This is a genomic window from Bradyrhizobium sp. WYCCWR 13022 (assembly GCF_030435535.1).
GTDB lineage: Bacteria > Pseudomonadota > Alphaproteobacteria > Rhizobiales > Xanthobacteraceae > Bradyrhizobium.
On sequence record NZ_JAUIZJ010000015.1, the window covers coordinates 170,600 to 228,071 of the forward strand.

Below are 57,472 nucleotides of genomic sequence, written 5' to 3' on the forward strand. Positions count from 1 at the left end.
GTCGCTGATCGGTGCGGCAAGTGGAAGGAAAACCAGCGATAGCTTGACCCATGCGATTCGATCGGTGGTGGCTTCGCCGGGCGCAAGTCCCGCAGCTAGCGGATTGGCAATGATGCGTGTCGTGTTTTGCATAAAGTTCATCTGTTCGTCCTCTTTCGTCGTTGAATACTCTTCTGCGGCCCGGCGTCTATTCGGCTGGTATTGGCGCAGCGCGAGGAAGCTCGGGCCTTTCCTGAATGACGGCACGTTGAATCGGGCCCACGATGACCCAGTAGCTGATAATGGCGAGTAGGCCATGGAGGCCGACATAGAGCAGCGCGCCATTGAAGGATCCGGTCGCTGCAAGGATGTAGCCGATCGCAACCGGGGTCGTGATGCCGGCAGTATTACCGATCGCGTTGAAGACGCCGCCGGTCAGCCCGATGACTTCTTTTGGCGCGGTATCGGCCACTACGGTCCAACCTAGCGATCCAAAGCCCTTGCCGAAAAAGGCGGCGCTCATCAGGACTAGGATCAACGTGGTGGAGTCTGTGTAATTGCAGCCGATGATCAGCATCGTCATCAACAGACCAATCGTAATCGGCGTCTTCCTCGCGGTGCTTAGCGATCCGGTCCTGCGAAGAAGCCAATCTGAGAAGAAGCCGGTCATGACGCCGCCAACGAAGCCGGCGATGGCCGGGATGGTCGCCACTAAACTTGCGTCGAGTACCGAAAAGCCGCGGGCCTTGACGAGATAGCTCGGAAACCAGGAGACGAAGAACCAGGTGATGGATGTAATGCCGTACTGCGCGAGGAAGATGCCGACGAGCATGCGGCTGCGGAAGACTTCGGCCAGATCCGACCATTTTGGACCGCGCTCGGCGGAGCGCACAGGAGCTGCGCCGAGGTCGACAAGGCCGCCACCAGAGCGAATGTGATCGAGTTCAGCTGGCGCGACTTTTGGATGTTGAGCAGGCGGATAGTACGTGACGAACCAGAGGGCGGAGAATGCGAGCCCTAGGACGCCCATCACAGTGAAGATGTGCTCCCAGCCGAAGCGATGATCTAGATAGCCCATCAAAGGCGTGAAGATCACGAGGGAGACATATTGCGCGCTGTTGAAGATCGCGCCGGCAATGCCGCGCTCGCTCGATGGAAACCAGGCAGCGATGATGCGCCCAGCAGCCGGCCCGACTGGAGATTCGAACACGCCAAGCAGGAAGCGCAAGGCGAGCATGGCCAGAAACGGATAGGCGAGCCAGGCCACGCCGCTCATCAGGAACGTGACGACCGACCAGAGGATCAATCCGACCAGGATGCTGAGCTTTGCGCCGAGCTTGTCCGTGATCCAGCCAGCGGGCACCTGAGCCAGCACGTAGGCCCATGCGAAAGCGGAAAACATCCAGCCGAGTTCGACCGGGCTGATGCCAAGAGCCTTGGACATATTGGGGCCCGCGATCGAGAGCGTCGCTCGATCGCCGCTGCTTAGTGCCAGCAACATCGTGATGAGTGCCAAGATCACGAAACGAAATTGGAAGCGCGCCACTCTGCTCCCTGACATACGATCCTCCCGTCGAGGTTTTCCCGGATCGATCTCTCGCCGATCACGGAGCCCAACCTAGACGCAGGATCAATTCACGTCTAAACTCAATTTTGGATCGAGCTAATACCTTAAAGTTATCAATGATCGAATTTGCACAAATTCGTGCCTTTGTTGCGGTTGCCGACGAGCTTCATTTCGGGCGAGCGGCCAAGCGCCTCAACATGACTCAGCCGCCACTCAGCCGGCACATCCAGATGCTCGAGCAACAGCTCGATGTGACGCTGCTTGAGCGAACGAGCCGGTCGGTTGAGCTGACCGTCGCTGGAAGGGCGTTTCTCTCTGAAGCGCGAGGGCTGCTTCAGCAACGGGAGAATGCGGTGAAGGCTGCGCGACAAGCAGCCTTATTGGCTGGTGGTGCCCTGACGATCGGCTTCGTGGGTGCTACAACTTACGGGTATTTGCCTTGGCTTGCCTCGTGCTTGCGCAGCGAACTACCGCACATCGAAGCAAGCTTTGTCGAGCTGACCTCGCGCGAGCAGCTCGAAGCTCTCAAATCAGGGCAAATCGATTTCGGCTTGGTGCGCCCATTGCAGACGGCCGAGACGGTCAGAAGCGCATGCGTGTTCCGCGAGGAGCTGGCGCTCGCCCTGCCACTCGATCACCCGCTCGCGGGGCGGCGCCGGCCCGAGCTTGAGCAGCTCGATGGGCAACCCTTCATCATGTATTCGAGCGCTGGCCCCTACATGAACTCGCTGCTGACCATGGCGTTTGGAGCCGCCGGCATCCGGCCGAATGTCGTGCAGTCGATGAGCCAGGCACAAGCCATCCTCGCGCTGGTCAGCACGGGGTTGGGTCTTGCGATTGTTCCCGGAGAGACCCGCAATGCCTGCTTCGACAATGTCGTGTTTCGGCCTATCCGCTTTGGGCGCTCTATCTTTGCTGAATTGCACGCCATCTGGAGAAGTGACAATCGCAATCCTGTTTTACCGCGCCTGCGCGAGCTTGCCTTTCGGGACGAGGGCAGCGGTGTCCGCCGGCCCTTGCAGCTGCAGCCCTAGAGGCCACTAACCAGAACGCGGACCCGGATTCGGTCCGCCACCGCCGCCCTGGGGTGGCTCGTCGCTTACTTCTGCAATGATGTTAAATGGTTGACGAAAGGTCGTAGTGAAGGCCCTGCGTCACTTCGATAAGATTTATCTTATTGTCAACCTTGTGTATTATAAGAAAAAGCTTATTACCGCGGGAAATATTAATATGGTATTCCTTATAGATTTATCAGCTCGTTATATGGTATATCTTATCGGATGAAAGACGCTATCCGGCATCTCGACAGCCGCTTTGCCGCGCTCCGAGCGCTCTCGCACTCCCAGCGCCCTCCCAAGGGCTGGATTCGCGCGATCCGCGACGCCCTCGGCATGACCACCGCCCAATATGCCAAGAGGCTGGGGGTTTCGCAGCCACGCATCGTGGAACTCGAAAAATCCGAGCAAGGCGGCAGCGTAACCCTCAATACGCTTCAACGCGCGGCCGAGGCCCTCGGCTGCAGGCTGGTCTATGTGCTTGTACCCGACCGCCCCCTCGCAGAAGTTGTAACCAAGCGAGCTGCTGAGGTCGCCGAGCGGCAATCACGAGCTATCGAGCAAACGATGCGGCTCGAGGACCAAGCGGTGGAGGACAATCAGGCTGCCCGCGCGCTTCGGGAACAAGCGATCGAGGATTTGTTGAAACGCCCCGCGCGCCTCTGGGACGACGAATGACTGAGACTGATCTGCATGCCGCCGACGATCACGCGACACCGCTGACCCCTCAGGAGCGCGAAGATCTTATCCCAACGCACATTACCTTACGTAGCGAGTTGAACGAACTGGAGCAGCAGAACATCGCGACGGCAAACCGCTGGGCGTTTGGCCGCCGCAAGGTTCCGACGCGGGAAAGTTTTCTCAAGAGTTTGCATCGGCGCATGTTCGAACGCGTCTGGCGCTGGGCTGGAAAATTTCGAACGACGGAGCGCAATCTTGGTGTCGCGCCACATCTGATCGAAATTTCGCTGCATCAGGTGCTCGACGACGCAAGGTATTGGATTGAGAACAACACCTATCCACCGGACGAACTTGCGGTTCGCTTCCATCACCGCCTCGTATCCGTACATCCGTTCCCAAACGGCAACGGTCGCTGGTCACGATTGGCTGCTGACTTGTTGATCGTGCAGCTTGGGGGCCGGCGCTTTACATGGGGCGCCGCCGGCTTGCAGACAGCCGGCACCGCACGCAGGGCCTACATTGCAGCGCTTCAGGCTGCCGACAACCATGATTTCGGGCCCCTCATCGCTTTCGCGCGATCATAAAATGCCCGGCCCACCATCGGGCAAACCCTAACTAAACCAAGGCGCTTTCCTTAGCTAACTCGGTCTACGTCGGAATCAACAGCAGGGATCCGCAGATTTCGCCTGTAGAGCAGCCGTTCGAACGCATACTGTGTGAGCAAGAGATCGAAAGGCTCGTTACGCTGTTTGCAAGATTGAGCAGGCGGCCACGGATGGATGCTCCGACATTCGTCAGCGGCCTACGCATTCAAGGTCAGCGTCTCAAGGCGCGGCTGAACGATTTTGTCCCATATGCCGGCTTCGGCGGCGTATTTTGCGATTTCGGAGGGTGTCGCTTTGCGCAGTCTGATCGCGTCTTTCATCGCTTGCGTGGCGTGCGCAAGGCCTGTGGGGACGTTGTAGAAGGCTTTTTGACGTTGGCCGCTCTTGAAGAGATCGACGATAGTTTTGGCCGGTGTGTAGATCGGTACCGAGATCCCTTCGATGGTGTAATGCTTGATCCCCTTGTCAAACTCCTTGGGACCAAAGCGCGTAATTTGAATGCGAGGCCGCGCAATCTTGGGCCGCCAGTCGCGCGGACCGATCGCCATCCATACATAGGGCGGGATGCGGTCTGTCAGCTCATGGAAGGCGAGCGCAGACTCGTAACAGATGACGCCGTTTCGAATGAGTTTCGCAGCAACTGCGAGCGAGTGGTTACTGTCGAGCAGTGCATCGGGTAGCTGGTAAAGGCCGCGGCTGAGCTGATTGAGCGTGCCCTTCTGTTCCATTCGGGAAATGGTTGCGGCCGTGATCCCTTCCTGGAGAAATTCAGAAAGGCGCATCATGCCCCGCTTCTGAAGAAGCGAGATCGCCCTATCCCTCTGGCGTTGTGGTTGCTTCCTCATGGAAACCCGCATGATACAAAACCTTGCAAGTGTCAAGATTTTGCACAAGGAGTTATATCAATGCGACGTTCCCACAAGACAAATGCCTTTTTGAAACCAAGCACATAACCCCTCGCTTCACTGGCTCGGAATCTGCCCCTCCGGGTCTCACCATGTGGGCAACCCGGCTGGATGAGGCGCACCAAGCCTGCGACAGGCTGGATGGTCTCGTCTCGTGAACCTAAAATTGGGCCATGTCTGAACACGAAGTCGAGTGGTCGCCGGAGCTGATCCATCCTAAGAATGTCGCCGGGACGGCGCTTCTGGGAAAGGCCTGCGATATTCTCGAGCTGATCGGCAGATCACCCGGCGTCCTCGACCAGGCGCGTCTTGCGGACCAGACGGGCATCCCCAGGGCGACCCTGTATCGCATCCTTGCGGCGCTGATCTCGCGTGGACTGATCCGGGCAGATCCGCGCACCCAGGCCTACACGCTTGGTTTCAACTTTCTCGATCTTGCACAGAATGCTTGGTCGTCGTCTGACCTTGCGTCAATTGCGTCCGTAGAGTTGAGGCGCTTACGCGATTTGACCGGTGAGACCGCCTATCTCGCGGTTCAAGACGGTCACCACGTGCTCTCGCTCGGCCGCTTCGAGAGCGCACATTCCGAGCGATCCAATGCGAGGCTCGGCGCGCTTAAACCGATGCATTGCACAAGCCAGGGCAAGGCGATCCTCGCTCATCTCTCCGACGCGCAACTCGACTTGGTGGTCCGCGACGGGCTTGCCAAGTTTACCGAGAAGACGATTTGTGACGGCGAGCAGTTGAAGGCACATCTGGCCATCGTCCGTGCGCGCGGCTATGCGATCGATGACGAAGAGATAGTTCTCGGCACCCGCTGCGTCGGAACGGCTATTCTCGATCCCGCCGGCAAACCGCTTGCGGCCATCAGCGTGGCCGGCCCGACTTTTCGCATCACCGCCGAGCGCGCCGAACGATTAGGGCAAGAGCTCGTTGATGTCGCAAGACGGATTTCGAGCCTGCTCGCACCTGCCATCAAGAGCGCTCGGCATGATCCGGGAAATTACAAGGTCTGGACGAAGAGCACAGCCTTTGTGGGCGCGGCGCCGCGCTGGGATGCGCGCGCGCAGAACTTGGTTTGGGCCGACCTGTTGGCGCCTGCTATCCGCGCCGACGGCGGGCATCCCTTCACCGTCTCGCTGCAGGCGCTCTCTGAGGGCATCAACTCGCTGTGCCTTGTCGAGGGCGGCGTCGCCTATTCAGTTGGCCATGACATCGTGATCGACAATTTATCGGGCGGCCAGGAGCGCATTGAAGGAAAGCCGGGTATTTCCTTCAAAGTGCTGCGCGTCTCGGAGGCTGGTGAGATCTGGGCAGCAGCCTACAGCGCCGAGGCCAACATAAGCCTGGTTGGACCGTGGCGACGGCAATCGGGGATGGAACCGGTGTTCGAAGTGCAAGGCCAGGTGAGCGACATCGCCTTTTGCGGTGATGCCGGCCTGTTCGCGACGGAGCCATCGCGTCAATGCGTCTATCTGCTTGAGCGAAAGGCGGCGCGAAAGCGAAAATTCGCCGATATTCCGAAGGTCGCGGGCGCTCCTTGCGCCCTCGCCGTCGACGAGCAATTTAACCCATGGGTTGGATTGTCGGACGGCTGGAGCGTCGTGAAGCTTAATGAGAGCGGAGAGATTGAGCGAACCGTCGCCCTCCCCGTGCCAAGACCAACCGGTATCGCGTTTGGAGGAGCCTCCCTGTCCGAGCTCTTCGTGACCAGTGCCCGCACCGGCCTGTCGCGCGAAAGCCTCGCCAATGCTCCTCTTTCGGGACACCTCCTGTCGATCGATGTCGGCGAGCGCGGCCTCGCCGATCCAGTCGCAAGGCTTTGACCCAGGCCACTCGCATTATGCCCCAAAGCAACACCGTACCCAAGATCATCTCACTGCAAACCTTTCCGGTGCGCATTCCGTTCGCCGATGGCGGCCCGGGCACGGGCGGCACGCCGTCCCGCTGGCATCGCCTCGACATGGTGCTGATTCGTATCGAAGATGAGGATGGGCATGTCGGCTGGGGCGATGCCTTTGCCTATTTCTGCTTGGAGGCGGTGCGCGCGGCCGTCGATCACATGATCGCGCCGTTTGTGACCGAGGCAGCCATCGACGATATCGCTGCCTGGAACCTGGAGGTGCAAAAGAAACTTCATCTCTTTGGACGCTACGGCATAACCATGTTCGCGCTGTCAGGGGTCGACATCGCGCTGTGGGACTTGAAGGCGAAACGGCAGGGCGTGCCGCTATGGCGGCTTTTCCGGGCGAATGCGCCGACGCACCGGCCGGCCTATGCGAGCCTCGTCAGGTATGGCGACAAGGACCTCGTCGCTGAGCAATGCAAGCGGGCGCTCGAGCGCGGCTACCGGCACATCAAGCTTCACGAGATCGCCCCGGATGTAATCAGGCACGCGCGCGAGGTCATCGGGCCCGGTGTCGCGCTGATGGTTGACGCCAATTGCGCCTGGTCCATGCAGGAGACGATCGCTTTGCGAGAAACGTTCCGCGCCTGCAACACCTTGTGGGTGGAGGAGCCGGTATTCCCGCCCGACGACTACAAGAGTATGGAGGAGATTGAGAAGGCCGCAATCCCCGTTGGCAGCGGTGAGAACGCCAGCACGGCCTTTGATTTCATGCGGATCATCAACGCTGTTACCTATCCACAGCCGAGTATGACAAAAGTCGGCGGGATCTCCGAATTCGTCAAGATCTTGGCCGCATGCGAGCGACACGGTAAGAGCGTCATGCCACATACGCCTTACTTCGGGCCGGGATATCTTGCGACCCTGGCGATGCTGCCTTTGATGCAGGAGAAGACGCTGATCGAGTTCCTGTTCGTCGACCCTGAAGTGTGGCTCGCGAGCACACCGAAGCCGGTGAAGGGGGTTGTCAGCGCATCTGATCGCATCGGCATCGGCTTTGAACCAGATCTCGATGTCCTCAAGCGCTACGCTCCCCGCACCTGATCTCAACATGTGAGACGGCGCACTCGCTGCGAGCTTGATAGGCCTTCCGCCGAGCACTGCTGCCGCTATGGTGATGCCTGAAGGCAAGCATTGCACTGCTTGCGCTGGTTTAGATTCCGTTCTTGGAGGTAGATACGCATGGCTCCGATTGCTTCCCAAACCCTCGAAAAGCTGAAGGCCTGCTCGACAGCGACGCTGACCACGCAGCTCTTCAAGCGCAACTATCGTCAGCAATTCCTGGTTGGGATCACGCCGCTCAATCCGAGCGCTGGTGCGTTTGCCGGGGAGGCTTTCACCTTGCGCTTCATTCCCTCGCGGGAAGACAAGGACTGGGATCTTTCTGATCTCCGCAAGCGGGGTGAGGACAATATGCAGTGGGAGGCCGTGGAGGCGATTGGTGCAGGCCAAGTCCTGATGATCGACAGCCGCAACGACCCGCGTGCCGCATCGGCCGGCAACATGTTGATGACGCGCATGATGCGCAAGGGCGTTGCGGCAGCCATTACCGACGGCGCATTCCGCGACGGGACAGAAATCTCAAAAATGGCGTTTCCCGCTTACTGCAGGGCCAACACGGCCTCGACGCGCCCTGCCTATCATCGCGCGGTTGACATGCAATTGCCAATCGGCTGCGCCGATGTTGCCGTTTACCCCGGCGACATCATCGTCGGGGACAGCGATGGCGTCGTCGTCATCCCACGTGCCATCGCCGAGGAGGTGGCGGAGGAGTCTCATGAGCAGGAGCTGCGCGAGAGATTTCTATTCACCAAGATCGATGCTGGCGCGCCTCTTTGGGGCACCTACCCGCCGAACGAGGCAACGCTGAAGGAATACGCGGAATGGCGAGCCCGGCGAGCGGCGGAGTAAAGCGATGGGTGCGCTCACGAAAGCCGCGCAGGCGGAGGCCTTGATCCGCCGATACTTTCAAGCCTGCAACGATGCCGATCACCAGGCGCTGCTGGACTGCTTCACGAGCAATGCTGTCCACTATTTCCCACCCGGCCTGCCTGGTGCGCCCTGGCGCGGCGCTCAGGCAATAGCCGACGGCTGGGTCTGGTGTGTCAAAACGATGGGATCGCGCTGGACCATTGAGAAGGTTCTGGCCAGCTCGGACGGCCACGAAGCGGTGATCGAATGGACCCATTGGAAGACGGCCCTTGGTGAGGTGCTGCGCGGCGATGAATGGTACGTCTTCAACGACGACGTCACACGGATTGCCGAGATCCGGGCCTACTATGCCTCTCCCGTCAACAAGGCCGAGACAGTCAACAAGCTGCATGACTTCGACTATGAGGCCAGGGGCTATGCCATGGCGCCGCCCTCGCCTCCGCCCAAATTGTCCTGAAGCGCCCGGGCCTGTTCATGACCTCACTGACCGGAAAGACACGCGTTCATGCGCTAATAGGCTCGCCTATTTCGCAGGTGCTGGCACCGGGCTGGCTGACCAAGCGAATGGAGGATGCCGGATATGACGGTGTGCTGGTGCCGCTGCAGGTCGAGAGAGGCAATCTTGACACGGCTCTGGCGGCCCTCAAAGCAATGCTCAACATCGACAGTATTCTTATCACGCTGCCACACAAATTCGGGGCGATCGCGCATTGCGACCGCCTGTCTGATCGCGCCAAGGTCCTCGGGGCGATCAACGCCATGCGACGAGAACAGGACGGCCGCTGGCTCGGCGACAATTTCGACGGTGCCGGTCTGACTGCCGGATTGAAGAAGGCGGGCCATGCCATCGCCGGCAAAAACGTGTTCATGGTCGGCGCGGGCGGTGCAGGCTCCTCGATCGGCGTCTCCATGCTCGAAGAAGGCGCCCGCCGGTTGACCTTCCACGACCTCGACGCGTCAAACCAGAACAGCCTGTTTGACAGGCTTAGTAAGGCATATCCAGGCAAGGTCTCCATCGATACTGCCGTTCCTCGCGATTGCGATATTGTCGTCAATGCGACGTCGGCAGGCTTGCGGGACGGCGACCCGCTACCAGTCGATCCCGCTCAACTTGCGCCGCACATGATCGTTGCCGACGTTATCACCGATCCGGTCCCGACAAGGCTCCTGTCGGAGGCAGCCAAGATTGGCTGCGCCACGCGAGACGGCACGCACATGCTGGATGGACAGATCGCGCTTCTGTTCTCCTTCATGACCTCTGGTCATTGAGCATCAGACCGCTCACTAACGGCGACAGTCTCACGAAGTGAGACGATCTCTCGCGGACAATGAAAGACGGGCTTCACGTTGAAAGCCGCGCTCGCTAACGTTTCGCGCAATCATAACAACAATACTTGGCACTCTGGAGGAGACACTTGCGAACGCCATCGAGGCGGTCGGGCCAAAGGAATCGATCGCCGCCTGCTCCCTGAGTGGTCGCTCTGCCTGGCACCGCCGCGACGAGAATAACGCCGGGGCGGAAGCGGATGCGCTCCGAATACCGAGTCCGAATCGACCTCTTCTAGCCGAAAATCTGGGCGTAGCTCTAATTCGAACAGTCAATTGCCATCGGGAGGATTGAAAATGAAGACTCTTGCTAGAGTTTTGACAGCTGCTGTTGTCTCGCTGGCCCTCTTGGGGCAAACAGCGACAGCCGGGACGCTTGAGAAGATCAAGTCCGCGGGTATCATTCGCATCGCCGTCGATCTCAGTGTCCCTCCCTGGGCATTCAAGGACGAAGACCTCAATCCCACTGGCTCGGAAGTCGAAACAGCTAAGCTCTTGGCTGCCGATCTCGGCGTGAAGATGGAGATCGTGGGGACGAACAGCGCCAATCGCATTCCTTTCCTGATGTCGCATCGCGCAGACGCAGTCCTTTCGGCCTTGTCGATCACTGATGAGCGCAAGAAGCTGATCGCGTTCTCGCTGCCATATTCTGGAGCGACGTCCTATGTGGCAGCACCGAAGAGCATGCAGATCAAGACGTTCGCTGATTTGTCGGGAAAGCGCATTGCCGTCACGCGCGGCACGACGAACGATGCGGATGTGACTGCGGCGGCCCCGCGAGATGCGGAAATCGTGCGCTTTGAGGATGAAGCAACGACCATGACGGCGGTCGTGTCCAACCAGCTTGACTTGGTCGCGCAGGTGCCGACCCTTGTCGACCTGATCAATAAGAAGAACCCGGCCAAAGAGCTTGAGCTGAAGCTGCCGCTTCGGACCGCGCCTATGGGTGTTGGCATGCGTAAGGAGGATACGGATCTGAAGGAATGGGTCGACAGCTGGGTGAAGAAGAACATCGCCAACGGAAAACTCCAAGCGATCTTCAAGAAGTTTCAGGGCGCCGACCTGCCCCAGGAAGTCATCGCCGCGTCTCAATGACATGGCCTACGGCCCTTGAAACGAGCAAAGTCCTATGACTTACAATTTCGACTTCGCAGCCGTGCTGGCTTATTGGCCGCTCCTGTTGGAGGGTATCTGGACGACGCTACGGCTCACTTTATTCTGCACGGTGTTCGGCATCCTTTTAGGTGGTGCCTGCGCCGTGGTCCGGACCGGCGGGCCAACCTGGGCCCGTTGGATCGTCTCCTTGTATGTGGAGTTCATCCGCAATACGCCGCTGCTCGTGCAGTGCTACTTCCTAATCTTTGGCATTGCGAGCATGGGAATTCGGTTGCCCATCCTGGTTGGTGCGACCATCGCGCTGACGGTCAATATCGGAGCTTATACGACTGAGATCGTGCGTGCGGGCATTGAATCGATCCATCGCGGCCAGCTTGAGGCGGCGACCTGCCTTGGACTGTCGCGCACCCAAACCTATCTGCATGTGATTATTCGGCCAGCGCTGGAGCGCGTCTATCCGGCGCTGTCGAGCCAGTATGTTCTGTTGATGCTGGCCTCGAGCATCGTGTCCTCGGTTGGCGTTGAGGAGCTATTCGGGATCTCTAACCGTATCCAGAGCGAGACTTATCGCAATTTCGAAATCTTCGTCGTGCTCGGCGGCATCTATCTAGGTCTCGCCATACTGGTACGTGGGGGTTTTGCTCTCCTCGGGCTTGCGATGTTTCCTCGCCGCCGCAAGCTCGGAACCCCGCTGTGAGCATGGAGATAGCAGATGAATAGCGCCTACATTCTCTCGTTGCTCCAGGGGCTATGGGCGACGGTCGTATTGAGCCTGTTAACTTTCCTGTTTGGCGGCATCGCCGGCTTCATCGTCGCTCTGGCACGCATCTCGCGGAATTGGGCGATTTCGCGCGGGGCGGCGGCCTATATCGAGATCATGCAGGGACTTCCGTTGCTCGTCCTCATGGGTCTGTGCTTTTACGGGCCGAGCATTTTGGGCTACGACTCCTTATCTCCGCTGACGGCAGCGACCTTCGCGCTCACACTTTACAGCAGCGCCTATCTGGGCGAGATCTGGCGCGGCTGCATTCAGGCGGTGGCGAAGCCGCAATGGGAAGCCGCAGAGTGCCTCGGCCTGACGCGCTGGCAGCGCATGAGGGCTGTCATCCTGCCGCAAGCTCTGCGCATTGCCATTCCACCGACAGTCGGCTTCTTGGTCCAGATCGTCAAGAACACATCGATCGCCTCACTTGTGGTCGGATACGCCGAGCTCTCCTACAACGCAAAGATCATCAACAACGCAACATTTGAGCCGTTTCTCTACTTCGGCATCGCTGCCCTGATGTACTTTGCGATCTGCTATCCGCTGTCGGTTCAAAGCAGAGCCCTCGAAAGGAAACTCAATGTCGCCAATCGTTGAATTAAAGGACGTGCGCAAGAGCTTTGGCGAGCTGGAAGTCCTTAAAGGTGTCACCTTTGAGGTGAACAGGGGCGAAGTCGCCGCTATCATCGGCCAGAGCGGATCGGGCAAGAGCACGGCGCTACGTTGCATGGATCGCCTGGAGACCATCCAAGGCGGCTCGATGCTGATCTGCGGCCACGAGCTCCATGATGACGACATCGACTTGAAGTCTTTGAGACGCGATGTCGGAATCGTTTTTCAAAGCTATAACCTCTTCCCGCACCTGACCGTGGCCGAAAATATCATGTTGGCCCCGCGCATGGTAAAAGGCATGAAGCAGCGGCAGGCCCGCGAAATTGCGGATACTGTGATCGCCAAAGTGGGGCTGCGGGAGAAGATGGACTGCTATCCGGAACAGCTTTCCGGCGGGCAACAGCAGCGCGTAGCCATTGCCCGCAGCCTTGCCATGGAGCCTAAGTTGATGCTGTTCGATGAAGTGACTTCAGCGCTCGACCCGCAGCTTACGGGAGAAGTGTTGCGTGTCATGGAGCAGCTCGCGGCCGACGGCATGACCATGATCCTGGTGACCCATGAAATGGCCTTTGCCCGCAAGGTGGCGGACCGCGTCATTTATATGCGCGATGGCAAGGTGCACGAAATGGGATCGTCGGACATCCTGCGGATGCCTGCGACGCCCGAGCTGGCGGCGTTCGTCGCCGAATCAGCTGAGCATTAAGCTGCGGCAGTGAACGGGCGCTCAAACGGTCCATCTCAAATGGTTTGAATGGCGTTCTATGATCACCAACCAGCTTTTGACGGCCGGTGCGGCTCGACTTGGCTTCTCGGCGTCCGCTGGCGGACGCGTGACCTCTCTCGAGCTGTGCAGCAGCAAGGGTAGCGGCTTGCCGCGACGGGTCTTGCGTCCGTTCCCGGCCGGGGTAGAGCCCGCTCAGTTACTGCGCTGGCCCAAGGGTGGTATCTATCCCCTCGTCCCCTATAGCAACCGCGTGAGGGATGGGGTTCTTCTCTTCCAGGGTAAGCGGTACGAGCTTGCGGCCCATCCCGACGCGCTGCCGCATACGTTGCACGGGCATGCGCACAGGATGCCTTGGGAGACGATCTCGCTGACGCCATCGCAGGTGACGATGCGATACTCGCACAAGGGAGGCGCCGACTGGCCTTGGGCGTTCAGCGCAACTCTTAAGGTCGAACTTGAACCCTCGCGTGCCATATTTTGTCTCAATCTTCGAAACGAGGCGCAGACGCCGATGCCGGGTGGAATCGGCCTGCATCCCTATTTCGAGCACCAAGTCGATGACAACATAGAGTTTGACGCACCGATCGACTGGGCCGTGACGACGGACTATCTCGCCGCGCTGCCGGATGCCCATTCTGCCGGGCCCACAGCAGATTCATTGCCGCCCGGTGAGGTGACGCTTTATCGCAGTGGATGGCGCGGGCTCTGCGTTATTCACCGCTCGAATGGTGATCGGATTGAAATGCGAGGGGATCCTGCATTTTCGCATTTTGTGCTGCATCGGCCCGCTGATGCCGCACATCTATGCGCAGAGCCCGTCAGCCACGTTGCGGACGGGTTCAACCTGTTCGCTCGCGGTTGTGCTGACACTGGAACTGTGATTCTGGAACCCGGAGACGAGCTGAAGGGCTCTGTTGTGATTTCCATGAGTTGATAGCCGCGGATGGTCAAAGCTGCGGATGGCGTCGGACATTTGGTCTCCCTTTGCAAGCGCCGCGCCCCGGCAGGGATGGACCGTTCAGGCGAGCATTGTTCGAAAGTGCCAAACATTGCGAGACCCTAGCCTGCCAGTTGCATGCATTACCGAGAGATTCCGCTGAGCGGACGAAGTAATTCAGGGAACATAGACTGATGTGAATAGGGATAGGGTGCTGGCGAGGCGCTCACTTGGTTCAAGCGCTCCACCTCCTTGATGGAAAGTTGCCAGTCGAGGGCTGCGATGTTTTCAACGAGCTGTTCGGCCGTGCGGGCGCCAATGACGACACTTGAGACGGTTGGCCGGGCGAGTAGCCAATTGATCGCAACTTGAGACGCGCTTGTCCCGCGCTCCTGCGCGATATCGTTGAGCGCATCCACGATGTCAAAGAGCTTGGCGTCGCGCTCGGTCAGGCCTCCGAATTTCGCCGCTCGGCTGTCGGCCTGCGGCGGCCGGTCACGGCTGATCTTGCCGCTAAGCTTGCCGCCGGATAGCGGGCTCCATATGATGGCGCCTATGCCCTGATCGAAACCCGCGGGCATCAATTCGTGTTCATAGTCCCTGCACAGCAAGGAATAGTGGACCTGATGCGAGATGGGGCGCGGCAAGCCAAGCCAGTCAGCGGTGGTGGCCATCTTGGCCAGCTGCCATCCGGAGAAGTTAGACGCCCCAATATAGCGGACCTTCCCGGCCTTGATCAGTTCCTCGAAGGCGCGCAGTGTTTCCTCGATCGGTGTATTTTCGTCATAGCCGTGGAGTTGCAGCAGGTCGAGGTGATCGCAGCCAAGTCGCTTCAGCGAGGCCTCGCACGCCATTATGATGTGCTGCCGGCTCGCCCCCATTCCGTTCGGCCCGCTATGCGAGCGGTAGCCGAGCTTGGTGGCGATCAGGGCCTGCGATCGGCGTGAGCCCAGAGCCTTTCCGAGGATTTCTTCCGCCGCGCCCATCGAGTAGACGTCGGCGGTGTCAAAGAGATTCAGCCCCGCATCGAGGCATATGTCGACGAGCCGTCGGGCCTCCGATAGATCGGTCGTGCCCCACTTGCGAAAGAACTCGTTCCCACCGCCGAAAGTCGCTGTCCCAAAGGCCAGGGCTGGGATCCTCAGCCCTGAACGGCCGACACCCCTATGTTCCATCACATTGTCCTAGCCATAAGCACCCTGTGCTTGCCTCGTTGCAAAGCGGCTCATTTTGGATGCTCGATCTCGGGGGAGCGTCATCAGACTTCATCAATCACAGCGCCCATCTCGATCCGGGTCTGGCTCGACACAAGAGCACGGATCCGAGCCTTGCGGACGGGAGCGTGCCTGGAGTTACGGTGCGCCTCGACGGCCTCGTAGTCGTCGAAGAGTTCATTGGACATGAAAGTATCCGGCAGCACCACGCCATCAGGATTAACCGCCTGCAGGATTTCGAAGCGACGACAGCCAGGCTCCTCCGCCAGGGCGATTGCCGCAGCCTCTAGTAGTGTAGCCCTCAATTCCTCCTCACAACCCGCCTTCGCGACAAAGCGCGCGACGATGGCTAAAGTTCCTGACATGGCTTTCTACCTCAAGAGCGGAGAGACGGTCGCGGCATATGCCGACCGATAAGAAACAAGAAATAAGCCGCCGGTCGTCACGGGCGCGAGCGCTAGAAATCGAAAGGATCGCGCTCGACGAGACTAACCCAACGAAAGCCTCCCCTGGCGCACTTGGAAGGGGCTCAATTTAGCCGAAGGCGCAGGTCAAACCGGCAGCCCAGAGCTTCTCAGAAAGGACTGCCTGGCTTGGATCGCATCGGTTCGTGCAAACCGATGCGCTAAGATGCAAAGAACCGCTAGTCAGTCATTGAAGGGTATACCAGGCGCCGGTGTCGTCGGAAGCCCCGGCTCGGTAATGCGCGCGCAGTTGCTTGGCGTCTTTTTGCCTTCAAGTGTCTGTTTGAAGAACGCCAATGCGTCCGGGAAAGCGGCAATCAGGCCCCCGTTGTGAGTGGCACCAGGATAGGTGTTCCAAACGACCTCGTTTCCGGCCGAGCATAAGGCCGCCACGGCTGCATATTGGCGACGGGGCGGCAGTACTGAATCGGCCAGACCCGTGCCAAGCAGAACGGGCACCGGCAGCCGCACGGGCTTCATGTCGGTCGGAGACGCAAGGCTCGCTTCGATGTTCGCGATCGGTTGGACATAGGCGTTGTCGGCGGTGACAGTATCTTTCTGCGCGATCGCGCGCATCTCGCCGGTGCAGCCTTCTCGTGCTGCGCGTAAGACGAGCCTTCCCTTGTCAGTCACGAGGTTGTCTACGGGGGGTGCCTCATCGGGAAGCGAACCGCCGAGCATCATGAGGGTGAGGTAAATCGGCGAGCCAACCTTGAATGCCTCCGCAGGCCGGTAAGGGCCGTCGGGAAAGGTCGACACGACCCCTGTGGCGACTGTGGCGAGCAAGGGTACATCTGGCGCATAGTTCGGTGCGACCGTTGTTGCGCCCAAAGCTGCGCCTGAGCCTTGCGACTGACCACTGATGAAGACCTTGGGAGCGAGCTTGTCGCCATGGGCGGCGCGCGCTGCCCGGACGGCATCGAGCACGGAATGCCCTTCAGCTTCCCAGATCAGGTAAGGATGCGGGCCGGGACCGCCGAGACCCTGGTAATCGGTGGCAACGACCGCAAACCCATTCTCTAGCCATTTTTGGATGTAGGTTGCATCGCGCGGCTTGTGCCCGGCCCAGGACGGCGCGCACACGTCCGCAACGCCCAGCGTGCCATGAGCCCAGGCCACGAGGGGCCAGCCTCCGGCCGGCGGTTCTCCAACCGGCAGATACAGTGTCCCGCTCACCGGTACGATCCCGGCGTGCCAACGTACATCCGTCGAACTGTAGAGAATGCGTTCGGCGAGAGCCGCTTTCGTGATCTCCGGCTGGGCCTTCATTGGCTCTTCACGCAGCATCACGCCCGGCCTTGTGGGCAGCGGATCGGTCCAACGATAAAAAGCCGATAGGTTTTGATCGCCCCATTGGGGGCCAGTCGGCAGCGCGGTGTTCTGCGCGAAGGCCTCGGATAATGCCAAGGCCGAAAGGATCGAGATTGCGAGCACCGACTTCATTGTGAACCTGTTGGGATTGAGCTTTAGCAGCCTGTTCATTTTCTTCATCCGATCTGGTTCCATAACGGGCTATCGTGCGATGGACTTGAGCGCCTCTTCATGGGCAGCGCGCAGGAGGCCGAGAATGTAGCCGTTTGCGAACGCAAAGCCTATCACGTAAGAGGGATCATCCTGATGACGCGGACTATGATCGGCCAGCAGTGAGCCGCCGCTGTCGCGAAGCAGGCGAATGATGTTGAACAAGTCCACATCGCCCTCGTCATGATAGACCTCGACGAAGTCGTTCTGGCTGGCGCGGACATTGCGGAAGTGGATCTGATGAATCTTCTTTCTCTTGATCAAACCGTATAACAGCGCAAGCTGATCAACCCCTTCAGGCATCGATTCCCGTGAGACCCCGGTATCGTATTGAAAGCCATTATGAGGTGAATCGTACAGCTTCTCGTATTTGAGCAGCGCGTTCGCATAATCGCCGGCATCGAAGCTGTCGACACCGAGATAGCCGAGAGGCAGGCCGCCCGGATCGTAGGGGTGGCAAGCCATTTTGACCCCGCTCTCCGCGGCCACGGGGATGACGCGGGACGCCCAAACATGCAGGCGCTCCCAATAGTCGTCCGCTGAGACACGGCCTGCAGGGGTCGGCGGGAGGTCGCGCCAATTGTCTTCTAGCTTGAACGCGTCGTATTCCGACCCACCACGGCCCTGAACTTTGCGATTGCGCCGGATCGGGGTCAAATTCCAATGATAGCTGATGATCTTGACCCCGGCGCGGCCGGCGGTTTGGACGTTTTCGCAAATCAGATCCAGATAACGGTCGCGTTCCGGCCCCGGCGCCATCGCGATGTACGCCGAATCCATCCGGATGCTCTCCCAGATGAGATCGTTTTTCTGCAGCGTGTCGGCGATGCGCATCATGCCTTCGAGGCTCCAGCGCGTGGTGGGCTGAAGCCGCGCGCCTCCCATGCCCGTGCCGAGCGCCTGAGCGCGAGCAAGCGCACCCTCGTCGGGCGTATCGCTTCCAAAGACGTCCGGAGCGGCGTTTCTCGTCTCCAGCGAGACATCGAGATAGCGAATGCCCCACCGCTGGTGCCACTGCATGTTCTGCCGCGAGGTCACCGGTCCTCTGTCGAAGTTGCGTTGGCCACCCAGCCTGATCTTGTCGTTGACGCGCACGGCAAGCGAAGGGACGCCGCCGCTTGGCTCCTGCTCCGCGACCGCTGCACCTGACATGCCAGCGCTGGCGGACATGGCCAATAGGGCCTTTGTAAAGTCGCGCCGATCCATTTGTTGCATCTCCAACACGCCAGATCAGGATAGCGACTTCAGCAGCAGGGTCGCGATCACAATCATGATCGCCCCGCCGACACGAGTGGCGATCTGGGCGAATGCCATGAGGCCCATGCGATCGGCGGCGCCAAGGATGGCAACATCCCCGGTGCCGCCCAGTCCCGAATGGCAGGCGGTGACGATCGCAGCCTCGACCGGATACATGTTTAGCCACTTGCCGACATAAAAGCCGGAGGCAATCATGGCCAGCACGGTCGCGGTGCAGATCATGATGTATCCCGGGTTGAAGGAGGCGACGAGTTGTTCCCATTTGACCAGCAATGCGCCCATGGCGACGAGGATCGCAAAGGTCAGGTTGGTCGACATGAACTTGTTGATCTGGTAGGCGCCGAGCTCCATCTCGTTCGGTAGGATCTTGGTCAGCTTCAACGCGACCGCCGCGATGATCATCATGATCGGTCCAGGTATCCCTGTAAATGGCGCTAGGGTCATGCCAAGCACGAATAGACCGCAGGACAGCACCATACCTGCTCCCAGCAATCCGAGATCAATAGGCCGATCGGGCCGCACGTCGCCTAGGATGTCATTGTCGCCGGTCTTGACCAGCATGCCCTGCCCGCTCAGATCGCGCCGTCTCTCGCCAAGGCGCGCAAGAAGCCCGGCGCAAACGATTGCGACCACGTTGCCGAGCAATGCCGCAGGCACCATGTGTGCGACAAGATCGGCTTGCGGCCGCTGCAAGATCTCGGAATAAGCAATGGAGAGCGGCAATACGCCCTCGGCAAGGCCGCCGCCGACGATCGGAATGATGATGAAGAAGAACGTGTCCTTGGGAGTATACCCGAATGCCAGCCCGACCAGAATGCCGGCCGAGACGGCGGCAATGGTCCCGATCAGAAGCGGAACGAACATGCGGATGAAGCCTTGAACCAAGACGCGGTAGGGCATTCCGAGGATTGAGCCTGCGACGAGACAGGCGATGAAGAAGTATTGAAAATTGGCGGTCCGGAACGTCGTGGTGATTGCTTTAAGGGCGGCATCCGGCATCAAGCCATAGCTTACCAGTGCTGCCGGAACGAACAGGCATAGGATCGCGGTCCCACCGATCTGCTTGAGAACCGGTATCGTCTGGCCAAGCTTGCCCAGCAGAAAGCCGAGCAGCATGAGGACCAGGAGACCGCCGATCACATCGTTCGGGAGCTTTCCAGAGTAAACCGCGGCAGCACAGACGATGGCCGCTCCGACGTATATGCTGATTGGCAACGGGCCGATCTTGACGCCGTTGAGCTTCGTCGAAGGGATTGCCTCCGGCGCGGCCGGACGAAAAGTCGTGTCAACCAAAGTTCCCTCCAATTTTGTTATTTTCGTCATCCGGGCTGCGGCCAGTCTGCTGGCCGCGAGGACTGGCTTGCCAGTCAGAAGATCCAGGGATTCTCCGCAGCATGGCGTGCTTCGAAAGCGCGGATGTCGTCAGCAAGGACCAGGGTTGATGCGACGAAATCCCGGCCCGTCAGGAACGCCTCTTTCCTCGTCGGCTCGATGTCGAATTTGATCGGGCGGCGGCCACGGTCGAAGCGGATCGTCTGCGCTGCAAGATCAACGAAGACGTCGTTGCGCTCACGATGTGCCACAGCGTTAGCGATCTCAGCTACGAGATCGGGTTCGAGCGAGATCGTCAACAGGCCGTTGTTGCCGCAATTGTCATTGAATATCCCGGCGAAGCTGGTGCCGATCAATGCCCGGATGCCGAGCTGTTGAAGCCCCCACACCGCGTGCTCGCGGCTCGAACCGCAGCCGAAATTTGGGCCGACCACGAGGAAGCAAGCGTTGCGATAACCGTCCTGATTGAGAATAAACTCGGGATTGGGTTTACCGGCGGAGAAGCGCAGCAGATTGAAGGCGCCCTCGCCCAGCCCGCTCCGGTCCACGCCCTTAAGAAACATTTTGGGCATGATCACGTCGGTGTCGATGTTTGGCGACATCATGGGTGCAGCGACGCCTGAAACTTGATCGAATGGCATCATTGGCCTGCAACTCCCAGCAGTGAACGAACGTCAGCGATGTGGCCGGTGACCGCGGCCGCGGCCACCATTGCCGGACTCATGAGATGCGTGCGGGCGCCTGGTCCCTGGCGGCCTTCGAAATTTCGGTTGGTCGAGGACGCACACCGCTCTCCGGGCTTGAGCACATCGTCATTCATGGCAAGGCACATCGAGCAGCCGGATTGCCGCCATTCGACGCCGGCATCCGTGAACACTTTTGCAAGGCCTTCAGCCTCGGCTTGCGCTCTGACGTGGGTCGATCCCGGCACTACGATTGCCCGTACACCGGCCGCAACACGGCGGCCACGAAAGACCTCGGCCGCGTCGCGCAAATCCTCGATGCGCGAATTCGTGCAGGAGCCGATGAACGCAAAATCGATCGGGACGGATTGAATGGGATCACCGGCTCGAAGCCCCATATAGCTCAGGGCGCGAAGGGCCGCGGCCTTGCGTTCAGGCGCCACCTGTTGCGCAGGATCGGGGATAATATCGGTCACTGCAATTGCCTGGTCGGGGCTGGTTCCCCAGGTGACGAGAGGGGCGACATCCGCGACATCGAGCGCAACCTCGCGGTCGAACCGGGCATCGGGGTCCGAGGCGAGCGTCAGCCATTTCTTGGCCGCTCGCTCCCACATCTCGCCCTTTGGCGCGCGCGGCCGGCCCTTTAAATAGTCCAGCACCTTCTGGTCCGGGGCGACCACGACACCACGCGCGCCCGCTTCGACGATCATGATGGACATGACGATGCGGCCTTCGACGCTCATGTTTGAGACGACGGGGCCAGTGAACTCAACGGCATAGCCAGTAGCCCCGTCGGCGCCGATCCGCCGGATGATCTCCATGACGATATCTTTCGGCGTGACCCCGAACGGGACGTCTCCGGTGAGGTGGATGCGCATCGTTTTGAGGCGTCGGTAGCGCACCGTCGAGGTTGCAAGATAGTGCTCGATATCGGAGGTCCCGATGCCATAGCCGAGCGCGCCGAAGGCGCCATAGGCGGTGCTGTGGCTGTCGCCGGCGGCGATGACCATACCTGGCATGACGAGGCCCTGCTCGGGGGCGACGACGTGCTCGATGCCTTGGCGCGGATCGAGAATATCGAAATATTCGATGCCGAAATCCCGGGCGTTTTCAGCGAAGTAGTCAACTTGGCGCGCGGCGCCGCTATCCGGCATGGCGCGGGTGCGTTGTGCGGCTGTAGGGTTGACGTGATCGACCACCATCAGCGCCGCTTTGGGATTCCAAACTTTCCGCCCCGCGGCGCGCAGGCCGGCAAACGCCTGGGGGCTGGTATACTCGTTGAGGACGGTTCGGTCGACGTACAGCAGGACGAGCCCGGCATCATCCAGATTGCGGACCACATGGGAGTCCACCAGCTTGTCATACAACGTGCGCGCGGCCATCCCGCCTTCCTCCAAAGCTTCTTTCCGGCCACCGTGACGCGCGCGCGACTAGAAATCCAATGCCGGATGCTGATATCGTTATGCAAGGCCTGCATAAACGAGAGCTCTCCATGGAGATCAACTGGTTATACGATTTCATCGCGGTTGCGACAGCGCGCAGTTTTTCACGGGCCGCAGAGGAGCGAAACTGTTCCCAGCCGGCGCTCAGCCGGAGGATACAGGCGCTCGAGGTCTGGGCTGGCGCATCGCTGCTCGATCGCACCACGCACAGCGTCAATCTGACGCCCGCTGGTGAAGCCTTTCGTCACACTGCTGACGATATCGTGCGCAGATTGAGTGCCGGCCGGCTCGAGGCGCAGGAGCGGGCGCGCGGTGCCTCGGACGTACTGAAGTTCGCCTCGACCAATGCGCTGTCGCTGACGTTCTTTCCGGATTGGCTGCGTCGCATCGAGACCGAGCTACCATTCGTGCCCAACGTACAGCTCGTTGCCAATCATATGGAAGGCTGCGAACGGATCCTCTTGGCGAGCGATGCCCATTTTTTGCTTTGCCATTATCATCCGGCCGCCACGACGGCGTTGACGCCGTCGCATTTTCGCTCGCTGCATGTTGGTGACGATCGGCTGATCCCCGCATCGGTGCCGGTTTCGCGCCGCAACCGCAAGCCTCGCTTCAAGCTTCCGGGAACGGAGGGCGCGCCTGTACAGTTCTTGAGCTTCCGTTCAGAATCAGGGATGGGACGGATCCTGGAAGCGGTGCGTGCCACCTCCCCCTTGCAAGCTCATCTTCACACAACATTCACGTCGCATCTGGCGAAGCTTTTGGTCACGATGGTTCAGGCAGGCCGGGGCATGGCGTGGCTGCCGGAAAGCCTGATCAGTGATCAGCTTGCCTCTGGCGAGATTGTCGCGGCAGGCGGGCAGCAGTGGTACGTGCCGATCGAGATCCACGTATTCCGGCCTAAACTGCGGCTCGCCCAGGCGGCGGAGGCATTCTGGCAGCACATCGAGAAAGCAGCCACACATTCACGATGACGTAAGTAAAGTTGATGCCGCAGCAGTCACGCTTTTGGCCCGGCTATCTCAGTCGCTTATCAGCAGCGATGAAGTCGATAAATGTCCGGACCTTGGCTGAGAGGTATTTGCGCGTCGGATAAACCGCGAACAATTGGCTTTCGAAGATGCTCTGCTCCGGCAGCACTTGTTCCAGGCGCCCGGCGGCGAGATCCTCGCTGATCAGCCATTTGGGCAGCACCGCGAGCCCCATGCCTTCCAGGGCGGCCAGGTGCAGCAGAGTCTCGTTGCCGCTGAGCAAAACGGGGTTGAATTTGATAGTCTGCGTCCCACTTTCGCCCTGGATGGTGATACTCTCGCCTGGAGAGTGCAGCGCATAGTGCAAGAGGCTGTGTCCGGACAATTCAGCCAGATTCTTCGGGCGCTTTGCGCGATCGAGATAAGCGGGCGTGGCAACCATATAAAATGGGACCCTTGTGATCGGCCGCGCGATCAATGCCTCGTCAGGCGTGCCCGTCGCACGCAAGGCCAGGTCAAAACCTTCCTCGACCAGATTGACCAATCGTCCACTGAGATCGATGTTCAGCCGCACCTGTGGATAGCGAGCCTGATAGTCTGCCAAGACTTTCGAAAACTTCGGATTGGCCATCCAGACCGGTGCGGTTAGCCGCAATGTGCCGCGAGGAACTACGGTCACGTTGCTGACGGCCGCCTCTACCTCATCCAGGGACTCGAGCATTTGACGCGTCTGCTCGAAATATAATGCGCCGCTTTCGCTCAGGCTGACGCGTCGGCTCGTGCGGTTGAGCAGCCGTGAGCCCAGACGCTTCTCAAGCTGCATCACATGCTTACTCGCCATGGCGGGCGAGATGCCCAGCCGCTCTGCCGCGGCTGCAAAGCTCTTGAGCTCGGCAACCAGGCAAAAGACCTTCATGCTGACCAGCGTATCCATTCAGATCATCAACATATAGGAAATGAATCCATCCCAAAACAGATAATGATCCAAAATCGTGAAGCGACCAAACATGGTGACAGCCCTGTGATCGTCGGAGTGCCTGCCATGTCCACCGCCACCGCCCAAGCCGCCCCGCGGGAACGTCCCCTATGCGTGAGCCTTTGGATCGCTCAAGCCCTCCTCTTTTGCGTGTTCGCTTCGTCCGGGCTCGCGAAGCTGTTCATGCCGATTCCGCAGTTAGCGGCAATGATGCCATGGACAGGTCAGCACTCTGAAGCATTTGTCCGGGTCATCGGACTGATCGACCTCGCCGGAGGAATTGGCGTTCTCGTGCCTGCGTTAACCCGGATTATGCCGCGGCTGACAGTGCTTGCCGCGCTTGGCTGCTCCGTGTTGCAGGTCTTCGCTATCGTTTTTCATGTCTCTCGCGGCGAGGCCGAGCTCACGCCTCTCAACTTCATCTTGCTGGCCCTTAGCGTCTTTGTTGTCTGGGGGCGCGGGCGCAAGATACCGGTCGCGCCGCGCCGATCCTGATGCCGAGCTCCTAACCAGCCATGGCGGTGCTTCCCGAAGGCTCTCAGGGGATCGATTGGCGTCGAATTATCCCGGCGGCACGCTCCCACGATGCAGCTTCGCTCATCGCAGCATGTCTTCGCCCCTCCAAATGGATGGTAGCAGCAATCAGCCTCAGGCAAACCGGGTGTCCAGTTGCGCGCCACTTAAAGCGTTTCATGAGTACGATATAGCGGAGGTCCCGCTGGGCAATGATCCCTAGATCTCCATCGCGCGAGGGCGCTTTAGGCCTATATTCCGAACAGCAAGGCTTGCCGATGTTCGGCCAGCCATTCGCTCAAGGAGACGGGCATCCGTCCTAGGGTGCGCTCAACGAAGTCATTGCGCGCCCAAACCACCTCGTTCTGTTCTTCGTACTGGAAGAAATCCCAGAGATAGTGCAGCCGGATCTCTCCGAGCTCCCGGTACGCCTCGAAGAAGCCCGCTCTGCTGCCGTCGTGAACAATTCTTTCCTGAAAAACCTTGGTCATGAGATCGGCGACGTCGCTGAACCTCAGTATGTCCTGTCCGTTGTTCAGAGTGTGAAATTGACCAATGTGCCGATGATTGCTCGACAGGAAAAGACGTCCGGCCACTTCCGCAATGTCGCGTGGATCGATATAGGGAATCAAGCGTTCGGGCCAGATCAGCTTTCGCTCCTTCCTCAAGCCGTCCTTCATCCAGTAGAAGTTGTCCATGAAGGTTGCGCCGATGTTCAGGTAGGTGACAGGCAGACCGCTTTCGTCGAGGATTTCTTTTGCGATGGGGTGTTGGATGGGTAAACCAAGACCATGCTCGCGGAGAGACTGAGGAATTCGCCTTCGATTCGCTTCGGGTTGTAGGCCGACAAGACGTATAACGTGAACGGCGGACCTTGCCTTCTTGAGCAGGACAACGAGATTTGTCATCGCGTCGGCCTCGTTCGTGCCGCTTCTGGTCAGTACGAAGATTCCTTCCATTCCGTCGACCGCCTTCTCAAGCGATGCGAGATCAAAATAGCTGGCAATGACGACCTCCGCATGCGGGTGCTCGCGGCGAAGGACGTCACAATTGGCGGGATTGCTTGTTACGAGGCGCAGCTTGATCTGCGGCGCCTCCTCGCGCAAGAAGTGCGCAAGTGGGCCGCCGATATGAGCCGCTGCACCGAAAATGAGAATCGTGCTCGGAATCTTCTTCTGACCGTGTCGCATTAACAGACCTCAATAAACCCTGGCGAAGGCCCCAACCTGCCGCGAGCGGCTGGGTGGCCGCCTCAAGCCCCGAAGTTTTTCTGGATCGCCTTGTCGAGCGTCTCGCCGCCGATGAAACGCTGGCGCAATTCCCGCTTGAGCAGCTTGCCGGACGGATTCTTCGGCAGGCTGTCGACAAAGATCACGCGCTTGGGCACCTTGAAATGCGCCATCGATCCCGCACAATGCGTGATGACGGCATCCTCGTCGAGCTTCTCGCCGCTCTTAACCACGACAATCGCGGTTACGGCCTCGATCCAGTGCGGATCGGGCAGGCCCACGACGGCGACCTCGGAGATCGCCGGGATCTTGTAGATCATCTCCTCGACCTCGCGGCTGGCGACATTCTCGCCGCCGGACTTGATCATGTCCTTCACGCGGTCGACAACGGTGATGTAGCCCTCGGCATCGACGGTGGCGAGGTCGCCGGAGTGGAACCAGCCGCCAGCGAAAGCCGCCGCGGTCTTCACGGGATCGTTGTAATAGCCCGACAACAGATGCGGCGAGCGGTGTACGATTTCGCCGATCTCGCCGACGCCAACGTCCTCCATTGCCGTGTTGACGACGCGGGTCTCGACGTTGATGGCGGGTTTGCCGGCGGAGCCCGCCTTGCGGAGCTGGTCCTCGGGCGTCAGCACGGTCGCAAGCGGCGCGATCTCGGTCTGACCGTAAAAGTTCCAGAACTTGACGTTGGGCAGGCGGCGCTGGAGCTCGAGCAGCACCTCCACCGGCATGATCGAAGCGCCGTAATAGCCCTTTTGCAGCGACGACAGATCGCTCTTGTCGAAATTTGGCGAGCGCAGCATCGCGATCCAGATCGTCGGCGGCGCGAAGAAGCAGGTGATCCCGTGCGCCTGGATCAGCGCCAGAATGTTGTCTGCGGTCGGCTTGCCCGTGATCACGCCGGAGGCGCCGAGATAGACTTGCGGGCCGAGGAAGACGTCGAGCTGAGCGCAATGATAGAGCGGCAGCGCGTGCAGCACTTTATCGTCGGCGCTCATGCCGCCGTCGATGATGCAGCTCACATACTGCCACATCACGGCTTCATGGCTCAGCATCGCACCCTTGGGCAGGGATTCCGTGCCCGAGGTGTAAACAATCTGTGCGAGATCGCGGCTGTCGACGGAGGCCTCAAACAACGAGCTGTCGGCATCGAGAAGATCGTCGAAGCTGGTGAGGCCCGCCGGCTGCGCAGCGGGATCCTCGCCCGGCAACCAGATGAGCTTCTCCACCGCGCAGCCCTTACTGCTCGCGGCGCGTGCGGCCTCGACGAAATCGGGGCCGGTCGCGAGCAGCCTGGCGCCGGAGCTTTTCAGGATGAAATTGATCTCGTCGGGATTGAGCATGAAGTTGATCGGCACCAGCACCGCGCCGATCCGCGCTACCGCGAAGCGCAGCGCCGCAAAGGCATGCGAGTTGCGCGACAGCACGGCGAGACGGTCGCCCTTCCCGACGCCGAGGCCGGGTAGGCCACGCGCCAGTCGATTGCAGATCGCGTCCAGTTCGGCAAACGTCCAGCGCACCGCGCCGCAGCTCAAGGCTAGCTTGCTCGGCTCGCGGGCAGCCGAGCGGCGCAAGAGATCGCCAATCGAATGCTCGCGGGCTTTCGCGATCGTAACTCCGATATCTGCGTTCATCTCCCCTCCCTTGTGCTCGCTTCTGTCAGACCGTGTCCTGCTAGGGCAGCCCCACCGGCCTCGCGCTATCTTGCATATATTTTCCATATGGTCTAATTTGTATCAAGGGTCCGGGAGAGACCCCGCATGATCAGTCTAAGGGAGGATAAGCGGCATGATCGCCAGGATCGCAATCGTGGCCGCGGCCATGTTGGCCGTCAGCATTCAGGCAAAGGCCGACGACCGTCCGCTGAAGATCGGCTGGCTGATGAGCTATACCGGGCCGGGCGCCGCGGCCGGCGCCGCGTCCGATGCCGCGATCCAGGTGTTTTTCCGCAAGTTCGGCACTACGGTCGCCGGTCGCAGGATCGAGATCATCAAGCGCGACACGACGGGACCCGCACCTGACGTGGCCCGCCGCCTGGCCCAGGAGCTGATCGTCAGCGAGAATGTCGATTTCCTCGCAGGAATGGACTACACGCCCAACACAATGGCTGTTGCGCCGCTATCGACCAGCGCCAAGGTGCCCCTCCTCATCGTCAACTCGGCAACTTCGGGCATCCTCGCCAAGCATCCCTTCGCCGTTCGGTTCGGCTTCACGACCACCGAAATGGCGCAGCAGCTCGCGCTCTACGCCGCCAAGCAAAAGCTGAAATCCGTATATACGTTCGTGCATGAATACGAGCCGGGCCTCGATGCGGAGGCGATGTTCGTCCGTGAATACAAAGCGGCCGGCGGCGTGATTGCCGGATCTGTGCGGGCGCCGCTCAAGGCCACGGACTTCTCCGCCTATATCCAGCGCATCAAGGACGCGAACCCGGATGGCATCTTCGTGTTCATGGCTGCCGGCGAATTGACGCCGATCTTTCTCCGCCAGTTCAAGGAGGCAGGGCTGGATCCGGCCAAGATCATCGGCATCGGGGACATCACGGACGAATCGTCACTACCTGCCGCGGGCGAGGCCGCTCTCGGAGTTGTTACGGCCTTCCATTACACCCCGACGCATGATTCGGAGGTCAACCGAGAGTTCGCAGCCGCGTTCAACGCGGTCGCGCAGGGCCGGCCGCTCGGTTTCATACCGGTCGTCAGCTACGACGTCCTGCGTGCCATCTATACGGTCGTTGATGCGCAGAAGGGCGATCTCAATCCCGAGCGCACGATCGAGCTTCTGAAGCAAACAAGATTCGAAAGCCCGCGCGGCCCGATTGCGATCGACCCGTCGACCCGTGAGATCGTGCAGAACATCTACTTCCGAAGGGTCGAGAATCGGGACGGACAGATGGTCAATTTGGAGTTTGCGACCATTCCCGACGTCAAGGATCCTGGATCGGCGCGCTAGATCATGGTCGGCTTCGTCAACGTTCTGATCGGCGGCATCGCTTATGGGTTCGTGCTGTTTCTGATGGCTGGTGGCCTCTCCATCACGCTCGGGCTGATGGGCTTCGCCAATATGGCGCATGCGGCGCTGGCCATGGTTGGAGGCTACACGGCGGCATTGCTGATCGGCAAGGCCGGGTGGCCGTTCCTTGCGGCGGTGGCAGCGGCTGCCGCCATCGCGGCCGCCGTGGGTGCGATCCTCGAGCGCAGCCTTTTCCGGAGACTGTACGAGGCCTCGGAGCTGGAACAGGTCCTGCTGACGATCGGCGTCGTCTACGTGTCGATTGCCGCAGCCACCTATCTGGTCGGTCCAGAGCAGATGGCGATCGCGGTGCCTTCATGGCTGGACGGAAACGTCCGCATCGGCGCTGTCGAGGTCAGCCGCTACCGGCTTTTTCTGATCGGCTTCGGCACGGCACTTCTTCTGTCGCTGCTTGTTCTGATCGATCATACGAATTTTGGCGCCAGGATAAGGGCGGCCGTTTTCAACCGGCGGATGACGGCATCCTGCGGCATCGACGTCGCAAGACTGTACGCCCTCGCCTTCGCTCTCGGCTCCGCGCTTGCTGGACTAGGCGGCGCGCTCAGCGTGAAGCTCCTTGGCCTCGACCCGAACTTCCCCATCAAATTTCTGACGGAGTTGCTGATCGTGGTCAGCGTCGGCGGGCTCGGCTCCTTGCGCGGAACGTTTGCCGCCTGCCTCATGTTCGGGGTCCTTGACGTGGCCGGGAAATATCTGCTTCCGGAGATCGGCGCGTTTATCATCTATGCAACGGCGCTTTCCGTCCTGACGGTGCGCCCGCAAGGCCTAGCCGGCCGTCCGCAATGAGCGACATCACTCTCGACCTCGCGCGAACTGCGGTGCGCTTTCGCGCCAGATGGACCTTGGTCGAGCTGGTCTTTTGGATCGCTGCAGCGGCCTGCTATGTCCTCTTTCCCGGCAAGCTCGTCCTTCTCACACAGATCCTAATCGGCGGCCTGTTTGCGATGTCGCTCGATCTGTTGCTCGGCTATGGCGGGATTCCGTCCTTCGGACATGCCGCCTTTTTCGGACTCGGCGCCTACACGGCGGGATTGCTCGCTGCGCATGGCTGGGGCGAGCCGATCTCCGGCGTTCTTGCTGCCGGGCTCGTGACCGGCGCTCTCGGCTTCGCCTTCAGCACGCTGATTGCAAAAGTCCGCGGCGCCGCAGTGCTCATGGTGACGCTTTGCATCGGGCTTCTGCTCTATGAAGGCGCAAGCCGCCTGCCTTGGCTCACCGGCGGCGACAGCGGTCTCCAGGGAATCGAGATGTGGCCGCTGCTCGGGCTGTTCGAGTTCGATCTCTTCGGCCGAACCGCGTTCTGGTATGCCTATTGCAGCGCATTGACGCTTTATCTTGTCGCCCGGCGTTATGTCCACTCGCCGGAGGGTCTCGCGCTGCAGGCCATTCGCGAGAACCAGACCCGCGTTCCGATGCTCGGCGTCTCCATCACACGGCGCAAGATGATCGCTTTCACGATATCGGCGGCGAGGCGCGCTGCTGGCGCAGACCACACAGATCGTCGCACTGGAAACGTTGAGCTTCGAACGATCGGTGTCGGCCCTCGTCATGCTGATCGTCGGCGGAATTGGCACGCTTATCGGCGGCTTCATTGGGGCTGCCGCGTTCATCTGGATGCGCGACCTGCTGTCGACGGTCAATCCTGTATATTGGATGTTCTGGCTCGGCCTGGTGCTGATCGCGATCGTGTTGACGGCTAGAGGCGGCCTACTCGGCGTCGTGAGCCTGGTTCGGAGCAAGATCGTGCGCTGGAGGCGAGCGAGATGACGGTTGCCGCGCTCCAGACACGCGACCTTTGCAAGCAATTTGGCGCCTTGAAGGTCACCAATGCCGTCAGCCTCGTGCTAAAGGCAGGCGGTCGACATGCCCTGATCGGGCCGAACGGCGCCGGCAAGAGCACGCTGATCAACCTGCTCACCGGCGTGCTGGCCCCGAGCAGCGGCAGCATTCTGCTGGAGGGCGAGCCAATCGATCGATTGAGCACCGATCAGCGTGTCGCACGCGGATTGGGGCGGACTTTCCAGATTAACGCCCTGTTCCCGCATCTGACGCCGCTGGAATCGATCATGCTCGCGGTCGCCCGGCGCCGCGGACGGCTTGGCAGGCCTCTTCAGGCCTTACATCGGCAGCCCGACACCACGGACGAGGCGTATGAGTTGGCGCGTTCGGTCGGGCTTGACCGCGACTGCCTGCGGCGGACTGCCGAACTATCTTACGGTCGCCAGCGCCTTGTGGAGATTGCTCTCGCCCTCGCCGGCCGTCCCCGCGTGCTGCTGTTGGACGAGCCGGCGGCGGGAGTTCCCGCCGGCGAGAGCTTTGAGCTGATGCAGGCTATCGAATCCCTCCCCGATCAGATCGCCGTTCTCTTCATCGAGCACGACATGGATCTGGTCTTTCGTTTTGCCGACACGATCACCGTTCTCGTCGCCGGTTCGGTATTTCGCCAAGGCAAGCCCGGCGAGATCGCGACCGACCCGGAGGTGCGGCGGATTTATCTCGGAGATGACCGTGACTGAGCCGCTGCTCGAGGTCGACCAGCTCAACGTGGGCTATGGTGAAGGAATCGTCATCAGCGGACTGTCCTTCGCGATTGAGGCCGGCGGCTCTCTTGCGGTTCTGGGCCGAAACGGGGCCGGAAAATCAACCCTGATGCTCGCCCTTGCGGGTCATCTCACGCCCCGCTCGGGGCGAATTCGTTTTCGCGGCAACGAGATCGCCGACCTAGCGCCACACCGGCGATGCCGACTGGGCATCGGGTGGGTGCCGCAAGGCCGCGAGATATTCGCCCCCCTCACTGTCGAGGAGAACCTGCAGATTGCCGCGACGAACGGACCTTGGACAATCGAGCGCATCTTCGAGATGTTTCCAAGTCTGAAGGCACGTCGCACCAATTTCGGAGATCAGCTGTCGGGCGGCGAACAGCAGATGCTGGCGATCGGTCGAGCCCTGGTGACGAACCCGCGCTTGCTGCTGCTCGACGAGCCGCTCGAAGGCCTCGCCCCCGTCGTCGCGCAGGACGTCGCGCGCTGCATCACCGCGATCACCGAGACCGAGAGCATGGCGGTCATTCTGATCGAGCAGCACGCAGGCTTCGCGCTCAGGCTGGCGCGGCAGGCGATCATCCTGGAGCGCGGCATTGCCGTTCGCAACGGAGAAAGCAGCGCTATTGCGGCGGATCGCGGTGCCCTCGAACAATATGTCGGCATCCGCAAACCCGGTCGCGCCGCGTAGCCGAAGGCTTGCTCATTATACTGTCCATATGGTAGATTTAGCGTAATAATAATTTCCTGGGAGAACCACATGGCCTTTCGTTTCGATCCCGAGGAGCGGAACTTCGTGGACGACCCCTATCCCACCTACAAGGTGTTGCGCGACGACCATCCGGTCTATCTGCACGAAGGGAGCGGGTTCTACATCATCACGCGAAACGAGGACGTGGCGCGCATCCTCAACGACTACGAGGTCTTCTCTTCGGCGCGTGGCAATGCGCTGGTCGATTCACCCTTGCGGGTGGGCAGGACGCTCGGATCGACCGATCCGCCGCGTCATGACGAACTTCGCCGTGTGGTGATGAAGGGCTTCACGCCCGCGCGCATCGAATCCATGCTGCCCGCCATTCAGCGCGACGTCGATCGACTGCTGCACAAGTTCGGCACCCGTCGTGAGTGCGACTTCATGGCAGATATCAGCAGGCCCATCCTCTATGGCGCACTCGGGCGGATGCTCGGGTTGGACGGCGAAGCTGCGGACCGGGCGGCGGATTTGTCGCGGGACATCTTTCATACCGATACGGGACCGATGGGCCCGGCTGCGAGGCCGGGCTTGATGGAAGGGGTGTTTGAACTGCTCACCGAGCAGCTCGAGCGACGTCGCAAGGACCGCAGTGACGATCTGTTCTCGTTCCTGCTCGACGCACAGGAGGGGGGAGCACCACTTTCCGACGGCGAGATTCTGGGCAACATGTCGACCGTCCTGCTCGCGGGCAACGCGTCCATCGGGCATTATTTCTCTAACTTGATCTACGCGCTCTGGACCAATCCGGACGAGCGTCGCAAGTTGCAGGCCGATCCGGCCCTGCTGGATGCCGCCGTGAACGAAGGCGTTCGCTGGGATACGTCAACCCAGGCTTTCGGACGGCAGACCACGAAGGAGGTCAAGCTGCACGGAATCGCAATTCCGGCAGACAGCCGGCTCGTGGTCTGTTTCGCGGCCGCCAATCGCGACGAACGCGCTATCCCGGATCCGGACCGCTTTGACATCAGCCGGCCAAAGACCCGGCATTTTGGCTTCGGCTCCGGCCCCCATATCTGCCTTGGGGCGCCCGCAGCACGGGCCATGATGCGAACGGTCATGACCCCTCTGCTGCCGGCGCTCGGCGACTATGAGCTCGACGTCGCGAACGCCGAACGCGTCGCTCACATGATGGTACGCGGCTTTTACAAGCTGACGATCCGCTGGTGAACGAGGTGAGCGAGTTCGACCTCACCGGCAATGGGTTTCTCGATGACCCCTATCCGACCTATCGTCGCCTGCGCTCCGAATGTCCGGTCTATCATTGCCCTACCACAAAGCTCTGGTTCGTGAGCCGCTATGCGGATATCGCCTATGCACTGAACAATCCCGTCCTGCTCTCGTCCTCCGCCGGGAACGCCCTCAGCGATTCTCCGCTGCGCGTGGGCAAGACGCTCGGCTCGATCGACCCGCCACGGCATGACGAGCTTCGCCGGATCATCATGCGGGGACTGAGCCCGGCGCGTATCGAGCTGGTTCTGCCCTGGATCCGCGATACTCTCGCTAAGGGCCTGGAAGCGCTTGGCACCCGGCGCCGATGCGACTTTGTCGCCGAAGTGAGCCGCCCGGTGCTGTTCGGCGCGCTAGGCAGGATGCTGGGGCTGGGACCCGATTCGGCGCAGCGCGCAGCCGAGCTGTCGGAGCGTTTATTTCGCGGGAATTCCGGCCCCGCGGGGCCTGCGCTCTCCGAGGAAGAACGCGCCAAGGTCATTGCGCTGCTGTCCGAGGAGTTGGAACGCCGGCGTGTCGAACGTGGGGACGATCTCTTCTCGGTCCTGATCGCTGCTCAACAGGATGGAGCGCCCCTCACGGATACCGAGATCGTCGCAAACATGATGACCGTGCTCCTGGCCGGCAATGCCTCCATCGGCCACTTTCTACCCAACCTGGTCCATGCGCTCTGGCGCCACCCCGAGCAGCGATCGCGCATCCTGGCCGATCAGAGCTTGGTCGAAGCTACCATCGAAGAGGGTGTGCGCTGGGATACCTCGACACAGTGTTTCGCGCGGATCACTTCCAGCCCGGTCGCCCTCAGCGAAACCGACATTCCAGCAGGCAGCCGGGTGGTGTTGCTTTACGGCTCCGCCAATCGCGATGAGAGCGCAATTACAAATGCCGAGACCTTCAATGTCGACCGGGGCAAGGTTCGCCATTTCGGCTTCGGTTCGGGGCCGCATATTTGCCTCGGCGCCCCCGCGACACGCGCCATGCTCCGCACCATTCTGCCGAAAGTGCTGAGCACTTTCGGGGACTTCGAGATTGACCTCGCCCGCGCAGTTCGTGTTCGTCACCTGATGGTGCGCGGCTTCAGGAGCTTGCCGCTCGCTTGGTAACGCGTTTTGCGTCTTTGTTTCGCGGAGCGAGCTTACGCCGGCGAGGTTGCTCTGCCGGCTCGCGGAAAAACAGCGCGCAGCAGGTGCGGATGTGCTCATCAACGAATTTCTTTGAAAAAGGCGAGTGGCCCATCACCTGCTGGACCTCGGCCGAAAGCATGAAGATACGCGTTACCGCACCGATGAACAGATACTGGAGATGATAGGGATCGCCCTCGACGTAACGGTCTTGCTTTTGAGCCGCACGGATGAGCTTCGCGACGACGTTGAAATAGTTGCGGACCCGATCTTCGACTAGCCAGGTCAGCCGTTCGCTCTCGCGCTTTCCCTCGTGTGACATCAGCCAATGGAAGTTCGGATTGGCAGCGGCGAAGCGGATGAACTGCTCCTGGAGAACCCTGAGCTGTCCCACCTCGTCCTGCTTAGAGACGCCGGCAAGGTAGTCTTGGAAGTGCCGGCTGAAATTCACGCTCGTCGTTGATAGGACGGCGCGCCAAAGCCCGTCCTTGTTCTTGAAATGATAAGTCACGAGCGGATGCTGAACGCCGGCCTTGGCTGCAACCGTCCGTGTCGACGCTCCCTCAAAGCCACGCTCGGCGAATTCCTCGAAAGCGGCCTCCAGGATCCGTTCCCTTGTGTCGAGGGAACGCTGCTGGCGCCGGCGCTGATTCACGACCTCGTCGAGGGTTTCCTTGGTCAGATCCGTCGCCAAAACAGCTCCGCGTGGCATGCCATGTCCGCACGAAGCCTATCCGCCGGAGCGACCGGTTTGTCAACACCGCGCCCGACGCGCACAAGCGGAACACACAGACCGGAGCGACACAGGCGTGAACTCCGCCGGCAAGTCGCCTCGCCGGCGGCAGTCGCTCGCTGTGCCGGGAAATTTAGGACCAGACGGCGAAGCCGATACCCGTGCCTGTACCGGCCGGGGTCCTATAGCCTGGATAGTATTCCGTCCAGTCGTTGTCGAGATGCTCGGACATGCCCGCGACCATCACCCAATTCAGGAGTTCCGAAGAGCCGGAGTTCAACTCTCCCCTGGTCAGCGACTTGAGGACGGACACGTCCTTGCGCTTGATCGCATCGAGCACCTTGCGATCGAGCTTCTCGTCCACGACAAAATGGCTCAGGCCGCCGCTGGCCACCACGGCCACTCGGGCATCCAACTTCGACCGTGAAATGAGGCTCGCGATCGCCTGTCCGACGCCATAGGCGCGTCGTGCCGTCGGGGCATTGGGCGGAAAGTAGGTGTTCAGCAGGACCGGCAGAACCGGAATGGACTTTCCCTTGAACAGCCGCTCGATGATGAAGCCGTAGGCATGGCCGAATCCGGCCTTGTGCGGGTCATCCACCTTCGCTGCTGCTCCGATGTCCACGTCGTTCTCGATCAGACCATGGATCAGCTCGCGGGCGAGCTCTGGACAGCCCGGAAACGTATGGACTGCATCCATGGCATATCCCTTCATGACCGTGCCGATCCAATTCGGCGTCTGCGGCGTGAGATGGCGCTCATGCGTCAGGATCTCCTCTCCATAGAAGATGGAGATTGCGGGCATGTTGGATAGGCTGAACAATTCGGCCTGATCGTCCCCCACGATCAGCACGACGTCGGGTGCAACCTGCGCCAGGCGGTCGGCCATGTAATCCAGAGCCTTCTGCGATGCGGCCTCGATCTCCAGGAACTTCGCCTCGGTCGCCAGCGCCGCATAAGGAGCGCCGTTTTCGCGGGCGAGCTCGTCGTAGGACACATAGCGGCCATCGGAGAGATTGAGAGCTTTGTTCTTGAGATCGTCAGCCGCGCGCTCGCTCCAACGCTTTCCCTCCAGCGCGAGCATGGGGGTGTGCGACGCGGCGAGGCCGAGAACGATTTTCGCCATTGGACATTTCCTCTCTTTTAATTTTACCAGATGGACTATATTGCTACGAGCGATCGCGAATGGCAATCGCCTCGACGCAATTCCCAGGGCTTGCGACGGTCGCTTTTTAATTATACCATGTGGAAGATTTAGTGGTCGCAAGACCCGCGCTATCCATCCAGGGAGAAATGTCCGCATGATCATCGACGCCCACGCGCATCTCGTCGCGCCGCCGAGCTTCTACGCCCATCGCGGAAATCTCCAGGTCGCGCGCGGCCAATACGGCATCTATCACGCCAAGATCCCGGATGCAGAGCTTGAGAAATCAGCAGCCCAGAACGTGCAGATCATGGACGGCGTCGGCACCGACATCCAGGTTCTCTCACCCCGGCCTTTCATGATGCTGCATGGCGAGAACCGCTGGGACGACATCGTCAGCTGGGCGCAGGACAACAACGACATGATCGCACGCACGATCAAGTTGCACCCCAAGCGCTTCCGCGGCGTGGGCGGCCTGCCTCAAGCGACGGGCGTGCCGGTTGAAAAGATGTTCGACGAGATCAAGCGGTGCATCAACGATCTCGGCTTTCTGGGCGTGTTGATCAATCCCGATCCTTCGGAGGGGGCCGGCAAGTCGCCGCCGATGGGCGATTCCTATTGGTATCCCCTATACGAATTCCTCTGCGAGCACGATATCCCTGGTCACATCCACAGCTGCGCCTGCTGCGGCCGCGAAACGTATGACGAGCACTTCATCACGGAAGAGAGCCTTGCCATCACCTCGATCTCCCGGTCCGACGTGTTCAAGCGCTTTCCCAGCTTGAAGCTGCTGATCAGCCATGGCGGCGGCTCCGTGCCGTATCAAGTCGGTCGCTGGCGCTCGAATCGCCAAATGTTCGCCGCCGCCTCGGGGGCGAAGGCCGAGACTTTCGACGAGACGCTCAAGCGCTTCTGGTTCGATACGGTACTGCACTACAAGAAATCGCTGGAGCTGCTGTTCGACGTGGTCGGCGCCGATCGGTGCGTCTTCGGCACCGAGCGGCCGGGCAGCGGCGGCGGCATCGATCCAAATTCGGGCAAGCCCTATGACGACATCAGGCCGGTAATCGAATCGATCACCGAGATCAGCGAAGCTGACAAGAAGGGCATTTTCGAAGGCAACGCGCGCCGTCTGTTCGCGCGGCTTGACGTCTGACCGGTTGGGGAGGAGCAGCAATGACTGCACGCCGCAGCATCGAAATCGAAGGCTTCAGCCATGGCGCTCAGCCGATACCCGCAGCGTCTCGCGTCGGCAATATCGTCATGACCGGCGGTGTCTATGGGTTGGATCTCGCGGCAGGAAAGATTCCTGACGAGGTCGAGAAACAGGTTGAACTGATGTTCGACAATCTCAAGCGCATCATGGCGGCAGCCGGAGGTGCGATGGATCGCATCGTCAAGATGACGGTTTACGTCAAGGTTCCGGAAGCCCGACCGGCCGTCAACAAGCATTGGCTGGAAGCGTTCCCCGATGCAGCTTCGCGACCTGCACGGCATACATTCCAGAACGATCATCTGCCGGCCAACATGCTGGTCCAATGCGATGCCATGGCGGTTCTCGAGTGACCACCTCAACGACATCTGACATTGTCGCCAGACTGATGGAACTCGACACCTGCGCGGTGTCCGACGCGCTCGACAAGCTCAACTTGCCGGGCGCTGTCATCGGAGTCTCGGCCCTCACCGGCCCGACGCGAGTCGCCGGACGAGCCGTTACGACGAAGCTCGGCGCACCTCTGCCGAACCTCCCGAAACGCCACCTCGGCGCGGGAGCGGTGATGGCGGCAGAACGTGGCGACATCATCGTCGTCGAGCATCGCGGACGGACCGATGTGTCTGGCTGGGGCGGCCTGCTCAGCCTCGGCGCCGTCAAGAAGGGCGTTTCCGCTATTCTGATTGACGGCGCCTGCCGAGACCTTGATGAAAGTCGCGCGCTCGGGCTTCCGGTCTTTGCGCGCGCAGCCGTACCCGTGACCGCTCGCGGCCGGATCGCGGAGCATTCGTTCCAGGAGCCGATCACGTTCGGCAACGTCGCCGTCAAGCCGGGAGACTATGTCCTAGCCGATGGCAGCGGCGTGGTGTTCGTCGACCAACTCCGCGCCGAGGAGATCATCGCTACGGAGCCGAGGACATTTTTGGGCGCGAGCGGGCGATGGCGGCAGCCATCGATCGCGGCGAAGCGATCGGCAACGTCATGGCCGGGAACTACGAAGATATGCTGAAAGGGTAGCGCAGCAAATGACACAGGACGCGGCTGAAAACCTCAAGACATTCGGGGTGACGACCCTGTCAGATGCACTGGATCGACTGGGCATCGAGGGGCAGTGTCTCGGGATCATGCCGTTTGCGCGCTCGATGCGTCTTGCCGGCCCGGCCTTTACGATCCGAATGCTACCGACCGGCCAGAGCGGCGGTTCGGTCGGCGACTATATCGATGATGTGCAGCCCGGCCAGATCGTCGTCATCGACAATGACGGTCGCATGGACGCCACGGTCTGGGGCGACATTCTGACCCTGGTCGCCGACCGCCGCGGCATCGGCGGCACCGTCATTGACGGCGTCTGCCGCGATATCGACCGCAGCATCGAACTCGACTATCCGATCTATGCCCGGGCCAACACGATGCGGACTGGCAAGGATCGCGTCACTGCCGACGCCTACAATGTGACCGTGCAAATTGCCGGTATCCGCATCGCGCCTGGCGATTGGCTGGTCGGGGATGGCGACGGCGTGATCTGCATCCCGGCGAGCCGCGTCCAAGAGGTGATCGAAGTCGCCGGACAGATCGCAGCCGCAGAGGAGAAGATCCGCGAAGCCGTGCTGCGCGGCGATCGCCTCGACGAGACACGGAAGAAGTTGCGCTACCATGCGCTGCAAACGCGCGAGAGCGGCGCCAAGGCTTGAATTTAGAGACGCGTCTGCTCGGCAGACGATGGCTCGGCTTTGCGATTCACGCAGTTTCTGGCTTCAAGGAAGCTGCAGGCGGTCTAGAGGCCTGCCAATAGTGGAAATTAGCCCATGCATGTTGCGCATACCGGTCGTGGCAGCGGGCCTGCGCCGGGCGCGTGCCGGCAGGCGACTCGACAGGAGAGCGTCAATGCCTATTTCTGGCTCCGAATTTAACCTCCTGTTAGTAACGCTGTTAAGTCCCCAAGCATTTTAAGATGACGACCAGTCGATCCCTCCTAGGCTTTCAAAAAGTCACGGAGCGCGATTGATGAATGATCCCTTAATGACGTTGGGAGATGTGTACCGTCGGACGGTTCGCGACGTTGCGATCGGGCTTGTCTTAACTGTTCCGCTGGTTTGGCTAGCATACGCCTATCTGTTCGGACCGGAGGGCAACGTGAGCAGCCTTTATGCGACAGGTTGCGTCGCTCTGCTTGGTACGCTCGCCTCCATTGGAATTGGAGGCGCCATGAGCCTGCGCAGCAACCTGCTGCAGCAAAAGTTGATCGCGACCCAGGCCGAGCTCCTAAGACTTTCGAGAGTTGACCAACTCACCGGTCTCTTGAATCGAAGAGGATTTAACGAGGTTGCAGCCAAGGCTCTCGCAGAGGCATACGATCGTCACCTTCCCGCTATAGGCTTGATGATGGATATCGATCGGTTCAAGGGCATAAATGATCAATACGGTCATGATTTCGGTGATGCGGTGCTGGTTGAAATCGGGGACGTGCTCAAGTCGTTCGCGAAGGAGCATAGCCTCGTGATTGGCAGGCATGGAGGCGAAGAATTCGCGGCGCTGCTGTTGGGCGTATCTCCGAGCGATGCAGTTTTACTCGCTGAGCAGTTGCGGCAGGCTTGCGGGCAGAGAGAAGTTGCCCGAAATGGTGCCTTGACCAAGGTCACGGTTAGCATTGGGCTGGCGGTTTCCAAGGGAAGCGAGGGATTGTCGAAAGTACTTGGCCTTGCAGACGAAGCTTTGTATCGCGCCAAGCGTGCAGGGCGAGATCAGGTTTCGGTGCGCTATAGCGATACCATTGGCGTTTCCGCTTTGGGCTTCACCTAATCGTAGCAACCGCACTCTTTCTCCACGCGCGCGCAGCAGCCTCACTTGGCGCGAACTCCGAGACTCTAACTGCTGCTGGATGAAAATTCAGTGGCAGGTCAAGCCGCCGCGAGCGAGCGCTTCCTGCTATTGCTCAAAGCTAAGATCGGGATGGCCAAGGCTTTGGCCAATCTACCCAAAAAAGATTTGCGTGTGTCGAAGACAGACGTTGATCGAGCTTTACGAGTCCGGATCAACTCGATAGCCTTCGAACAGATCTTGCCTTGATCCGAAAAGAGAGGCCGTACTCTTGGTAGTAGAGTACGGCCAAGTGGGAGGGAGCTTGGTGAACACTCCGCCGGGAACTTAGAGAAACAATCAGCGCCACGGGCGCATTGGTCATTCAGTCAGTGATCGAGTGTCGAGTTTAGAGTGAATAGGGCTGCAGCTCAGCTTTGATCGTCACCCATTGCCATTGAGTGAACTCTTCCCAGTTAGCGATACCGCCGATCGATGTGCCATTGCCCGATGTGCCGGAGCCGCCGAAGGGATTGACCACATCGTCGTTGATCGTCTGATCATTGATGTGTAGCAAACCCGTTCGTAATTGCTCGCCAATTGCCATTGCCCTGCCGATGTTGCGCGAGATGATCACAGCAGAGAGCCCATATTCGGTATCATTCGCCATTTGCCCGGCCTGTACATCCGTCTCAAATGGGACAAGCACCGCGACCGGAGCGAAGAGCTCGTCACGATAGGCCGGATTGGTGGGTGAGATCTCCGCCAGCACGGAGGGCTGAAGAAACAGGCCCTCCGCCTTGCCTCCCGTTAGCAGCCGAGCTCCCTCGGTGACGGAGCGGTCAATCAGGGTTAGTGCATGATTTAGCTGATGCTGATTGATCATCGGACCGAGGGCAACGGAAGGGTCGAGAGGGTTGCCAACTTTCAAAGTCTTCGCATATCTGACGAGCGCATCGCTGAAAGCGTCGAAGATGTTTCTCTGCACGAGAATGCGTCCAGCGCTCATGCAAACTTGTCCTTGATGAAAGAACGCCGAAAAGGCGGCGGCACGAACGGCGGTATCCAGATCTGCGTCGTCTAGGATGATAAGTGAGTTCTTGCCGCCAAGTTCGAGGGACACCTTCTTGAGATGCTGTCCAGCCACCTGTCCGACCATTCGCCCCGCCCTGCTCGACCCGGTAAATTGGATCATCGCCACATTGGGGTCCTTGCACAGAGCCTCACCAGCATCCTCTCGACCGGGCAGCACCTGAAGAACGCCTTTCGGCACACCCGCCAATTCGAAGAGGCGCGCAATAACGAAGCCACCACAAATAGCAGTCCGCAGATCCGGCTTGACTACCACCGCGTTTCCGACGGCCAGGGCCGGCGCAATGGCGCGCTCGGCAAGGTAGAGCGGGAAATTGAAGGGTGATATCACGCCGATCACCCCGAGTGGGCGTCGCCGCACGAAGCTGATGCGCCCTCCCGGGCTTGGAAGCACGTTCCCTTGAGCTTGCGAGGGCATCGCAGCCGCAAGCCGGATTGCTTTGAGCGTACCTGCGAGCTCGATCTCAGCCTTCAAGCGGACCGCGCCGCTCTCTCGCATGATCCAGGTGACGATGTCATCCCTATAACGCTCGCCGACTTCGCACGCCTTTAGAAGTATGTTTTCGCGTGCATCTGGCGCCGTCGCGGCCCACGAGACCTGCGCCTGCCGTGCATTCGCAGAAGCGCTCCCAATGTCGACCGCGCTTGCAAGACCAACCTTACCAATCACCGCACCGGTCGCAGGTTCGACTGCCTCAAAGGCGGATTTGCTAGATGACCATTCGCCCGTGAAGAATTGCCCAGTCAGCACCGAGCCTGCCACGATGTTGTCGCTAACCATTTCTTTCATTCTCCAAAATGTCCCGGGTCAATTGGCGTCGAGCACGCTCGACTGCTTCTCAAGAGCCCTCACCTGAACGGCGGGGGCGGATTGTCCAGGTGCACTTCAGCGCAGCATGATAGGGACAGCCAGCCCATGCCTGATCCTCGGCATGACGTCCGATAAAGTAGGATGGAAACTGTTCATCAAGGACATTGATCCGATTACGCAGCTTCTTCCTGTTTTCCGCCGGCATACTGCTCCTTTGTTCCATGTAGCTGATCCGCGGATCAGGAAGGAGCGTCTTTGCAATCCAGGCCACGCAGCCCAACGATCGCGGTATGAGTACTTGAGCCAAGGGATGCGCCGGCGGAATGCCATGCGCCTTCAGCGTCGAAGGCAGCGCCATTGATCGCAACATCTGGTGACCCAACCACCGCAAGCCTGGCGGAAAATAGCGATAGCTGAACTGATCGAAGAGCGCGTTGACGATCAGATTCCCTCTCTCGGTCACTGATCGCTCCCTGCTTTCGAAATCCCGGCAAAATGCAACGAGACCGTCCCAGTCCTTAGGATACCCGTGTAAAGGTACGCCACCTTCGGCGACGAATAGCTTTGCCATCTCACCCCAAAACTTGTGAGCTGCTATTTTTGCTTCTCGTTGAAGCCCTTCAATCCCATCGCCTTGAATGCCAGATCCATGGCGATCGCCGTGAAGGCAAGCGTGTAGATCTAATCTTCGTGATCAGAAAAATCGCCCGGGTACTGTTTGGCATAATGGGCGTGGAGCTTGTTGATGTTTTCGACGGATTTGATGGTGCGATCGTCCTGAGGACCGTAATACCACCAGGTTGTGTTGTTGATTCCGGTCTGTTCGGCGCGATGAGTGGCTCTATAAAGAAGCTTTCCGCCATCCTCGCGCCAAACGGCCCGAGCGCCCCACTCAGTCACTACGAAGTTGGGAAATGTGAAACAATACGAAAAATTCTGTATGAAATCCGTCAGGCCGTAACAGCTGGATAGCCGCCAAATTTCAGCATAATCGACGTGCGGATCGAGTTGCTCGATCCTCCTGTTGATCCACTTGTAGCCCTTCTTCATGATCGTTACTCCGCCATTCCATGACTTCGCGGCTTGGCGCGGAGCTCGGCTTGTACAAAGAGCCGCATCGCATACGCAGGGAGTCGACCGGCGTTTCCCCAATGCGCGCAACCAGTAGCGCAGACACGAACTTCAAACTGATTTTGCAAAGGCGATTGAGCACCTAGGCGGCGCTCTTGCAAAATGCGGTGCCGCGACAACTCGTGCCGGGGCCCTGCGCAAGCTGCGGGAGGAGCTTGCCGGCGGCTGTGCATCGACTTGAGTGAGAAAAATCGAAAGCGCGCGGAAACAGGCGACCAATCGGGACGTCGCTCGAAATGAGCTACTCGGTCAAGCGAACCAAATGTTGGCTGATCCTTAAGACCAGCACACACAATCCGGACGCTCCGACTTGAGCCTGACGGAGCCTTCGACTGCTCGAACAGGCGGACTAAGCCCATCGGACGGATCCTCCTATATGTCAGTTTTGACTTATAGTAAGAATACATCAGGTTATCGCATATGGCAATCCTTACATATTACCTGCCGGTGGACCAACCTTATGTTTTTCTGTTTCTGCTCAGCAAAGCGGAATTCCCGAATGCGGGGCGGCGAGGTGTGTACCGCGCTCGCCGATTGCCTGATTGAAAGGTATGAACGCGAAGAATTCGCCGTGGCAACCGCCGAGCAGTAGCGGCAAACAAGAAGGTAGGAAGAAGTTACCACGATTGCCCTATCGAACCTTAGTCGGCATCGACGTGATCACGGATGGCGCGATGGCCGCCTAGGCGATGAGACTTCCCTGGCGATGCGGTCACTTTATTCGGCGAAAGGATCGTAGACTTCGCACTTCATGCGAGCTTAGACGGAGGTGCCTCCGTCGATGTTCTTGCGCAGCTCCGAGGAAAGAACGTCCGGACTTGTGTTGAACGTTAATATCTGACTTAACGATGCGACCAGCGAGTGTCGTCGCGAAAACCGAACAACGAAATGGTCAAACATCAGATTAATGCTCACACCTTTGGTCAACTCGAAGAACCGAGACTGACATCCGAGATGTTGTTGTCGATAGCAAAGCTCGCAACCCTGCTCCAATTCGAACCATGCCGTCTCCGGAGCCGGCGGATCATTATCAGCTGAATGCCGCCCTCTCGGCAAAAGCGATCATGGCGACTGCGCCTTATGTGCATGTCGCGGAAAGGGTCGTGATTGTGCCTGACGCAATCACCCTATTCGGCGTAACAGCGGCGAGAGAGCGTCCCCGCGAGAACGTATTGGCGGAGAGGCCTCTTTGAGCCCGGCCCCTATACCTCTTTCGACATCTCTCGCTCGCACCGGTGCCAGGCACCTGGGGAATTTGCCAAAGGGGTTGCGTCGAATTGGATAAAAGCGAATGAGAACTTGGCTGCTCGCAGAAACTAGATCGGCATCTCAACGTCTTTCAGCATTTCGAATCCGCGCGTAGCGTTGGCTCTCGTCAGGCTCCGGCAAGCCAAGAGATCTGCCTACTGGTTTAGCTGCGGCAACGGCTGGATAGCGGATGTGGCTCTCTGTGATGCAGCAATGAAGCAGCAGAGAGCAATGAGATCGACGGCCGCTGCCGCCGACCCGAGACCAAGATAGCCAGTCGTCTGGACCAATGTCCCGCCCAGGAGCGGTCCAATCATGTTGCCGACCAACATGGCTGGGGTCGCAGCAACCGCGCGCCCGGTGAGATCAAGGCGCGCGAGATGCCCGAAGACAAAAGTATGCGTGAACAACATTATGAACGGGAAAACGACCGCTCCGACCGCATACGGCAAGAAACCGCTAGAGCAAGAGATTAGGACAGCTACCGCTCCCTGCAGCAGGGTTCCAGTCATCGCGACCCGCATCGGCGGAAGCCGCTTTTGGAGAAACGCGGCGAGCAGGGTCGGTGTCATAGCCACCAGACCTAACGTGACCAGAACGCTTTGGATCTGGACAGGCGACAGTCCGCGATCGGTGCCCATCGGTTGTAGGAAACTGAATATCATTGCCTGGACGAGCGACATCAGGACGATTCCAGTGATAATGAACCACACAGGGCGTGTGAATCCAGCGGCATCCCTGACGAGGTCTTCGCTGATGGAAGCAGAGGGAAAGAAGAAAGTCGCTATTGCGGCTGCCACGGCCGTAACTGCGGCAAAGACCTCAAAGATGGCTGGTGGACCGAATTTCGTGATGAGAGTCGCCGATGCGCCGAGCAATATTACCGCGAAGACTCCAAGCGTTAACCCCCCCATTGCAAAGACACGATGTGGGTTATCCGTGCGACTCCTGTCGCCAATCCAGCGACGAAGTGGCCAACTGCCAGAATGCTAAATTCGGTGAAGCCGGCCATCACATAGAAGGTCCCGGCACTGATGCCGAAGCCCAGCGTCGGCATCCAGCGCCCCGGAGCGCGATGGAAGAATGGCGATAGTGTAACGCTTGCAAAGACCATGGCTCCTAGAAAGAGGGTCGGAAGCGCCCCCGCTCGCGCCGGTGAAAACGCATATTCCGAGATCAGAACACCGACCCAAATCGGAAGTGCGGGCTGGTCTATCATCCCAGCCATGTGCCCTGTCACTAATGAAATCTTTGACCCCAACGAGTTAATCTGCGCCATTTTTTCCTCCCGTATGATAGTCGGCCCTCGTGAATTGCAGCTCCGCACCGATGCAGGCATGATGAAGGCATCCGACAGCTATGGAGAGCCGCGACGCTCGCTCCCCACTGCCATCGAAACTCTTGAGCTGCCGGCGCGCGCCTCACAGAGTGCTTTGCTATCCATCGAGAGCATCATGGATGAGAGCTCTAGACGGGACGATTGCCCGTTGCTTCAACTAGCCATCGCGGCCAATTACCAATGGCATCTGCACAAAGCGCAGCTGCTTGCGAAAATGGCTTCACCGTTGATCAGCAATTGAGGATACCCAGCACCGGTCAGAGCGTTTGGTGCAGAGTTCGGACGTCATTCCGAACAGGTCAGGTGCGTCCACCCCCGAGCGGCAATTCACGGCCTTCCTCCATATGTCATTTATTACTTACTGGCTAGCAGGCATGAACATATATGTCAAATCTGACGTATGGATGCGCGTGGCCGGCAACTATGCAGAACCGCAAAGAGCGCCAGATTTGAAGCTTGGGGCTTTTGTTGTGCCCACGAGAATACGCCGATTGGGACGGCTGATGTCGTCGCATTCGACAACGTCTGGCAGGAGAGCAGACCTGATAAGAAGGTCTACGACATTGCTAGCAGTGGTCTTGTTCTCGACCATACCCATGTTGCGCCGTGCGCTTTCATAAGCACGGTCGGAAACGCACGTCCGAGCCACGTCGACTGTAGCTGGGCCGAGTTCGACGCGTCACCGGCATTCTGAGACGAGACCAATGTGCCACGCTCCTGATCAATTCAGTGGCGCTGCGCTTTCGATAGCCGTGGACGCTACGGGAGAGACATTCAGGACGATGATGTGGCGAGCTTTTTTAACGTCGTTCTGGTGCTCGGTCTCGCGATCGATTGTTTGATTCTCCTAAGGACCATCACTCGGTAGCTCGACAGCTACGGCGGTGACATCATTTCACGACGCTCGTGGATTGTGAAAGCGCGGTGAACGTCGTGCGACGCTGCCGGCAATCGCCGATCGTCGTGCACCGGATCGCCAAGCCCGAAGAGCTCTACGGTCGGATCCGGTGCAGGGAAAGGCATCACGAACTCCCGGTACAAACCGGCGCGGAGCGTGGCGGTTACCAAGCAGGACGCCAAAGGCCTTGTGGCATCGCGCTCGGGCTTCCCTATGGTGAGCTGGCCCTGGCGAGCCTGCTGGGCTCCTCCTGGCGCGAAGAAGAGTCCTTTAGTGGGGCTTCTACACGGAACCAGGCGATGTAAAGCGCCGGCAAGAAAAAGAGAGTCAGGAAGGTCGCAGCCATGATGCCACCGATCATCGATAGCGCCATAGGACCCCAGAAGACCTGCGGCGCGATCGGAAGCATGCCGAGGCTTGCTGCGGCGGCCGTCAGCAGGATTGGCCGCATGCGATGCTGTGTTGCCAGCACGACTGCCGACCATTGATCGTGACCCTCGTCAAGCATTTCGTCGATCTGCGCCATCAAGATAATCGAATTGCGAATGATGATCCCGATAAGGGCTAACGTACCGAGAATCGCGACAAAACCCATCGGTTTTCCGGATACGAGGAGAGCGAACACAACGCCGATCAAGCCGAGGGGAGCCACGCTTACGACAAGGAACAGCTTCGCAAAGCTTTGCAGCTGGACCATAATGAAGAACGCCATCGCAAGCAGCATCACAGGCACGACCGCAACGATTGGACCCTGACCCTTTGAGCTCTCCTCGACGGCGCCTCCGGTTGCGATCTTCATCGACGCCGGCAGGTTCGCGGCGAAGGTCTCGATAGCCGGCGCAAGCTGTTGGACGACAGTTGCCGGTTGCGTGCCATCGTGGATGGTGCCTCGAATCGTGATTGTTGGGACACGGTCGCGTCGCCAAATAATGGGCTGCTCCAGGTCATAGCGAAGTGTTGCGAACGAGAGCAACGGGACCACCTGTCCATTGCCAGTCGGGATCTGCAACGACTGCAGCGTTTCGATTCGGCTGCGTTCGTCGTTTGCGGCGCGCCCAACGATGTTGACCTGATAAATGCTATCGCGCATCTGTGTAATGGACGTCCCGCCGACAAGGCCGTTCAGTATCGAGGCAACATCGACGGAGTCGAGCCCGAGCTGCCTCGCCTTGTCTTGCGCTATTTCGACTTGAACGACCTTGCCTGGCTCGTTCCAATCAAATGTCGGAGGGTCAAGATGCGGGTTGTCGCTCATGATTTTGGCGATCTCCAGTGCCTTGGCGCGCAATTGCTGGATGTCCGGCCCGCTGAGGCGGTATTGCAGCGGACGTCCAACCGGAGGTCCAAGGTCGAGCGGGTGGATGAAGACGTCGATCCCGATGAATTGATCGGCCGCGGTCTTTCGCAATCTGCTTTCGATCCGATTGCGAGCTTCAAGTGACTTGGCTACGACGACCACCTGGCCGAAATAGTTAAAGGCCATCTGCTGGTCGAGTGGCAGATAGAAGCGGATCGCACCTTGCCCAACATAAGAGCTCCAGCTTTCGACGTCAGGATCGGAGGCCAGCCCTTTTTCGAACTGGTCGATCTGCTTCTTGGTCTCAAGGATCGTGCTGCCCTGCGGAAGCGTCAAGTCGACGAGCAGCTCGGACCGGTCTGACGACGGGAAGAACTGCTGCTGCACAAATCCCATACCGACGATTGCCACCGCGAGCAGACCGAGGCTTCCGCCGATTGTGACCCAGCGGAAGCGCATCGCGGCCTCCAGTAGAACGACAAAGTAGCGGGATAGCCGGCCGACACCGATATGGTCGTGATGTTTCATGGTTTTTGGAAGGACCATGACGCCGATCAGTGGAGCGAACAGAACGGCTACCACCCAGCTGGTTAGTAGCGATGCTGCGATTACGAGGAACAGAGTGTAGGTGTATTCGCCAGCCGATGAGCCGTTGAACCCAATCGGGATAAAGCCTGCGACAGTTACCAGGGTTCCGGTTAGCATCGGAAATGCGGTCGAGGTGTAAGCAAAGGTCACTGCGTTATAGAGATTGTCCCCGCGCTCAAGGCGGTGCACCATCATCTCGACTGTTATCATTGCATCATCGACGAGCAGTCCAAGCGCGATGATCAGCGCACCTAGGGAAATGCGCTGCAGCGTTACTCCAAAATACTGCATGATGACGAACACGACCGCCAGCACGAGCGGAATTGAGAACGAGACCACCAGCCCTGCCCTCACTCCAAGACTGATCAGGCTTACCACCAACACGATGGCTATGGCCTCAACGAGCGCTTCGGTGAAGCCGCCGACTGCCTGCTCAACTATCTTCGGCTGATCGGAAACCAGGTGGAGTTCGACGCCTACCGGAAGCGTGGCCAAGATGTCGCGCATCTTTGCTCTCAGCGCCTCACCAAATTGAAGCACATTGCTAGAGGCCATCATCGCGATGCCGAGCCCGATCGCAGGCTTTCCATCGACACGAAATAGCGGATCGGGTGGATCGCGATATCCACGGGTGATGGTCGCGACGTCGCTAAGCGGAAGGAAGCGGTTGTCGATGCGCAGGTTGGTGCTTCGAAGGGCCTCTTCCGAAGCGAATTGACCGCTTACGCGCAGCGAAACTTGTTCTGGGCCCGCTTGTACGACGCCTGACGGCTGCACTGTGTTTTGATTTTGCAGTGTCTTGATGAGCGACTGCATATTAAGACCGAGTGCCGCCAGCTTGCGCGTGGAGATGTCGAGATAGATGACCTCATCTTGTGCTCCGATCACCGTGATCTTGCCGATGCTTGGCACGGTGAGAAGTTCCGAGCGCACCCGCTCGACATAGTCGCGCAATTGCCGTGGGCTGAGTCCGTCGGACGTAAACGCGTAGATGTTGCCGAAGACATCGCCAAATTCGTCGTTGAAGGAGGCTGCGCCTACGCCTGAAGGCAGGGTGTACTGGATGTCCTGAACATGTTTGCGGACCTCATAGAATAGCCACGGCACGTCCTTTGGCTTGGTGGTGTCCTTCAGATTGACCAAAATCGTGGTCTGACCGGGCGTCGTGTAGCTCTTGACGTAGTCGACCGCGCCGATCTGTTTCACCTCCTTTTCAATCCGGTCGGTCACTTGATTGAGCATGTCGTCAACCGTCGCGCCGGGCCATTGTTGCTGGATCACCATAGTCTTGATGGTGAACGGAGGATCTTCCTCGCGACCGAGGCTGCGGTAGGCGAGCAGGCCCGCTATCGCGGACGCTATCATCAGGAACCAAACGAACGAGCGATGCTTTAGGGCCCATTCAGATAGATTGAAGGAGGTCACGACTGATTCTCTTGCAAAAGTTTGACGAGTTGTCCTTCGGAGAGGGAATGCACGCCGGCAGTGATGACGCGATCGCCAATCGACAAGCCGGATGTAACTGCCACGCGGTCTCCCCTGTGGGCGCCGAGCATCACAGGACGTGCTAGAGCCCTCTTGTTTGCTCCCACGATCCAGACGGCGTCCTGACCTTCGATTTTCAAAAGAGCACTAACCGGAATCTCCATTTGGCCCTCCTGTGCAGCCGCGAGGCGGATCGTGGTTCCCAGCCGAAACGCTTCAGGTGGATCTTCGATGGTGAACCGAATGCGCCGAGTTCTGGTCGAGGAGTCCGACTGCGGCGCGATCTCACGGACGACCGCCTTGGCTGCGATGCTATCCTGGACGAGGAGCGATGCCCGAGAGGATGAACCTTCGATGAATTGGCCAATTCGGTCGTCCGGTATGTCGAACACACCGTCGCGAAAAGTTGGGCGAGCGATGGTGACAACCGTCTGGCCTACCGAGACGACCTGGCCGATTTCCGTGGACCAGGAGACGACGACACCGTCATAGCTGCTGTTTAGGGTCGTGTAGCCGAGTTGTTCGGTCGCCTTCTGCAGACTCGCCTCAGCTTGCGTGGCGCGTGATTGGGCGCTCTGCTGGGCTGCTGTTGCCGCATCGAGGTCCGCCTGTGTCCCGCTGCCCGTGCTGAACAGTTTGTGCTTTCGTTCCAGAGTGGCCTCGGCATTGGCAAGGACCGCTCGAGCGTTGGCCAGATCGGCCTGGCTTGAGACGATCGCGAGCTGCGCGACGGTCGAATCAAGGGACCCGAGTCTTTGCCCCTTGGCAACGAGATCTCCCACATTGACGTCGCGCGAGCTCATTCGCCCCATTGTTTGAAAGCCAAGCTCGGCCTGGTACCGAGGCTGCACCGTTCCGGTGAAGGTGTCGATCCTCTACGAGGCCGGTTGCACAACCATGGTGAGCACGGGACGAATGACGGGCGATTCGAGGCTCTTCTCCTCGCACCCGGAAAGCGCCGCGGCGCAGGCGAAAAGTAGCAGCCGCAAGACCGTGGGTGCGGGCGACGTCATGGCTCGGCTCCGTAGGCGACCGCGACAACCTTCCCTGGATACAGCAGTTGTACGCTGGAAGTTACGACACGCTCGCCTTCTTCCAATCCGGCGGCCAACGCGACCGCTCCAGTGAGATATTCCTGCACGACGACCCCGCGAAGCCGGGCCTTGTTCTCGCTATCCAATATCCAGACTGCGGGCTTACCGTTGGCTGCAAACAGCGCGCTCGATGGAATGACAAAGGCAGGCGATAACTCCCAACGGGCTCTACCGACGACGGCCGAACCGAGTGTCAAATCGGCCGGCGCTCGTTCGACCGCGACCTTGAGCGTAACGGTGCCGGTGGCCTGATCCAAAATCGGCGAGATCTCGCGCACAGAGCCGGCAACAGTTACATTCGGCATCGATTGCGAGGTGATGTCGACAGTCCTGTCGTTTGGCGGATTGGTGACAAGAATCTCGGGAACTTGGAATACCGCATCCCGCGGGCCATCCTCGGCAAGGGCGAAAGCCGTCTGTCCGGCCTGCACAACCTGGCCGACTTCGATACTACGTGAGACAATGATGCCGTCCCGTCCTGCCTTCAATTCCGTGTAGGTTAGCCGCTCGCGTGCCGTATTCAGGGCAGCTTGTGCGCTGTTGACCTGCGCCTCATCTGTTCGAAGCGTGGCTAACGCCTGATCGAATCGCTCACGTGTGGTAGAGCCACTGCTAAGCAGAGACTGTTGTCGCTCGAAATTTCGTTGGGCTTCCAGCAACTGCGCATTCGCAGCATTCAGCGCTGCTTCAGCACTGGTAACATCGGTCTGCTGCTCGGTCCGTTCAAGATGCGCGAGAGTTTGACCTGCTTTGACATACTGCCCAACCTCGACGTCGCGACGGACAACTCGTCCACTGGTCTGAAATGCAATGTTCGAAAGGATGCGAGCCTGGATCGTCCCAGTGAGGGGAAGGTCTGGCGTGATGTGTTGCCGGCGGGCGGTGGCGACGGTCACGCGCAACAGCGCCGAAGACTTGTCACCCGCTCGCGCCATCGAGTTCGGGAACGCTGTAAGCACGGTCGCGACGAGCGCGAGCGACGTGCGGAATTGCGCCCTGTTGGCCAGCCGCGGCATTAGGTCCCCTTCTTCGCTGGGCATTTGCAACATGCTGATTTAACTCAAAGTTTCAAGTTGTCTGAGCGCCCCGCCAAAGAACTCCAAGGCGTAATATTCAACAGGCGTTGAATATTTAGTTGCATCGTTCTAAACGTCAAGAGGTCGGAATGGTCGATGGAGGAGGAGGGATGTCTCGAAAAGCCGTGAGAACGCGCGGTCGACCACGGAAGGGCTCAGAACTAGAGGCCGACAACCTTCTCGATGCAGCGCTCGACGCATTTGCCGAGCACGGTTTCGAAAAGGCAAACCTCCGCTCAATCGCTGCTGCCGCGAAAGTTGATGTCGCCCTGATCTCTTACCACTACGGATCAAAACTCGAACTATGGAAGGCCGTAATCGAGTCGTTTTCGGGGGAGGCGATGGCTCTGCTCGCATCCGTGCGATCGGATGGGGCAGAAGTGTCTTCGAGGGAGCGCCTAGAGCTTACGATTGAACAATTGATCAATGTGGGCCAGCGTAAGCCGCAATTTGCGCGATTTGTCATCAACGAGGTTGCCGGGATCGACCAGAGCGAGCGATTTGAGTTCTTTCACAATGCCCTAACTAAGCCACTCCGAGAAACCTTGGTACCCTTGATCGCAGCAGTCAATCGGAGTGGCAACAGCCGGAAAGTCGATCCGAACTTGCGATTCTTTGCCGCCCTCGGCGCGATGTCGATGTCCATGGCTAACCGGCAATTCATCGCGCGATTTGCGCCGGTTGCTAAAGACGACAAGCAATTCCGCAAGGAGCTGATCGCCGTCATTAGCGCAGTGATGTGTCCCGAAAACGCCTAGCAGGCTGCTGAATTAGTAGCCGATCGACGGGCGAAAAAGAGAATGTCGTCGCCGCCTGAGTTTACCAAAAGGAAGTAGGAGGCTGCCCAGCCACGTCGTGATCGCAACGTTTCCACGACACGGCTCACAGCTGCACCGCCAGCAAAGTTTGTGAGGCGGCGGTCGTGACTAGTGTGGGTGCTGACCTGTCACTCAATTGTTATCCAGCGGACGATCAGAGTCTGCGGGGTTTCCGCAACGAACTCGAGGCAAACATATTGAGTGCTATCCCGACATGACTATCGACGGTGTGTCCAGGTGACCTTGTGGTGAGTGCCCGTTCAAGACGAGCAATGAGACGTTCAGCCCGGAGAGTTCCGGCGAGGACAGGTGATCCGTGTTAGGCCCGTTAGGCTGCGCGGATCGCTTCCAGGAATGTGGCGACCTCGGTCTCTAGCCGGTTGCTTTCGCCGGACAGTGACTTCGCGGCGGCGAGCACGTTGAATGACGCCGTTTCGGTCTCGCTGGCGCCCCTCTGTACATCAACGATGCTGGCCGAAACCTGTCGGGTACCATGCGCCGCCTGCTGCACGTTGCGGGAGATTTCGCGCGTTGCCGCGCCCTGCTCCTCAACCGCCGCCGCGATCGTGGAGGCGATTTCTGACATGCGGCCGATGGTGTCTCCGATCGACTTGATCGCGCCGACCGAGTCCTGGGTTGCGCTCTGAATGCCTGTTATCTGCTGACCGATTTCGTCGGTTGCTTTGGCCGTCTGCTCGGCCAGAGCCTTGACCTCCGACGCCACCACCGCGAACCCGCGGCCGGCCTCCCCGGCGCGTGCCGCTTCTATAGTGGCGTTGAGGGCCAATAGGTTGGTTTGGCTTGCGATCTGGCTAATGAGTTCGACTACGTCGCCGATCCGACGGGCCGCCTTGGCGAGTTCGGCGACATGCTCGTTGGTCCGTCCCGCCTGCAGCACCGCTTCGCCAGCAATGCGGGCTGAATCTTGCACTTGGCGACCAATCTCGTCGACGGACGACGACATCTCCTCGGCGGCCGCCGCCACGGTCTGCACGTTGGTCGAAGCTTGTTCGGAGGAGCCAGCCACGGCAGCCGTGATCTGTTTGGATTGCTCGGCCGTGCTAGTCAGCATACCGGCCGACGCTTCCAACGCCGCGGAGGCGGACGAAACGGTCCTGATCACATCGCCGATCATGGCCTCGAATTCGCGCGCAATCTGGTCCAAGCGTTGGCCGCGTTTGAGTTTGCCCTCGGCTTCGCTGGCGGCCGCGGCGTCGGCAGCCTTTTGGGCGACTAGCTTGTCTTTGAAATGCTGTAGCGAGCCGGCAACTTGGCCGACTTCATCATTCCGGCCGGTCGATGGGATCTCGACGTCATGGTTTCCGGCCGCAAGAGTGCCGATCACCTCCGCAAGCTGGCCTAGCGGCGTCACCACGCGTCGGCGCAGCATTATGGTCACGCCAGCGAGCGTACCGAGCAGGGCCAGCACTGCAACTCCTGCAAGCACCAGCATCCCCAGCGCGCCGTCACGGACCGCCGAGGCGCGCTCGGCAGCTTCGGCCAAGGCGGCATCGCGGACGCCGAAGAACATCTGGATAGCGGGCACAATGACCTTGGCCATGTCGGAGGGACTGAGACTGTATTTGCCGTCGCCTCTGGCCGCCGGCATTTCCTTCTCGACGACCGGAATCGCCTTTCCGAAATAGGCTTCGACGGCCGCTTTCATGGCCGTGGCAAGGCGGGGCGGATTGCCGAGCTGGTCGATCGTGCCCTCGATGCGTTCTCGGTCGGCATCTAAGCGGCCCTGCATACGATCCATCAGCGCAAATTCAGCGGGAGTGAGCGGACGCGAGGCGCTCAAGGCCGGCGACAGTGGCGAGGCGTGGCTGCCGGCGGTCACCCGCAAATCCTGCGCGGTTCGCGCCAGGCTCAGCAGCGTTGCAAGTGAAGAATCGGCGCTGACCACCTGCCCCTCCAGCCGATTCAGGATCGGCTCGATCGCGCCGATCATCTCGGCAACAGTGGGAAGGAGTTCTTTGACCACCGCACTATCGCGCGATCCGAGGGATACGCGCACGGCCCGATCGGCCGCCGCATGAACATCCTTGAAACGGCGCCCGGTACGGTCCAGGCTTTGGATCATCGGTTCGCCACCATCAAGGGCCAGCAAACTGTTGCGGGCCAGGTCGAAGGCCGCATCGGCGGCGCTCGACGCCTTGCCCATCGCTTCGATCTGGGTCGGCGTGGCGGGCGTTTCCTGAAAGATCGTGATGTAGGGTGTACGAAGGCCCGCCAGGTGTTGACTGACCATCAGCACCGCGCCGAAAGCCTCGACCATTTTGATGGATTCGGAGCGACTAACGAAGATGCGCGTCTGCGGAAGCAGAACCTCGGCGCCGAGAATAACCGCAAACGTGGTCACCGTCAGCATCGACAGCGCAAAGAGCTTTCCGATTCGCATGCGTACCCCACATTTCGCATAAGTTTCCGAGAACCTATCGCGCTCTCGCTAATTCATCATTAAGTCCGGGACGCATCTTGGTGGCGGTATGCCTATGTATAGAATTGTCGTGTCGTCGATTGCGCCGCATCTCCTTGCCATCGACAGGAAATGGAAGGCGGCGAATCACGGCGTCTCGGGTGTGCGGTGATGCATCCCTCGCTACGGCTTTAACACCAGCTTGCCCATAACTTCCCGGCCATCAAGCATTCGATGCGCTTGCACAGCCTCCCTAAGCGGCAATCGCACCGTCACGGACGGATTGATGGCTCTTGCTTCCACGAGTTTGAAGACCTCTGACGCAATCCGTACGCGCTCTTGAGGAAATGGATCGTAGACGTGAACGCTATAAGCACGCACTGAGATGCTGCGGTCCATGTTCTTGCGCAAGTCCGCGAATAGGTCGGACGATGGAAGTCCCGACAGCGCATTGAACGTGACGATCTGTCCCAAGGGAGCAACGAGCTTGATGTTGTCGCGGAAATCCGGACCGACCAATTGGTCGAACATCAAGTCGACGCCCGTACCTTTGGTGATATCCAAGATCCGGGCACCAACCGCTTCAGAGCTGCTGTCGATCGCATAGCTTGCACCCCGCTCCAAGGCGAACGCTGCCTTGTTCGGGGCCCGGCAGACAGCTATCAGCTGTATCCCAGCAGCGCGGCAAAGATCGATCATGGCGCAGCCGACGCCGCCAGTAGCTCCGTTGATGGAGGCGACCTTTACCCGGCGCAGATCTGCAGCGTCATTCAACATGCCCCATGCGACCTGATAGTCGGGAATTGCGACCGCGCCCTCAATGTCTATGCCTTCAGGCAGCTTCGTGATCTCGTGGACATCGCAGGCGACATATTCGGCGTAACATCGGCGAGAAAACTTCCATGCGAGAACGGGCTGGCCCGGGGAGAAGCCTTCAACACCATCTCCCACCCGCTCAACATAGCCGGTTACACTGATCCCCGGCACCTCCGGATACTCCACGGGCCACGGGTAGCGTCCAGTCCTGACCAGCGCATCGTATTTCCCGACCCCGATGGTGTCGGTCCGAATGAGGACTTGCCCAGCCGCCGGTGTGGGAATTGGCAGATCGATGTATTTGAGGACCTCGGGTCCTCCCGGCTTTTCGACTTGAACAGCTTTCATCATGGCTGCGGGCATGAACACCTCCGTGCGCTGAATTGGTAAGGTCGTATTGGCGCGCTTAACCGCGGGCCGTTGTTGAAAGCAGATTGTTGGGTCCGCCTATCGGGAAGGTTTTAAGCGGCCGCTTTCGGGCGAGCTTTCACGTCGGTTCGTCGATCACCGCGTTTTCCAAAATTCCGACGCCTGAGATCTCCACCTCGACCCGGTCGCCAGCGCGCAGCCAACGCGGCGGAACGCGACGCGACCCAACTCCTGCTGGAGTACCGGTCGCGATGATATCGCCTGGCAGGAGCCTGAGAACACTGGACAGATAGCTTATAAGCCGCGGTAACCCATAGATCAGCTGGCTCGTCGATGCCTGTTGAACCACCTCGCCGTTTAAGCGCGTGGAAAGCGCGAGGCGGTCCGGATGCGGGACGTCAGTCGCCGCCACGATCCAGGGTCCTATGGATCCGCTCGAATCGAAATTCTTGCCCGTCATGCCAGTGGCAGAGTGTTTTTGGTAATCTCGGACACTGCCCTCGTTTAGACAGGTGTACCCGCCGACGTAGTCGAGCGCCCTTCCCTCCTCCACTCTGTGGCACGTCCGGCCGATGATGAGAGCAAGCTCCCCCTCGTAATCGAGGCGCTCAGACACTTTAGGCCGAAGCAGCAGCTGGCGATTCCCAACGAAGCTCTCGTGCGTTCGCTGGAAAAAAGTCGGGTAAGCAGGCGCCTCGTTTCCGGTCTCGTCTACGT

The 57,472-nt window shown here is 59.6% G+C and carries 55 protein-coding genes and 1 pseudogene (2 of these 56 cut by a window edge); 30 read left to right on the forward strand and 26 right to left on the reverse strand.

Features of this window, described 5'->3' with window-relative positions; translation table 11 throughout:
• Both QY049_RS22250 and QY049_RS22255 read right to left on the reverse strand, forming a co-directional pair.
• Window positions 1–132, reverse strand: the 5' portion of a protein-coding gene (locus QY049_RS22250; RefSeq protein ID WP_128930202.1) for a mandelate racemase/muconate lactonizing enzyme family protein. The gene continues 1,056 nt to the left of window position 1, outside the view; the window shows 132 of its 1,188 coding nt (coding positions 1–132); the start codon lies at window positions 130–132; its stop codon lies off the left edge, out of view.
• Between the two features lie 55 nt (window positions 133–187).
• Window positions 188–1,525: an MFS transporter gene (locus QY049_RS22255; RefSeq protein WP_347338574.1), complete on the reverse strand. Its 1,338-nt coding sequence runs from the start codon at window positions 1,523–1,525 to the stop codon at window positions 188–190.
• Between the two features lie 137 nt (window positions 1,526–1,662).
• Between QY049_RS22255 and QY049_RS22260 the strand changes: the two genes are divergently transcribed.
• The 3 genes from QY049_RS22260 to QY049_RS22270 all read left to right on the forward strand — a co-directional run bounded on the left by QY049_RS22260 (window position 1,663) and on the right by QY049_RS22270 (window position 3,866).
• Window positions 1,663–2,580, forward strand: coding sequence for a LysR family transcriptional regulator (locus QY049_RS22260; protein WP_128930053.1), 918 nt, complete (start codon window positions 1,663–1,665; stop codon window positions 2,578–2,580).
• A 246-nt stretch (window positions 2,581–2,826) separates the two neighbouring features.
• Entirely contained in the window at window positions 2,827–3,279 is a 453-nt protein-coding gene (locus QY049_RS22265) for a mobile mystery protein A (RefSeq protein WP_128955143.1), read from the forward strand.
• Entirely contained in the window at window positions 3,276–3,866 is a 591-nt protein-coding gene (locus tag QY049_RS22270; RefSeq protein WP_128930051.1) for a mobile mystery protein B, read from the forward strand. The genes QY049_RS22265 and QY049_RS22270 overlap by 4 nt, the downstream gene beginning before the upstream one ends.
• Window positions 3,867–4,084: 218 nt before the next feature.
• Here QY049_RS22270 and QY049_RS22275 read toward each other — a convergent pair whose 3' ends face one another.
• Window positions 4,085–4,744, reverse strand: coding sequence for a type IV toxin-antitoxin system AbiEi family antitoxin domain-containing protein (locus QY049_RS22275; protein WP_313753859.1), 660 nt, complete (start codon window positions 4,742–4,744; stop codon window positions 4,085–4,087).
• Between the two features lie 221 nt (window positions 4,745–4,965).
• Between QY049_RS22275 and QY049_RS39135 the strand changes: the two are divergent.
• The 11 genes and pseudogenes from QY049_RS39135 to QY049_RS22325 all read left to right on the forward strand — a co-directional run.
• Window positions 4,966–5,175, forward strand: a pseudogene (locus QY049_RS39135) (helix-turn-helix domain-containing protein); the annotation flags it as partial.
• Window positions 5,176–5,343: 168 nt separating this feature from the next.
• The gene (locus QY049_RS22280) at window positions 5,344–6,618 is read left to right on the forward strand and encodes an IclR family transcriptional regulator C-terminal domain-containing protein (protein WP_245470724.1); all 1,275 of its coding nucleotides are present in this window, start codon (window positions 5,344–5,346) and stop codon (window positions 6,616–6,618) included.
• 17 nt (window positions 6,619–6,635) lie between these two features.
• Complete coding sequence (locus QY049_RS22285) at window positions 6,636–7,742, forward strand: mandelate racemase/muconate lactonizing enzyme family protein (RefSeq protein ID WP_128955142.1); 1,107 nt, start codon at window positions 6,636–6,638, stop codon at window positions 7,740–7,742.
• Between the two features lie 138 nt (window positions 7,743–7,880).
• A complete protein-coding gene (locus QY049_RS22290) occupies window positions 7,881–8,609 on the forward strand; it encodes a ribonuclease activity regulator RraA (RefSeq protein WP_128930048.1) in 729 nt (242 codons plus the stop codon).
• Window positions 8,610–8,613: 4 nt separating this feature from the next.
• Entirely contained in the window at window positions 8,614–9,087 is a 474-nt protein-coding gene (locus tag QY049_RS22295; protein ID WP_128930047.1) for a nuclear transport factor 2 family protein, read from the forward strand.
• A 17-nt stretch (window positions 9,088–9,104) separates the two neighbouring features.
• Window positions 9,105–9,899 (forward strand): shikimate dehydrogenase, encoded by a 795-nt coding sequence (locus QY049_RS22300; protein WP_128930046.1) that lies wholly within the window; start codon window positions 9,105–9,107, stop codon window positions 9,897–9,899.
• 354 nt (window positions 9,900–10,253) lie between these two features.
• Complete coding sequence (locus QY049_RS22305) at window positions 10,254–11,051, forward strand: transporter substrate-binding domain-containing protein (protein ID WP_128930045.1); 798 nt, start codon at window positions 10,254–10,256, stop codon at window positions 11,049–11,051.
• Window positions 11,052–11,085: 34 nt separating this feature from the next.
• Window positions 11,086–11,769, forward strand: a complete 684-nt coding sequence (locus QY049_RS22310) for an amino acid ABC transporter permease (RefSeq protein ID WP_128930044.1) — start codon at window positions 11,086–11,088, stop codon at window positions 11,767–11,769.
• 15 nt (window positions 11,770–11,784) lie between these two features.
• The gene (locus QY049_RS22315) at window positions 11,785–12,432 is read left to right on the forward strand and encodes an amino acid ABC transporter permease (RefSeq protein WP_128930043.1); all 648 of its coding nucleotides are present in this window, start codon (window positions 11,785–11,787) and stop codon (window positions 12,430–12,432) included.
• Window positions 12,416–13,150 carry an amino acid ABC transporter ATP-binding protein gene (locus tag QY049_RS22320; protein WP_128930042.1) on the forward strand — a complete coding sequence of 245 codons (735 nt, stop codon included), beginning with the start codon at window positions 12,416–12,418 and terminating at the stop codon, window positions 13,148–13,150. The genes QY049_RS22315 and QY049_RS22320 overlap by 17 nt, the downstream gene beginning before the upstream one ends.
• A 58-nt stretch (window positions 13,151–13,208) precedes the next feature.
• Complete coding sequence (locus QY049_RS22325; RefSeq protein ID WP_128930041.1) at window positions 13,209–14,105, forward strand: hypothetical protein; 897 nt, start codon at window positions 13,209–13,211, stop codon at window positions 14,103–14,105.
• 146 nt (window positions 14,106–14,251) lie between these two features.
• On the opposite strand, the gene QY049_RS22330 is transcribed toward QY049_RS22325, so the two are convergent.
• The 7 genes from QY049_RS22330 to leuC form a co-directional block, all read right to left on the reverse strand.
• Window positions 14,252–15,283 carry an aldo/keto reductase gene (locus QY049_RS22330; protein ID WP_128930040.1) on the reverse strand — a complete coding sequence of 344 codons (1,032 nt, stop codon included), beginning with the start codon at window positions 15,281–15,283 and terminating at the stop codon, window positions 14,252–14,254.
• 83 nt (window positions 15,284–15,366) lie between these two features.
• Entirely contained in the window at window positions 15,367–15,687 is a 321-nt protein-coding gene (locus QY049_RS22335; RefSeq protein WP_128930039.1) for a putative quinol monooxygenase, read from the reverse strand.
• Between the two features lie 282 nt (window positions 15,688–15,969).
• Window positions 15,970–17,277, reverse strand: coding sequence for a lipase family protein (locus QY049_RS22340; protein ID WP_232995552.1), 1,308 nt, complete (start codon window positions 17,275–17,277; stop codon window positions 15,970–15,972).
• Window positions 17,278–17,298: 21 nt separating this feature from the next.
• On the reverse strand, window positions 17,299–18,513 hold the full coding sequence (locus QY049_RS22345) for a mannonate dehydratase (RefSeq protein WP_164933591.1): 1,215 nt from the start codon (window positions 18,511–18,513) through the stop codon (window positions 17,299–17,301).
• Between the two features lie 24 nt (window positions 18,514–18,537).
• Window positions 18,538–19,857, reverse strand: coding sequence for a 2-hydroxycarboxylate transporter family protein (locus QY049_RS22350; RefSeq protein WP_237864939.1), 1,320 nt, complete (start codon window positions 19,855–19,857; stop codon window positions 18,538–18,540).
• 74 nt (window positions 19,858–19,931) lie between these two features.
• Window positions 19,932–20,540, reverse strand: a complete 609-nt coding sequence (gene leuD / locus QY049_RS22355; RefSeq protein ID WP_128930036.1) for a 3-isopropylmalate dehydratase small subunit — start codon at window positions 20,538–20,540, stop codon at window positions 19,932–19,934.
• On the reverse strand, window positions 20,537–21,961 hold the full coding sequence (gene leuC / locus QY049_RS22360) for a 3-isopropylmalate dehydratase large subunit (RefSeq protein ID WP_128930035.1): 1,425 nt from the start codon (window positions 21,959–21,961) through the stop codon (window positions 20,537–20,539). The genes leuD and leuC overlap by 4 nt, the downstream gene beginning before the upstream one ends.
• A gap of 59 nt (window positions 21,962–22,020) precedes the next feature.
• On the opposite strand from leuC, the gene QY049_RS22365 reads away from it, so the two are divergent.
• Window positions 22,021–22,995, forward strand: coding sequence for a LysR family transcriptional regulator (locus QY049_RS22365; protein WP_237864940.1), 975 nt, complete (start codon window positions 22,021–22,023; stop codon window positions 22,993–22,995).
• Window positions 22,996–23,038: 43 nt separating this feature from the next.
• Here the strand turns inward: QY049_RS22365 and QY049_RS22370 are convergent, their stop codons facing one another.
• Window positions 23,039–23,926 carry a LysR family transcriptional regulator gene (locus QY049_RS22370; RefSeq protein ID WP_128930033.1) on the reverse strand — a complete coding sequence of 296 codons (888 nt, stop codon included), beginning with the start codon at window positions 23,924–23,926 and terminating at the stop codon, window positions 23,039–23,041.
• A 108-nt stretch (window positions 23,927–24,034) separates the two neighbouring features.
• Here QY049_RS22370 and QY049_RS22375 point away from each other — a divergent pair, with 108 nt between their 5' ends.
• On the forward strand, window positions 24,035–24,463 hold the full coding sequence (locus QY049_RS22375; protein WP_128930032.1) for a DoxX family protein: 429 nt from the start codon (window positions 24,035–24,037) through the stop codon (window positions 24,461–24,463).
• Window positions 24,464–24,732: 269 nt separating this feature from the next.
• Here the strand turns inward: QY049_RS22375 and QY049_RS22380 are convergent, their stop codons facing one another.
• Complete coding sequence (locus QY049_RS22380) at window positions 24,733–25,671, reverse strand: SDR family oxidoreductase (RefSeq protein WP_128955140.1); 939 nt, start codon at window positions 25,669–25,671, stop codon at window positions 24,733–24,735.
• A 62-nt stretch (window positions 25,672–25,733) separates the two neighbouring features.
• Window positions 25,734–27,347 (reverse strand): acyl-CoA synthetase, encoded by a 1,614-nt coding sequence (locus QY049_RS22385; protein WP_128930030.1) that lies wholly within the window; start codon window positions 27,345–27,347, stop codon window positions 25,734–25,736.
• Window positions 27,348–27,501: 154 nt separating this feature from the next.
• On the opposite strand from QY049_RS22385, the gene QY049_RS22390 reads away from it, so the two are divergent.
• The 7 genes from QY049_RS22390 to QY049_RS22420 all read left to right on the forward strand — a co-directional run bounded on the left by QY049_RS22390 (window position 27,502) and on the right by QY049_RS22420 (window position 34,370).
• Window positions 27,502–28,665 (forward strand): ABC transporter substrate-binding protein, encoded by a 1,164-nt coding sequence (locus QY049_RS22390; protein ID WP_128930029.1) that lies wholly within the window; start codon window positions 27,502–27,504, stop codon window positions 28,663–28,665.
• 3 nt (window positions 28,666–28,668) lie between these two features.
• Window positions 28,669–29,532, forward strand: a complete 864-nt coding sequence (locus tag QY049_RS22395; protein ID WP_128930028.1) for a branched-chain amino acid ABC transporter permease — start codon at window positions 28,669–28,671, stop codon at window positions 29,530–29,532.
• On the forward strand, window positions 29,529–30,446 hold the full coding sequence (locus QY049_RS22400) for a branched-chain amino acid ABC transporter permease (RefSeq protein ID WP_128930027.1): 918 nt from the start codon (window positions 29,529–29,531) through the stop codon (window positions 30,444–30,446). Before QY049_RS22395 ends, QY049_RS22400 begins: the two co-directional genes overlap by 4 nt.
• Before the next feature lie 63 nt (window positions 30,447–30,509).
• Window positions 30,510–31,262 carry an ABC transporter ATP-binding protein gene (locus QY049_RS22405; RefSeq protein WP_128930026.1) on the forward strand — a complete coding sequence of 251 codons (753 nt, stop codon included), beginning with the start codon at window positions 30,510–30,512 and terminating at the stop codon, window positions 31,260–31,262.
• Window positions 31,255–31,977 (forward strand): ABC transporter ATP-binding protein, encoded by a 723-nt coding sequence (locus tag QY049_RS22410; RefSeq protein ID WP_232995550.1) that lies wholly within the window; start codon window positions 31,255–31,257, stop codon window positions 31,975–31,977. Before QY049_RS22405 ends, QY049_RS22410 begins: the two co-directional genes overlap by 8 nt.
• 69 nt (window positions 31,978–32,046) lie before the next feature.
• On the forward strand, window positions 32,047–33,207 hold the full coding sequence (locus tag QY049_RS22415) for a cytochrome P450 (protein ID WP_128930024.1): 1,161 nt from the start codon (window positions 32,047–32,049) through the stop codon (window positions 33,205–33,207).
• Complete coding sequence (locus QY049_RS22420; protein WP_128930023.1) at window positions 33,204–34,370, forward strand: cytochrome P450; 1,167 nt, start codon at window positions 33,204–33,206, stop codon at window positions 34,368–34,370. Before QY049_RS22415 ends, QY049_RS22420 begins: the two co-directional genes overlap by 4 nt.
• Here the strand turns inward: QY049_RS22420 and QY049_RS22425 are convergent.
• Window positions 34,345–35,082 (reverse strand): TetR/AcrR family transcriptional regulator, encoded by a 738-nt coding sequence (locus tag QY049_RS22425; protein WP_164933590.1) that lies wholly within the window; start codon window positions 35,080–35,082, stop codon window positions 34,345–34,347. The two genes, QY049_RS22420 and QY049_RS22425, sit on opposite strands and share 26 nt — an antisense overlap.
• A 172-nt stretch (window positions 35,083–35,254) precedes the next feature.
• Window positions 35,255–36,313: an extradiol ring-cleavage dioxygenase gene (locus tag QY049_RS22430; protein ID WP_164935432.1), complete on the reverse strand. Its 1,059-nt coding sequence runs from the start codon at window positions 36,311–36,313 to the stop codon at window positions 35,255–35,257.
• Between the two features lie 109 nt (window positions 36,314–36,422).
• Between QY049_RS22430 and QY049_RS22435 the strand changes: the two genes are divergently transcribed.
• The 5 genes from QY049_RS22435 (at window position 36,423) to QY049_RS22455 (ending at window position 40,277) form a co-directional block, all read left to right on the forward strand.
• Complete coding sequence (locus QY049_RS22435; RefSeq protein WP_128930020.1) at window positions 36,423–37,421, forward strand: amidohydrolase family protein; 999 nt, start codon at window positions 36,423–36,425, stop codon at window positions 37,419–37,421.
• A 20-nt stretch (window positions 37,422–37,441) separates the two neighbouring features.
• Window positions 37,442–37,831 (forward strand): RidA family protein, encoded by a 390-nt coding sequence (locus QY049_RS22440; RefSeq protein ID WP_128930019.1) that lies wholly within the window; start codon window positions 37,442–37,444, stop codon window positions 37,829–37,831.
• A 35-nt stretch (window positions 37,832–37,866) separates the two neighbouring features.
• Window positions 37,867–38,487: an RraA family protein gene (locus QY049_RS22445; RefSeq protein ID WP_210326182.1), complete on the forward strand. Its 621-nt coding sequence runs from the start codon at window positions 37,867–37,869 to the stop codon at window positions 38,485–38,487.
• Window positions 38,488–38,503: 16 nt separating this feature from the next.
• Window positions 38,504–39,169, forward strand: coding sequence for an RraA family protein (locus QY049_RS22450; RefSeq protein ID WP_128930018.1), 666 nt, complete (start codon window positions 38,504–38,506; stop codon window positions 39,167–39,169).
• A gap of 313 nt (window positions 39,170–39,482) precedes the next feature.
• A complete protein-coding gene (locus tag QY049_RS22455) occupies window positions 39,483–40,277 on the forward strand; it encodes a GGDEF domain-containing protein (protein WP_128930017.1) in 795 nt (264 codons plus the stop codon).
• A 406-nt stretch (window positions 40,278–40,683) separates the two neighbouring features.
• Here the strand turns inward: QY049_RS22455 and QY049_RS22460 are convergent, their stop codons facing one another.
• From QY049_RS22460 to QY049_RS22480, 5 genes are all read right to left on the reverse strand, one after another.
• Entirely contained in the window at window positions 40,684–42,156 is a 1,473-nt protein-coding gene (locus QY049_RS22460) for a benzaldehyde dehydrogenase (RefSeq protein WP_232995548.1), read from the reverse strand.
• A 49-nt stretch (window positions 42,157–42,205) separates the two neighbouring features.
• Window positions 42,206–42,748: a hypothetical protein gene (locus tag QY049_RS22465; RefSeq protein ID WP_128930016.1), complete on the reverse strand. Its 543-nt coding sequence runs from the start codon at window positions 42,746–42,748 to the stop codon at window positions 42,206–42,208.
• A gap of 110 nt (window positions 42,749–42,858) precedes the next feature.
• Window positions 42,859–43,227, reverse strand: coding sequence for a hypothetical protein (locus QY049_RS22470; protein ID WP_128930015.1), 369 nt, complete (start codon window positions 43,225–43,227; stop codon window positions 42,859–42,861).
• Between the two features lie 1,484 nt (window positions 43,228–44,711).
• Window positions 44,712–45,434 (reverse strand): hypothetical protein, encoded by a 723-nt coding sequence (locus QY049_RS22475; protein WP_128930014.1) that lies wholly within the window; start codon window positions 45,432–45,434, stop codon window positions 44,712–44,714.
• Between the two features lie 23 nt (window positions 45,435–45,457).
• On the reverse strand, window positions 45,458–45,835 hold the full coding sequence (locus QY049_RS22480) for a hypothetical protein (protein WP_128930013.1): 378 nt from the start codon (window positions 45,833–45,835) through the stop codon (window positions 45,458–45,460).
• A 58-nt stretch (window positions 45,836–45,893) separates the two neighbouring features.
• Between QY049_RS22480 and QY049_RS22485 the strand changes: the two genes are divergently transcribed.
• Window positions 45,894–46,136 carry a hypothetical protein gene (locus QY049_RS22485; RefSeq protein ID WP_128930012.1) on the forward strand — a complete coding sequence of 81 codons (243 nt, stop codon included), beginning with the start codon at window positions 45,894–45,896 and terminating at the stop codon, window positions 46,134–46,136.
• Window positions 46,137–47,004: 868 nt separating this feature from the next.
• On the opposite strand, the gene QY049_RS22490 is transcribed toward QY049_RS22485, so the two are convergent.
• The 3 genes from QY049_RS22490 to QY049_RS22500 form a co-directional block, all read right to left on the reverse strand.
• Window positions 47,005–50,103: an efflux RND transporter permease subunit gene (locus QY049_RS22490; RefSeq protein WP_128930011.1), complete on the reverse strand. Its 3,099-nt coding sequence runs from the start codon at window positions 50,101–50,103 to the stop codon at window positions 47,005–47,007.
• Entirely contained in the window at window positions 50,100–51,035 is a 936-nt protein-coding gene (locus tag QY049_RS22495) for an efflux RND transporter periplasmic adaptor subunit (protein WP_128930010.1), read from the reverse strand. Before QY049_RS22495 ends, QY049_RS22490 begins: the two co-directional genes overlap by 4 nt.
• A gap of 137 nt (window positions 51,036–51,172) precedes the next feature.
• A complete protein-coding gene (locus tag QY049_RS22500; RefSeq protein ID WP_164935433.1) occupies window positions 51,173–52,273 on the reverse strand; it encodes an efflux RND transporter periplasmic adaptor subunit in 1,101 nt (366 codons plus the stop codon).
• 170 nt (window positions 52,274–52,443) lie between these two features.
• On the opposite strand from QY049_RS22500, the gene QY049_RS22505 reads away from it, so the two are divergent.
• On the forward strand, window positions 52,444–53,091 hold the full coding sequence (locus tag QY049_RS22505; protein WP_164938227.1) for a TetR/AcrR family transcriptional regulator: 648 nt from the start codon (window positions 52,444–52,446) through the stop codon (window positions 53,089–53,091).
• Window positions 53,092–53,479: 388 nt separating this feature from the next.
• Here the strand turns inward: QY049_RS22505 and QY049_RS22510 are convergent, their stop codons facing one another.
• The 3 genes from QY049_RS22510 to QY049_RS22520 form a co-directional block, all read right to left on the reverse strand.
• Window positions 53,480–55,552, reverse strand: a complete 2,073-nt coding sequence (locus QY049_RS22510; protein WP_128930007.1) for a methyl-accepting chemotaxis protein — start codon at window positions 55,550–55,552, stop codon at window positions 53,480–53,482.
• Between the two features lie 201 nt (window positions 55,553–55,753).
• Window positions 55,754–56,749, reverse strand: coding sequence for a zinc-binding dehydrogenase (locus QY049_RS22515; RefSeq protein WP_128930006.1), 996 nt, complete (start codon window positions 56,747–56,749; stop codon window positions 55,754–55,756).
• A 124-nt stretch (window positions 56,750–56,873) separates the two neighbouring features.
• Window positions 56,874–57,472 carry the 3' portion of a fumarylacetoacetate hydrolase family protein gene (locus tag QY049_RS22520; RefSeq protein WP_128955136.1) on the reverse strand. It continues 250 nt past the right edge of the window, so the window shows 599 of its 849 coding nt (coding positions 251–849); the start codon falls outside the window, past its right edge; the stop codon is at window positions 56,874–56,876.

Coding starts and splice junctions, on each gene's coding strand:
- QY049_RS22270 (WP_128930051.1), top strand. CDS start 3,276: ATGACTGAGACTGATCTGCATGCCGCCGACGATCACGCGACACCGCTG.
- QY049_RS22435 (WP_128930020.1), top strand. CDS start 36,423: ATGATCATCGACGCCCACGCGCATCTCGTCGCGCCGCCGAGCTTCTAC.
- QY049_RS22290 (WP_128930048.1), top strand. CDS start 7,881: ATGGCTCCGATTGCTTCCCAAACCCTCGAAAAGCTGAAGGCCTGCTCG.
- QY049_RS22400 (WP_128930027.1), top strand. CDS start 29,529: ATGAGCGACATCACTCTCGACCTCGCGCGAACTGCGGTGCGCTTTCGC.
- QY049_RS22265 (WP_128955143.1), top strand. CDS start 2,827: ATGAAAGACGCTATCCGGCATCTCGACAGCCGCTTTGCCGCGCTCCGA.
- QY049_RS22335 (WP_128930039.1), bottom strand. CDS start 15,687: ATGTCAGGAACTTTAGCCATCGTCGCGCGCTTTGTCGCGAAGGCGGGT.
- QY049_RS22415 (WP_128930024.1), top strand. CDS start 32,047: ATGGCCTTTCGTTTCGATCCCGAGGAGCGGAACTTCGTGGACGACCCC.
- QY049_RS22300 (WP_128930046.1), top strand. CDS start 9,105: ATGACCTCACTGACCGGAAAGACACGCGTTCATGCGCTAATAGGCTCG.
- QY049_RS22295 (WP_128930047.1), top strand. CDS start 8,614: ATGGGTGCGCTCACGAAAGCCGCGCAGGCGGAGGCCTTGATCCGCCGA.
- QY049_RS22500 (WP_164935433.1), bottom strand. CDS start 52,273: ATGCCGCGGCTGGCCAACAGGGCGCAATTCCGCACGTCGCTCGCGCTC.
- QY049_RS22455 (WP_128930017.1), top strand. CDS start 39,483: ATGAATGATCCCTTAATGACGTTGGGAGATGTGTACCGTCGGACGGTT.
- QY049_RS22505 (WP_164938227.1), top strand. CDS start 52,444: ATGTCTCGAAAAGCCGTGAGAACGCGCGGTCGACCACGGAAGGGCTCA.
- QY049_RS22390 (WP_128930029.1), top strand. CDS start 27,502: ATGATCGCCAGGATCGCAATCGTGGCCGCGGCCATGTTGGCCGTCAGC.
- QY049_RS22440 (WP_128930019.1), top strand. CDS start 37,442: ATGACTGCACGCCGCAGCATCGAAATCGAAGGCTTCAGCCATGGCGCT.
- QY049_RS22370 (WP_128930033.1), bottom strand. CDS start 23,926: ATGGATACGCTGGTCAGCATGAAGGTCTTTTGCCTGGTTGCCGAGCTC.
- QY049_RS22450 (WP_128930018.1), top strand. CDS start 38,504: ATGACACAGGACGCGGCTGAAAACCTCAAGACATTCGGGGTGACGACC.
- QY049_RS22345 (WP_164933591.1), bottom strand. CDS start 18,513: ATGGATCGGCGCGACTTTACAAAGGCCCTATTGGCCATGTCCGCCAGC.
- QY049_RS22460 (WP_232995548.1), bottom strand. CDS start 42,156: ATGAAAGAAATGGTTAGCGACAACATCGTGGCAGGCTCGGTGCTGACT.
- QY049_RS22465 (WP_128930016.1), bottom strand. CDS start 42,748: ATGGCAAAGCTATTCGTCGCCGAAGGTGGCGTACCTTTACACGGGTAT.
- QY049_RS22485 (WP_128930012.1), top strand. CDS start 45,894: ATGATGAAGGCATCCGACAGCTATGGAGAGCCGCGACGCTCGCTCCCC.
- QY049_RS22515 (WP_128930006.1), bottom strand. CDS start 56,749: ATGCCCGCAGCCATGATGAAAGCTGTTCAAGTCGAAAAGCCGGGAGGA.
- QY049_RS22340 (WP_232995552.1), bottom strand. CDS start 17,277: ATGAAGAAAATGAACAGGCTGCTAAAGCTCAATCCCAACAGGTTCACA.
- QY049_RS22375 (WP_128930032.1), top strand. CDS start 24,035: ATGTCCACCGCCACCGCCCAAGCCGCCCCGCGGGAACGTCCCCTATGC.
- QY049_RS22385 (WP_128930030.1), bottom strand. CDS start 27,347: ATGAACGCAGATATCGGAGTTACGATCGCGAAAGCCCGCGAGCATTCG.
- QY049_RS22395 (WP_128930028.1), top strand. CDS start 28,669: ATGGTCGGCTTCGTCAACGTTCTGATCGGCGGCATCGCTTATGGGTTC.
- leuC (WP_128930035.1), bottom strand. CDS start 21,961: ATGGCCGCGCGCACGTTGTATGACAAGCTGGTGGACTCCCATGTGGTC.
- QY049_RS22260 (WP_128930053.1), top strand. CDS start 1,663: ATGATCGAATTTGCACAAATTCGTGCCTTTGTTGCGGTTGCCGACGAG.
- QY049_RS22310 (WP_128930044.1), top strand. CDS start 11,086: ATGACTTACAATTTCGACTTCGCAGCCGTGCTGGCTTATTGGCCGCTC.
- QY049_RS22365 (WP_237864940.1), top strand. CDS start 22,021: ATGCCGGATGCTGATATCGTTATGCAAGGCCTGCATAAACGAGAGCTC.
- QY049_RS22320 (WP_128930042.1), top strand. CDS start 12,416: ATGTCGCCAATCGTTGAATTAAAGGACGTGCGCAAGAGCTTTGGCGAG.
- QY049_RS22315 (WP_128930043.1), top strand. CDS start 11,785: ATGAATAGCGCCTACATTCTCTCGTTGCTCCAGGGGCTATGGGCGACG.
- QY049_RS22470 (WP_128930015.1), bottom strand. CDS start 43,227: ATGAAGAAGGGCTACAAGTGGATCAACAGGAGGATCGAGCAACTCGAT.
- QY049_RS22510 (WP_128930007.1), bottom strand. CDS start 55,552: ATGCGAATCGGAAAGCTCTTTGCGCTGTCGATGCTGACGGTGACCACG.
- QY049_RS22330 (WP_128930040.1), bottom strand. CDS start 15,283: ATGGAACATAGGGGTGTCGGCCGTTCAGGGCTGAGGATCCCAGCCCTG.
- QY049_RS22285 (WP_128955142.1), top strand. CDS start 6,636: ATGCCCCAAAGCAACACCGTACCCAAGATCATCTCACTGCAAACCTTT.
- QY049_RS22445 (WP_210326182.1), top strand. CDS start 37,867: ATGGAACTCGACACCTGCGCGGTGTCCGACGCGCTCGACAAGCTCAAC.
- QY049_RS22480 (WP_128930013.1), bottom strand. CDS start 45,835: ATGGCGCAGATTAACTCGTTGGGGTCAAAGATTTCATTAGTGACAGGG.
- QY049_RS22325 (WP_128930041.1), top strand. CDS start 13,209: ATGATCACCAACCAGCTTTTGACGGCCGGTGCGGCTCGACTTGGCTTC.
- QY049_RS22405 (WP_128930026.1), top strand. CDS start 30,510: ATGACGGTTGCCGCGCTCCAGACACGCGACCTTTGCAAGCAATTTGGC.
- QY049_RS22275 (WP_313753859.1), bottom strand. CDS start 4,744: ATGCGGGTTTCCATGAGGAAGCAACCACAACGCCAGAGGGATAGGGCG.
- leuD (WP_128930036.1), bottom strand. CDS start 20,540: ATGATGCCATTCGATCAAGTTTCAGGCGTCGCTGCACCCATGATGTCG.
- QY049_RS22305 (WP_128930045.1), top strand. CDS start 10,254: ATGAAGACTCTTGCTAGAGTTTTGACAGCTGCTGTTGTCTCGCTGGCC.
- QY049_RS22380 (WP_128955140.1), bottom strand. CDS start 25,671: ATGCGACACGGTCAGAAGAAGATTCCGAGCACGATTCTCATTTTCGGT.